The following is a 57,671-nucleotide window of genomic DNA, read 5'->3' on the forward strand; positions in this document are numbered from 1 at the left end:
GGCAGTTGACTCCGCCACTGCCTAGGCGCACCCCGCCGTCTCCGACTAGCGGTAAGCTACCAGCCGCCGAGCCTCCAACCCATTCAACAAAGCCTCCACCACTGCGGTCGCCGATTCCAGTCCATGGTCATTGCCCAGCAACAGGTCGAAACAGGTCCCATTGGCCAACTCCATGGCCTTCAGATTAGCGGCATAGGCGCCACGCAACAGCGTGGACAAGTGCACCAGCGCGTCTTCGAGATCGACGCCCGGACGTACCGAAAACAAAGGCGGATGGCTGCTTTCGCAGGTAGAGAAGGATGTGGGCGCGGTTGTGAGACTGGCAGGAGGATCAGGTAACCCTTTTGTCATGGTGTGCTCCTTGATTCATCAGGAGCCGCCATCAATCGCTACCAAACGAAATGGTGACGGCTATGCGCAGGTTGGTAGACCGGGAATCAAGGAAACCGGCGCGCACAGAGGCGCCCTACGCACAGCCGCCATAAAACGCTACAACCGAGCACAAAAAATGCGCCAACCATAGCGAAAGCGGGCGCTTTGTGCGCCTTGATCAATTCGGGCTACCAAACCCGACTGCTGGATTGACAGCAGCCCGCGAAGACTAACCCTCTCCCACGGTGCTTTCAAGCCAAAAGCCCCGCTTGAAACACTTGTAAGAGGCTTAGCAGGGTGCCGATTAAGCCCCCTGGCGCCTGGTTCGCGGCTACGGTAGCGGGTGAGGCTGCTGGGCGCCCCGGCAAGGGCGCTCTTTAAGCGGTAACCCTGGGAACTCGCTTACGCTCAGCGGCGCAGCCGTGCAATTGCCAGCGCGACGGCTTGGACGCACCCCGCCGTCTTCGTGTTCTCCTTGATTCATCAGGAGCCGCCACGCAACGTGACCAAACGAATGGGTGGCGACTGTCGCGGGTTGGTCAACCGGGAATCAAGGAAACCGGCGCGCACGGAGGCGCCCCACGCACAGCCGCCATGACACGAGACAGCCGGGCACAAAAAAACGCCGACTGCTTCGCTGAGCGGCGCTGATGCGCCTTGATGATTGCGGGTGACCAAACCCGACTGCTGGATTGACAGCAGCCCGCGAAGACTAACCCTCTCCCACGGTGCTTTCAAGCCAAAAGCCCCGCTTGAAACACTTGTAAGTGTCTTAGCAGGGCGCCGATAACGCCTACTGGCGCCTGGTTCGCGCTACAGTGAACGCCTGTGACCCATCAGCGTGCAGTTCCCATTCACGCTGACTGGCAACGCAACGGGCATCGGCGCAAAAATGCACGATGCCCCTGCACAATTGTCGATTGTACTAGGCAAATTCGCATGCCAGGATCCAGCGATCCTCCAGCGAACTCCAGATTTCACATGGAAAATCAATAACAAGCAGGGAGACCGCAATGACAGCGCTTATTCAGACGCCGGTTACCGAACACATTCTGAGCGAGGTTCGCAACCAGATCGGCCACCTGCGTCTCAACCGCCCCGCTGGGTTGAACGCCCTGACCTTGGACATGGTGCGCAGCTTGCGCAAGCACCTGGACGCGTGGGCCGGTGATCCGAACATCCGCGCCGTCGTACTGCGCGGCGAAGGGCCGAAGGGCTTCTGCGCCGGTGGTGACATCCGCTCGCTGCATGACAGCTACAAAGCCGGTGACGACCTGCACGCGGTTTTCTTCGCCGAAGAGTATGCCCTGGACTTGCTGATACACCGCTACCGCAAGCCTATCCTGGTGCTCATGGACGGCTTTACCCTCGGCGGGGGCATGGGCTTGGCGCAGGGCTGCGAGCTGCGGGTGGTCACCGAGCGCAGCCGCTTGGGCATGCCAGAGGTGGGCATCGGCTATTTCCCCGACGTGGGGGGCAGCTACTTCCTGTCCCGCCTGCCGGGCGAGCTGGGGACCTACCTCGGCGTCACCGGCACACAGGTCCAGGCGGCCGATGCCCTGTATTGCGGCCTGGCCAACTGGTATGTGACGAGCGACAAGATCGAAACCCTTGATCGCGAGCTGGACCAGTTATCCCTCAATGACAATCCGCTCAAGGATTTGCAGAACCTGTTGGCGCGCCTGGGCACACAGGCGCTGGAAGCGCCACCACTGGCTGCGCTGCGCCCAGCGATCGATCACTTCTTCGCCCTGCCCGATATGGCAGCCATCGTCGAGCAGTTGCGTGCCGTCAGCATCGGCGACAGCCATGCCTGGGCCGTTGCCACTGCAGAGCTGTTGGAAACCCGATCCCCACTGGCCATGGCCGTGACGTTGCAGATGTTACGACGCGGCCGACAGTTGGGCCTGGAAGACTGCTTCGCCATGGAGTTGCACCTGGATCGCCAGTGGTTCCAGCACGGCGACATCATCGAGGGGGTGCGCGCCCTGATCATCGACAAGGACAAGCAGCCGCGCTGGAACCCCCCTACATTGCAGGGGCTGGACCGCCAGCGGGTCGACCAATTCTTCGAAGGCCTGTGAGCCCGGGAGCAAGCAGATGCAAGACGTGGAACTGAGCGAAGAGCAGATCATGATCCGTGACATGGCCCGCGACTTCGCCCGCGGCGAGATCGCCCCCCATGCCCAGACGTGGGAAAAGGCCGGCTGGATCGATGACGCCGTCGTGCGCAGCATGGGTGAGCTTGGCTTGCTGGGCATGGTGGTCCCCGAGACCTTCGGCGGTAGCTATACCGACTACGTGGCCTATGCGCTGGCGGTGGAAGAGATTTCAGTCGGGTGTGGCTCCACCGGGGCCTTGATGAGCATCCACAACTCGGTGGGGTGCGGCCCGTTGCTGGCCTACGGTAGCCCCGAACAGCAGCAGCACTGGCTGCCGCGGCTGGCCAGTGGCGAGGTGATTGGCTGCTTCTGCCTGACCGAGCCCCAGGCAGGATCCGAGGCCCATAACCTGCGCACCCGCGCCGAGTTGATCGACGGGCAGTGGGTGATCAACGGCAGCAAGCAGTTCGTCAGCAATGCCCGTCGCGCCGGGCTGGCCGTCGTGTTCGCCGTGACCGATCCTGACCTTGGCAAGAAAGGGCTGTCGGCGTTTCTGGTACCGACAGACAACCCCGGCTTCAAGGTCGATCGTACCGAACACAAAATGGGGATTCGCGCGTCCGATACCTGCGCCGTCACACTCGACCAATGCCGTATCCCGGCTGGCAACTTGCTGGGCGAGCGCGGTAAAGGCCTGGCAATCGCTTTGTCCAATCTCGAAGGCGGCCGAATCGGCATCGCCGCCCAGGCTCTGGGCATCGCCCGGGCTGCCTTCGAAGCGGCGCTGGGCTATGCCCGGGAACGTGTCCAGTTCGGCAAGCCGATCCACGAACACCAGAGCATTGCGAACTTGTTGGCTGACATGCAGGTGCAGATCAATGCGGCTCGCTTGCTGATCCTGCATGCCGCGCGCCTGCGCAGCGCCGGCAGGCCCTGCCTGTCCGAGGCGTCACAGGCCAAGCTGTTTGCCTCGGAAATGGCTGAGCGGGTGTGTTCGATGGCCATCCAGGTCCACGGTGGCTACGGCTACCTTGAGGATTATCCCGTCGAGCGACACTACCGTGATGCGCGAATCACCCAGATCTATGAAGGGTCGAGCGAAATCCAGCGGATGTTGATCGCACGTGAGCTGAAACACTACGCGCTGTAAGGCCCGGCCTACCTGGCCTGCAGCGGCGTGAGCTTGTGCCCCGCTGCCGTCAGCGGCAATAACGGGGGTCTTCGACCAGGCGGGCGTGGGCGGCGAAAATGGGCGGCAGTCGCTCCTTGAGGTAGTCGATCCAGGTTCGGACCTTGGCGTCCAGGTAATGCCGCGAGGGATAAATCGCATACAAGGCGTTTTCCCGCAGCCTGTAGTCGGCCAGCACCCGGTACAGGCGCCCTTGCTCCATGGCTTGGCTGGCGGTGTAGAACGGCAGCAGACCAATACCCATGCCCAGCTCGCTGGCGACCAGCATGGCGTCCGCCACGTTGGTCATGAAGCTGTCCTGCGGTGCAATGACGCAATCCCCACCTGCCTGCGGAAACACCCAGTCACCCTCGTACAACGGGTAGGCCATGCGCAGGCAGCGATGCTGGTGTAGATCGTCCGGGCGGGCAGGAACGCCTTTTTCATCCAGGTAGCCGGGAGCGGCACAGGCAATACTGAAAATCGTGCCCAAGGGGACGGCAATCAACTGTGAGTCCGGCAATGCCTGGTCCACGGTGATGACCACATCGTGCCCTTCAGCGAGCGGGTCAGGGTTGCGCTGGGAAAGCGTAAGCTCGATGACCACGTCGGGACAAAGCGCGTTGTAGCCCGCCACCAACGGCATCAACAGCAATCCAAGCCCATGCGGACAATGCACGCGTAGCCGGCCACGGGGCGTGAGGTGAGCACCCCGCGCCTCTCCCACTGCCTCGTCGGTCAATAGCAGTATCTGCCGTGCGCGCTCAAGAAACCGCTCCCCGGCCTCGCTCATGCGCAAGCGTCGGGTGGTGCGGTGCAGCAATCGGGTTTGCAGCTGATTCTCCAGCTCCGCCACGATGCGCGAGACTTGAGCAGCGGAGATGTCCAGCGCGTTGGCCGCCGCGGCAAAGCTACCGCACTCCACCACCCGCACGAAGGTACGCATGGCCTGCAACATGTCCATGAAGGCTAGTCCTCGGTGTGGGGGCGTTCGGCCAGCAGCCGGGTGATCCAGTCCACCTGTTGTTCGAAGTCTGCGACCTTGGCCGGCGGTACGGCAACGCGGGCCTGGGCGAAGTTGGCAAGGGTCTGCTTCTTTTGCCCAAGCATGCGTTGCCACTTTACGTGAAATGCCTGGCCATGGTCCTGCATCAACAGGGGGCCGAAATACAACTGCTGAGGGTTGTAGGCCACATAACCGGGTTCGGCCACGATGATTTCGTAGTCGAAGCGATGCTCGCGCAGAACATCTTCGGCGACGATACGGTAGCCATTGCTCATCAGCCACTGACGCACCTGCGGCTCGGCGCCATTGGGTTGCAGTACCAGGCGCTCGACACCCGCCAGGTGTGCCCTGCCCGCTTCGAGAATCTCGCAGATGGTTTCGCCGCCCATGCCGCACAGGCTGACGACCGTGATGCGGTCATCAGGCGCGATGACTGTCAGCCCATCGGCTAAGCGCACGGCAATGCGCCGCTCCAGCCCCTGCTTGCGCACATTGCGTTGAGCGGCCGCGAAGGGGGTGTTGGCGACCTCCCCGGCCACTGCGTACTCAATGCGCTCGCGAAGCATCAACGCCACGGGCAGGTAGCCATGATCAGAGCCAATATCAGCCAGACGAGCGCCTTCAGGCACATGGGTGGCCACGCGCTCCAGGCGCATGGACAAGGTGTGTTCGTTCACGGTAAGCCTCTCTGCAATGGCGGCGATTCTGACCGCGAATGCCGCGCTTTGCAAAAAACCGGCCTCTCGACCGGCGCAGGCCGCTCGCGTAGGCTTGAGGCTTTTCTACCCCGCAAGGCAGACCTCATGGCACATGCAGATATCGTCTACACCCCGGACAGCGACCCAGAATCCATTTCCTCCGATGTCGCCGAATACAACGGGATGCTGGTGACCACTCAAGTCCCGGTACACCCTGACGGTAGCCTGGCGTTGGGAGATATCGTCGAGCAGAGCGAATGCACGTTGCAGGCTTTGAAGGATGCCCTGGAGAAAGCCGGCAGCGGCATGGACCGGGTGCTGCACCTGACCATCTACCTGACCGATATGGCCGACCGCGCCGCCTTCAACCGGGTCTATCAACGTTTCTTCACTAAACCCTGGCCGGTGCGCGCTGCCGTAGGCGTGGCGGCGCTCGCGTTCGAGGGCATGCGCGTGGAAGTAACGGCAATGGCGGCCAAGAAGTGACGCTTAGCCGCCTGCTGGCAGGTGTCTCAATGCCGCACGTTGGCGGCGGCTCGCAGTGGTCGTGCTCAACCCTCGCCCTAGGGTAGCCATGCCACGCCGCCGCCGGCCCTTGTCTGGGCCGATAGAATCAGTGCAGGACCATGAGCTAAAGCTGCTGTCTGATTTTTTTGAGTTCAAGCAAAACGGAACGGTCGAGCTGTGCCATTGAAGCGACTCGAAAAGATTTCAGCTGTTTGGCAAAAGATTCTGGTCCGATTCCAGAGGCCGCAAGGGTAGCTTCTGTTGCAATGTAGCGGGTGATGATGGCAGCATCAGGCTTCAGAATTCGGGTGAAGTGCCTGTCCAGGTACTCTCCGGAAGCAAAAAATTCCCAAACCTTCTGATTGGATTCAAGACGATTGAGCCAGTCGGTACCAAGCGCTTGCGCTGCGGGCTCTCTAAAGCGTTTATCGCGCAATGTAGCCATGAAATTACTGCGCAAATCATTGCTTTTCTCTGGGCGCAGTAAAATACCGAGCGTGTGCTTGAGTTGTGCTCTGGCCTGCGCCAATCCAAAATCGATCTCCGGCTTTAACGGCGTCATGGGAGCAGATCTGGGCCGCTTCCAAAACTTCAATCTTTCCAATAGGTGTCCAGTTGGGTCGACGTGATTGACTGGATCGCCTGCGCAATACGCATAGGCGTTGAGGCCGCCCTGGTCGAACGGACTCAACGAATCGGGTGTTTCAAATCTCATCATGACACTGTTGAGGTATCTATAGCCCTGGCCAAACCCATAACAGCCCCGCAGCCCCTCCTGTACCGCCCCAACGTAACCCGTTTGGGAAAGGCGTGCGATGGCGCTATAGCCATACGGGGTATAGGCCGTAGGCGTGACAAGGGTTAAGCGACAACGCCCTGAAGCGGATGCCGGCCTGAGCATGTTATACACCTCCCTGCATCAATGGACTTGTCAGCCCTACTCTGTCCAGAGAGCCTACTGTAGGCAACTGCCATAAATACCAGGTCGTTGAAACACAGGCGCAGCCTGACAAGAGGCATTCATCCGACCAGCGCAGCCCGATGGTGTCGCCCGGCCGAATCGTCGGTACAATGCCCGGCTATACCGTGACAGCCGAAACCATAACGACATGTCCCTTCCCAAGCATCACCTGGAACTGCTCAGCCCTGCCCGCGACGTGGCCATCGCCCGCGAGGCCATCCTGCATGGCGCCGATGCCATCTATATCGGCGGCCCTAGCTTTGGCGCCCGTCATAACGCCTGCAACGAGGTGGGCGATATCGCCGAGTTGGTCGAATTCGCCCATCGCTACCATGCGCGCGTGTTCACCACCATCAATACCATCTTGCATGACAACGAGCTGGAGCCGGCGCGCGCGCTGATTCACCAGCTGTACGACGCCGGCGTCGATGCGCTGATCGTGCAGGACCTGGGGGTCATGGAGCTCGACATTCCACCCATCGAGCTGCATGCCAGTACCCAGACCGACATTCGTACCCTGGAGCGGGCCAAGTTTCTCGACCAGGCCGGCTTTTCTCAGCTGGTACTTGCACGCGAGCTGAACTTGCAGCAAGTCCGTGCGATCGCCGCCGAAACCGACGCCGCCATCGAGTTCTTCATCCATGGTGCACTGTGCGTGGCATTCTCCGGGCAATGCAACATCTCCCACGCCCAGACCGGTCGCAGCGCCAACCGGGGCGACTGCTCCCAGGCGTGCCGACTGCCCTACACGCTCAAGGACGACCAAGGTCGGGTGGTCGCGTTCGAAAAGCACCTGCTGTCGATGAAGGACAACAACCAGACCGCCAACCTGCGCGACCTGGTCGATGCCGGCGTACGCTCATTCAAGATCGAGGGGCGCTACAAGGACATGGGCTATGTGAAGAACATCACGGCCCATTACCGCAAGGAGCTCGACGCCATCCTGGAAGACCGACCTGCCCTGGCTCGCGCTTCCAGCGGCCGTACCGCGCACTTCTTCGTACCGGATCCGGACAAGACCTTCCACCGCGGCAGCACCGACTACTTCGTGACTGACCGCAAGGTCGATATCGGCGCCTTCGACTCCCCTACGTTCACCGGCCTGCCGGTGGGTGTGGTGGAAAAAGTGGGCAAGCGCGACCTGCAGGTCGTCACCGACGTACCCTTGACCAACGGCGATGGCCTCAATGTGCTGATCAAGCGTGAAGTGGTGGGGTTCAGGGCCAACATCGCCGAGGCACGCGGCGAGTTCGAAGAAGATGGCCAAAAACGCTGGCGCTACCGGGTGGAACCGAACGAGATGCCTGCCGGGCTGCACAAGCTAAGGCCAAACCATCCGCTTTCGCGCAATCTGGACCACAACTGGCAGCAGGCCCTGCAACGGACCTCGGCCGAGCGCCGCATCGGCGTACGTTGGCAGGCGGTATTACGCGAGGAGCGCTTGACCCTGAACGTGACCAGCGAGGAAGGCGTGCATGTGCAAGTCGCCCTGGATGGCCCATTCGGCCCGGCGAACAAGCCAGAGCAAGCACTGGACCAGCTGCATGATCTGCTTGGCCAACTCGGCACCACGCTCTACCACGCCGACAGCATCGAGTTGGATGCCCCCCAGGCGTTCTTCATTCCCAACTCGCAGCTCAAGGCCCTGCGCCGGCAGGCCATCGAGACGCTGACCGAGCAACGCATCCAGGCGCACCCCCATGGCCGGCGCAAGCCGGAAACCTCGCCGCCGCCGGTGTATCCCGAGTCGCACCTGTCGTTCCTGGCCAACGTCTACAACCAGAAAGCCCGGGATTTCTATCACCGCCATGGGGTGCAGTTGATCGACGCGGCGTATGAAGCCCATGAGGAGCATGGTGAGGTGCCGGTGATGATCACCAAGCACTGCCTACGCTTCTCCTTCAACCTGTGCCCCAAACAGGCCAAAGGGGTGACCGGAGTGCGCACCAAGGTGGCGCCGATGCAGCTGGTTCAAGGGGATGAAGTACTGACCCTGAAGTTCGACTGTAAACCCTGCGAGATGCATGTGATCGGCAAGATGAAGAACCACATCATCGACTTGCCGACCCCTGGCAGCGCCGTGGCCCAGGTCGTCGGCCACATCAGCCCGGAAGATCTGCTCAAGACCATCGTCCGCGCGCCTCACTGAGGCGCGTCGTACGCCGCCTGCGCCTTCAGCGAATCTGGTGCTTGTGCAACAAACGGTAGAAGGTCGGCCGTGAGATGCCCAGCACCTTGGCTGCAACGCTGAGGTTGTCGCTGTGACGGTCCAGCACATCGCACAACGCCTGGCGCTCGGCCTTGTGCTTGTACTCTTCCAGGGTGCCCAGCGGCGGCTGTTGCGCAAATGGCTGCAAACCCAGGTCCTTGGCCTCGATCTGACGCCCTTCGGCAAGCACCAGCCCGCGGCGCACCCGGTTGGCCAATTCACGCACGTTACCGGGCCAATCGTGCTGCCCCATTGCCGTTAGCGCATGCTCACTGAAGGAGCGAGGCCGCCTGCCGGTTTCCAGGCTGTAGAAATGGGCAAAATGGTTGGCCAGCATCGGCAAATCGCCATGGCGGTCGCGTAACGGAGCGGTCACCACCTGCAGCACGTTCAGGCGGTAGTACAGGTCTTCCCGGAAGCGGCCCTGCTCGATGGCCCTCTCCAAATCCACGTGGGTGGCGGCTAACACCCGCACATCCACCGGTACTGGCTGACTGCCCCCCACCCGCTCAATGTGCTTTTCCTGGAGAAAGCGCAGCAGGTTGGCCTGCAACTCCAGCGGCAGGTCGCCTATTTCATCGAGAAACAGCGTGCCGCCGTTAGCCGCTTCGATGCGCCCGATCTTGCGTTGATGGGCACCTGTAAATGCGCCCTTTTCGTGCCCGAACAGTTCGGACTGAATCAAGTGCTCGGGGATGGCCCCGCAGTTGATCGCCACGAACGGCTGGCCACTACGCTGCGATTGGCGGTGTAGCGTACGCGCCACCAGCTCCTTCCCCGTGCCGCTTTCGCCGCGGATCAGCACAGGCGACTCGGTCGGTGCCAGCTTACCCAGCAGTTTGCGCAACTCTCGAATCGGCCGGCTCTCGCCCAGCAACTCGTCTTGGGTGTCGAGCGCCTTGACCGTGCCCTTGCCACGCAGCCGCGCCATGCCAAAGGCCCGGCCCAGGGTGACCTGTACCCGCGACTCATCGAAGGGCAAGGTATGGAAATCAAAAAACCATTCACAGACGAAATCCCCGAAGGCCGGGGAGCGCAGTTGTTCGGCGCTCAGTACCGCGATCCACTCGGTGTTGCTGCGCTTGATCATGTCCTTGACCACGTCCGGGTGTTTGAGATGCGCCTCATCCAGGCGCAATACGCCTACATCGCAGCGATGTTCCAATGCCTGCGCCAAGGTGCAGCTGTCGACATCCCACCCAGCCTCTAGCAAGCCAGGCGTCAGGCGCTGGCAATCGTCACAAGGATCGACGATGAGCAGGCGGCGTTGCACTGCGGTTTGTTGCATGACCGATCCTTGGCGCCAAGTATTGGTTTCTTGAAGTAAAACAGTAAGTTGTGGCGCCCGAATAACAGTAGCAATGAAGTTGACGGTGCCTATGACCGTTTGTCTGCCAATACGGCTTTTCGTAACTTGGCGGGGGAATTTTCGATGGGTAACGTCCTCACATGGGGCGCGTTAGAACGAAAAATGAATAATCGTTGATTATTTTGCTGTACCCATGTGACTCGATGCCGGTTGTCGAGCATCAGTACACATAACCCCGCGCTGCATTTCGCGATACATGAGGCGACCTTGAAGCAACGCGGACGTCACTTGAATGTTTGGGACCACAGAGAGACCGAACCATGAATGCCCCGCTCCGTGTCAACGAAGCACTGCTGATCGCCGACCACGCCTTCGAACCCTTCCACTGCGTGGCCTGGGACGCCCCCAACGGCACTGGCGACCTGAGCCTGGCGGTCATCGACCGTACCAGCGCCCGCATCGGCAGCAAGCAGGTAACCTCGCAAACTTATTCTGACAAAGCCCAGTGGCTTAACCTGATCGAAGAAGTACGCGCTGAACTTTGTGAAAAAGGCTACCACCTGCAGCCTTGGTCGATGCCCAAGTAAATGAACAGCTTCGACATGTGCGTGCTCTGCCACGCACATGCACTTCCAGCCGTCCCTGTTTACCCTTCTTGCGTGCGACTTGTTGCCGCACCACACCGCTGTTACTTCACCGCTTCGAAACTTAGCAGGTGTTGATAGTCCGCTGCCAATTGCTGTGCCAGAAGGCGAGCACGGCCCAGGCGGACCGGTGTCAGTTCCATGTCCACCAGCAATGTGCAGCACGGCAAGGGCTCGACGGTACCCCATTGCTGCAGGCGGCCGTCGGTGAACACCAGGCAGCGTACTTCCTCGTTAGGATGGGCCTTGCGCCGAGCGCCCAGCCACTGCCTTGCTTGCTCCAGCGCCGGCAGCAACGGCGTGCCGCCTCCCGCGCCCAGCGCCTGCAGCCAGGGTTGCAGCGCCGCCGAAGCTTTGAGTCCATGGCGCTGCCATTGTGGGGCACTGCCACTTGCCGTCAATAAAGCCAGCCGTGCCCGCTGGCGGTAGGCATGGTCGAATAACGTGGCCAATAGTCCTTTGGTGTGCGCGAGCGCCTGATGACGACGTGTCGAAGCGGAGGCATCGACGATGATCAGCCATAGCTGGGCCGGTGTGCCCCTGCGGTTGTGCCAGCACAAATCGTCGCGGTGCCTGGGCCGGCCCTTCAATAGGCTTTGTAACCAAGCGACCCGGCCAGCACTGGCCGCCTGGGCTCGACCGCGGCTTGCACCTGCGCGCGCGCCCTTGCCTGCTCGCGCACCCGTCGTCTTGGCCGGCTGACGGATGCTCAGGGCTTTTTTGCCCAGTTCGGCACCTCACGCCTTGGCCCGCTTGCCACAGGCTGCGGGGCCAAAGCCCCCCAGTCCCCCTGCCCGCCCTTCTCGGCCGAGCTGTTGCCGGTCTGTGACTGCGGCTGCTCGGGCGCTGCGGGCGCAGTAGCCTGGGCGGGCGATTGCCTGCGATGGCGCAAGGCAAAATCTTCCACCGCATCGATATCTGCCGCCTCGATGGCCGCCGCCCCGCGCCATGCGCAGTGGGCGCGGGCCGCGCGCAGCCACACCAGATCGGCCCGCAGCCCATCGACTCCAGCGGCGAAGCAGCGTTCGGTGATGCTGGCCAAGGTCCGGTCATCCAGTGCAATGTCGTCCAGCGCCTGGCGCGCTGCCTGACAGCGCTTGCGCAAGGCCTCCTGGGCCGGTGCCCACTGGGCACAAAACGCCAGGGGGTCATGGTCGAAGGCCAGCCGGCGCCGGATGATCTGTTGCCGTGCATCAGGCGCGGGTAGACCGTCGAGCGCCACATTCAGACCGAAGCGATCGAGTAGCTGAGGGCGCAACTCGCCTTCCTCGGGGTTCATGGTCCCGATCAAGACGAAGCGGGCATCGTGACGATGGGAAATGCCGTCGCGTTCGATGCGGTTGGTACCACTGGCGGCGACATCGAGCAACAGGTCGACCAAGGTGTCCGGCAGCAGGTTGACTTCATCGACATAGAGCACGCCACCATTGGCCTGGGCCAGCACGCCGGGGGAGAACTGCGCCTTGCCCTGCCCGAGTGCGGCATCCAAATCGAGTGTGCCCACCACGCGCTCTTCACTGGCGCCCAGCGGCAAGGTCACGAAAGGCCCATCGCCCAGCAGGTCAGCCAGGCCGCGGGCCAGGGTGCTCTTGGCCATGCCACGCGGGCCTTCGATGAGCACCCCGCCGATCCTGGGATCGATGGCCGTCAGGCACAGGGCCAACTTCAAATCGTCGGCGCCCACTACGGCGGCCAGGGGAAATTGTGCAGCGTCGTTCATTTCAAGCCTGTTCCTCGCCATCGAGCAGCTGTTCTTCCAGGGCATCGCGGTACTCGCCGGGGGACTGCCAGAGGCCGCGTTGCTGCGCCTCGATCAGCCGCTCGGTGAGGTCGCGCAGCGCCTGCGGGTTGTGCTCGCGCATGAAGTCGCGGGTCGCCGGGTCCAGCACGTAGGCATCGGCCAGCGACTGGTAATGGTGATCGTCGATCAGGTGCGTCGTGGCGTCGAAGGCGAACAGGTTGTCGACCGTCGCCGCCATCTCGAACGCCCCTTTGTAGCCGTGGCGTTTGACGCCATCGATCCACTTGGGGTTCAGCGCGCGCGCGCGGATCACGCGGTTGAGTTCTTCCTTCAATGTACGGATGCGCGGTCGGTCCACCTGGCTGTGGTCGCCGTGGTAACTGGCCACGGACGCGCCGGCCAGCGTTTCGGTGGCCGCCAGCATGCCGCCCTGGAACTGGTAGTAATCGTTGGAATCCAGCACGTCGTGTTCGTGGTTGTCCTGATTTTGCAGCACTGCCTGCACCTTGCTCAGGCGCTCGACGAACTGCGCCCTGGCCGGCGTCCCCTCGTCCTGGGCGCCATAGGCATAGCTGCCATGGTTCAGGTAGACCTCGGCCAGGTCTTCACGGGTCTGCCACAGCCGCCCATCAATCGCATTCTGGATGCCAGCCCCATAGGCACCGGGCTTGGCGCCGAAGACGCGCCAACCGGCCTGTCGAGCCGCCTGCTCAGCGTCTAGGCCCTGCTGCTGCAAGGCCAGACGCTCACCGCGCACGCGCGCAGCCAACGGATTAAGATCATCGGGCTCATCAAGTCCGGCCACGGCCTGGACGGCAGCATCGAACAGGCGGATCAGGCTGCCAAAGGCGTCCCGGAAGAAACCCGACACCCGCAGCGTCACGTCCACCCGCGGACGATCCAGCAGGCTGAGTGGCAGTATCTCGAAATCGTCGACCCGCTGGCTGCCGGTGGCCCACACTGGGCGCACGCCCATCAGCGCCATGGCCTGGGCAATGTCGTCCCCACCGGTACGCATGGTCGCGGTTCCCCACACCGACAGCCCGAGCTGACGCAAGTGGTCACCATGATCTTGCAAATGACGTTCGAGTATCAGGTTGGCCGACGTAAAGCCTAGCCGCCACGCTGTCGTGGTCGGCAAGTTACGCACGTCGACGGTGTAGAAATTGCGGCCTGTGGGCAGCACGTCAAGCCGCCCGCGGCTGGGTGCGCCGCTAGGACCGGCCGGCACGAAGCGCCCAGCGAGCGCTGCAAGCAACCCATTCATCTCGGCGGCGCCGCAGGCGTCCAGGCTCGGCGCCACTGTAGCGAGCAGATGATCGACAACGGCCTGGACGGGCGCTCCAAGTTCCACCTCCAACGCTGGCAGCGAGCCGTCGAGCGCACCTTCGATAACCTGCAATGCCAGCAGTTCGAGGCGCTCGCGCGTATCGCCGGCCGTGCGCCAGGCCTGGTCGCTGATGTTCATCAGTAGCAGAGGCCGTGGGCCTTCCCAGGGTTGCCCAAGGTCGCAGTCGAGCGGATCGAAGCCTGGGACCAGTGCCTTGGCCAGGGCGCGCAACACACTCGCATTGCCGCCACGGCCATCGCCACGCTCGACACGCAGCAGTGCCAGCAGCGTATCCAGGCGCAATCGGCCCTCGGGCGACTGGCCGAATACATGCAAACCATCGCGGATCTGCGATTCCTTGAGGTCGCACAGGTAGGTGTCCAGGCGTGGCAACCAGACGGTTGCATCGTCAAGCTGCCCTTCGAGCTGCAATTCCCGGTCGATGTGATGGGTCCTGACCAGTTCGAGGATGTCGCGTTGCAGCTCCCGGGCGCGACGCGGGTCGAGCAGTTGTGCTTCGTAGAATTCATCGGCCAATTGCTCCAGGTGGCGCAGCGGGCCATAGGTCTCGGCGCGGGTCAGCGGCGGCATCAGGTGATCGATGATCACCGCTTGCGTGCGCCGCTTGGCCTGCGCGCCCTCACCCGGATCGTTGACGATGAACGGATAGATGTTAGGCAGCGGGCCGAGCAGCGCATCCGGCCAGCATGTATCAGACAGCCCTACCCCCTTGCCCGGCAGCCATTCCAGGTTGCCGTGCTTGCCGACATGGATGACGGCATCGGCGGCATACCCATGCCGTAGCCAGAAATAGAACGCCAGGTACCCATGGGGTGGCACCAGGTCCGGGTCGTGATAAACGGCGCTGGGGTCTAGCTGATAACCACGTGCTGGCTGGATGCCGACGAAGGTCATCCCCATGCGCACCCCTGCCACCATCAGGCGGCCCTCGCGGAACATTGGATCCTGCTCGGGTGGCCCCCAGCGTTCCAGTACCGCTTGGCGGTTGGCGGCCGGCAGGCGATCGAATGCTGCCTGGTAATCGACCAGGCTCATGCTCTGGGCGCACGGCCGTTGATCGATGTGGTCCAGGTCGTTGGTCACACCGCCCAGCAAGTGATGGATCAGCTGGGTGCCACTCTCGGGCAGCTCGCTGACCGGGTACCCTTCAGTGCGCAGCGCACGCAAGATATTGAGCGCCGCAGCCGGCGTGTCCAGGCCAACGCCATTGCCAATGCGCCCATCGCGCGTGGGATAGTTGGCCAGAATCAACGCCACGCGTTTGTGCGCATTGGGCTGGCGCGCCAGGGTCACCCAGCGCCGTGCCAGCTCGGCCACAAAATCCATGCGCTCGGGGTGCGCGCGGTAGCACACCACATCCGATTGGCTGCGCTCGCTGTGCCAGGCCATGTCCTTGAAGCTGACCGGCCGTGTGATGATGCGCCCGTCCAGTTCGGGCAGCACAATGTGCATGGCCAGGTCACGTGCGCCCAAGCCCTGCTCGCTGGCCTCCCAACCCGGCTGGTTGTCCTGCGCACAAATGGCCTGCAACACGGGTATGTCTCGTCTTAGCGGGCGCAGGTTAGGACGCTCAGGGCTGGACAGGGCAAAACCGGTGGTATTGAGCACCACCTCGGCGCCGACAATGTCGAGCCATGCCTCAACCTGTTCCAGGCAGGCGCTTTCCTTCAGGCTGGCCACCGCAATGGGCAACGGATTCAAACCTGCTGCCTGCAGGCGCTGGCAGAACACATCGATGAAGGCCGTGTTCGCCGCCTGCAGGTGCGAACGATAAAACAGTATTGGCGCCACCGGATAATCGGTATCCCAGTGTGGGAACCAGTCCTCCAGCGCCCCACTGCCCACCTGAGGGTGGTAGACCGAGGTGCGGGGCAACGCCCGCGGCTCGGACCAGCAATAGTCACGGTCCAGCCACTGACTGGCAAGGTAATAGAACAGGTTGAGTGCGTTGGCCTTGCCACCTTGGCGCAGGTAGTGCCACAACTGCTCGGCTTGCTCCCCCTGCACGGACCCGAGCCCGGTCAGTTCCGGGTCGGGACGGTCGTCGCCGGGCACCAGGATCACGTGCACGCCGCGCGCGGCGAGCGTGACCAACTGTTCCACGCCGTAGCGCCAGTACCCCACGCCGCCGTGCAGCGACACCAGGATGACCTTGGCATGCTGCAAGACCTGATCGACATAAAGGTCGACCGAGGCGTGGTTCTGCACCTGCATGGGGTTGGCCAGGCGCAGGCTTGGGAAGTCGCCGGGCAGTTGCTCGGCGCTGTCGGCGAGCAGGGCCAGGTGCGAATCACCGCTGCAGAGAATAACCAGTTCGGCAGGGGTCTGGCCGAGGTCGGCGATGCTATCGTCCGGCACGAAGCCGCCGGGCTGGGTCCGCAGCAGGTGCATGGGTCAGGCGCCCAAGGCCTGGCGCAGACGCGCTTCGAGCTGGGCAGGGTCAAGGTCCTGACCGATCAGCACCAGGCGTGTGATGCGCGGTTCTTCGGCACGCCAGGCGCGGTCGAAGTGCTTGTCAAAGCGCGTGCCTACCCCCTGGATGAGCAAGCGCATCGGCTTGCCGGCAATGGCGGCGAAACCTTTGACGCGCAGGATGCCGTACTCGACCACCAGTTGGTTGAGCGCCTCGATCAGCACTCGCTCATCGGATTCGGGCAGGTCGATGGAGATGGAATCGAAGGCATCATGGTCATGATCGTCATGGTCATCGCCGTCGTGATGGGCATCGTGGTGGGTCGGGCGGGCGTCGATGTGCTGCTCGGACTCGGCGCCTAGGCCCAGCAACACCTCCAGCGGCAATTTGCCACTGCTGGCTTCGATAACTTTGACGGCCGCTGGCAGCTCTTCAGCGACCTCGGCACGTACCTTGGCCAGGCCGTCGGCGTCAATCAGATCGGCTTTGTTCAACACGACCAGGTCGGCGCTGGCCAGTTGGTCAGCGAACAGCTCGTGCAGAGGGGACTCGTGGTCCAGGTTAGGGTCCAGCTTGCGCTGGGCGTCGACTTGGTCCGGATAGGCGGCGAAAGTGCCTGCGGCAACGGCAGGGCTGTCGACCACGGTGATCACCGCATCGACGGTGCAGGCGGTGCGGATCTCAGGCCACTGGAAGGCTTGGACCAGTGGCTTAGGCAGAGCCAGGCCGCTGGTTTCGATCAGGATATGGTCCAGGTCGCCGCGGCGCGCCACCAGTTCGCGCATCACCGGGAAGAACTCTTCCTGAACGGTGCAGCACAGGCAACCGTTGGCCAGTTCGTACACGCGGCCATTGGCCTCTTCTTCGGTGCAACCGATGCTGCACTGCTTGAGGATGTCGCCATCAATGCCCAGCTCGCCGAATTCGTTGACGATCACGGCGATGCGTCGCCCTTGGGCATTGTCGAGCATGTGGCGCAACAGGGTGGTCTTGCCCGAGCCCAGGAAGCCGGTGACGATGGTAACGGGGAGCTTGGCCAGTGTTTTCATGTTGCAGTGCCCTTGGCAGAATGGCGTGGGCATCCAGGACGAGTGCCGTCGACCAGACTGGCCGGGCATGTTCGCCACCGGATCACCCCGCCCGGTTTAAAGTCGAAAACGTTGCGAGGCAGGTCTCCTGGCTTGCACCTGCGCCAGGCACGGTCATCAGGACCGGGCTTGGGAGAAGACGCCTTCCCGCGCTTGGCGCAGTGGCAGTGTCGACTCATCGATGGTGCCTACAGTTGCGGGGGCAGCCGCGGCTTGAACCGCGTTCCCGTCTTAGCTCCGGCCTGGCCGAAGAACCTCGAACGGCCAAGGCTACGCAGTGGCCGTCGGGTGGTCAACCGTTGTCGAGGCTGTGGGGACGCCGCGGCGAGCATCTTCTGGTTCGCACAGAGTGCGTATCACGACTAGGTGCAGCTCGATGCGCTAAGACTCGACAGCTACTTGCACCTTGCGGGGCCGGGTACCAAGTCGTGATAGGACATTTCCGATCCGGCGAAGATGTATTAAGGTGGCGTGTGCGCATATAACAGCAGCCCCAACGTGGGCACTTGCAAGACAACGAGGGTGTCATGAGCAACGAAAGCATTAACTGGGACAAGCTCGGCTTCGACTACATCAAGACCGATAAACGCTATCTGTCTGTCTGGCGCGATGGCGCGTGGGATGAAGGCACCCTGACCGAAGACAACGTGCTGCATATCAGCGAAGGCTCCACGGCCCTGCATTACGGCCAGCAGTGCTTCGAAGGCATGAAGGCCTACCGTTGCAAGGATGGCTCGATCAACCTGTTCCGCCCCGACCAGAATGCTGCTCGCATGCAGCGCAGTTGCGCGCGCCTGCTGATGCCCCACGTGCCTACAGACGTGTTCATCGAAGCCTGCAAGCAGGTCGTCAAGGCCAATGAGCGCTTCGTGCCACCCCACGGCAAAGGCGCCCTGTACCTGCGCCCATTCGTCATCGGCACGGGTGACAACATTGGCGTGCGCACCGCGCCGGAGTTCATCTTTTCCATCTTCGCCATCCCGGTAGGCTCGTACTTCAAAGGCGGCATGAAGCCACACAACTTCCAGATCTCCAGCTTCGACCGGGCAGCCCCGCAAGGTACTGGCGCTGCCAAGGTCGGTGGCAACTATGCGGCCAGCCTGCAGCCAGGCTATGAGGCGAAAAAGGCCAACTTCGCCGATGCCATCTACCTCGACCCGTTGACCCATACCAAGATCGAGGAAGTGGGCTCGGCCAACTTCTTCGGCATCACGGCCAATAACGAATTCGTGACGCCCAAGTCGGCTTCGGTACTGCCCGGCATCACCCGCTTGTCCCTGATGGAGCTGGCGCAGTCTCGCCTGGGCCTGACTGTCATCGAAGGGGATGTGGAAATCAGCCAGCTGGATCGCTTCATCGAGGCAGGTGCCTGCGGTACCGCGGCGGTGATCACCCCCATCGGCGGCATCGAGTATAACGGCAAGCTGCATGTGTTCCATGACCTTGAGAAGGTCGGCCCCGTTACCCAGAAGCTCTACAACGAGCTGACCGGCATTCAGAGCGGCGACATTGAAGCGCCGGCAGGCTGGATCGTGAAAGTGGCCTGATCACCGAAGCTGCGCAATGTCCAGGGCGCGCTCCTCAGGGGGCGCGCTTTTTTTGCACGTCGCGACAGGCAATTGCGTACTTGAGCAGGCCATGAGGTTTCCTCCTGGGGCCAGGCCCGGTATCCTTCAAGGCTCTACTGCAAGCCCTTCAGGAAGCCGACCATGACCAGGCCCCTTCTAGTGCTGAGCGCGGCCCTGCTGTTCAGCCCCACGCTCCTGGCCCAGCAGATCAAACGTGAAGTGGGCGACTTCGACTTTACCCTCAGTACGACCCCTACCCGCAGCATGGCCCAGGGGCTTATTTCCCCAGCCGCTACCGGCGCCTTTCATGGCGGCCTGGACTTCAGTCACACCAGCGGGTGGTACGTAGGGCAGTACACACCCAGCATGGGCGTGGCGCCAGGGTCCACCCTGCGGGTCGATAACTACGTGGGCTACAAGCATCACTTCGACAGTACCTTGGGTTACGAGATCGGCGTCATTCACTACAGCCAACCCAACATCGCAGGCGCAGAGAGCCATGCGCTGTATGGGGGTATTTCGATCATGGGCAGCCGCTTCGGCGGGGCATTGCGTGACAACCCAAGCAACCGGATCGGCACCTTGTATGCCGATTTCGGGCAGGTTCCCCTGCTCAATGCCGACCTGACGGTCAAGCTTGCACATCATCGGCTCGGCACCCCGTTCACGATTGGCGACGGCAGCCAGGTCAACGGTTTCTCCGACTGGTCCATGCAGCTGTCGCGGCCCTGGTTGGGCCTGGACCTGAACCTGATCTACAGCGACTCGAACCTGACCGGTGGCGGCTGCGATGCTTATTCGGGGATCAACACCTATTGCGAGAGCGTGGTGACGCTCAAGGCCCAGCGCAGTTTCTTCTAGGCAAGCCTGCTCATGCTCAGGCTTTGCCGGCCACTGGGCAACCTCAAGCCTGTGTCGTTGTCTGTAGACGAGGAGCCGTTACTGCGATAGCCACCCCGCCCAGTACTATCGCGCAGGCACCTATGGCACGTAGCGACAGCGCCTCTCCGATCACCAACACCCCACCCAGCGAGGCGATCACCGGGACGCTCAGTTGCAACGTGGCGGCCTGTTGAGCGCTGATGCGCCGCACCACGCTGTACCAGACGGCATAACCTGCCGCCGATGCCAGCATCCCAGAGCACACCGCGAAGAACACGCCGGCCGTCGAGAACCGTAGCTCGGCACCCAGAGCGATCAGCGGCGTGCACAACGCCAGGAAGGGCACGCTGCGAACGAAGTTGCCTGCCGTGTCCGCCAGCGGCCGAGGTGACCCCTGGCCCAGCAAGGTATAGAGCCCCCATGCCATGCCCGCGGCTACCATCAGCAAGGCGCTCGTCAGTGTAGGTGCGTGGCTGCCAGGCAGCAGCAAAACGACCAGGCCTGAAAAAGCCATCAGCATGCCTGACAACGCGCGCAGGCTGATCCGTTCTCCACGCACCGCCGCCACGCTGAACATGGTCAGCTGAACGGCACCAAACAAGAGCAATGCCCCTACGCCCGCGCTCAAATCAAGGTAGGCAATGGAGAACAGAAAGGCGTAGCAAAACAACGCCAGACCGCCTCTCCAACTGCCGGCAGCCCCTGAACAGGGGTTGCGCAGCCGCACCAGCCACCACAGGCACAAGGCGCCGCTGCCCAGGCGCAGTGCGGTGAAGGTGATGGCGTCGACGGCGCCATCCTTGAGCGCCAGCCGGCAAAGTACCGAATTGGCGGCGAAGGCCATCAAGCTGAACATGGCCGGCCTGAACCAGGCGCTCAGTAACGGCCGGTCGATCGGGGAAGAGGTCGTGCTCATGGTGTGGTCACCTCTGAGAACTGCTGTGCTTATCGCGCAGGAAGGCGCAAACCTGATTAGAGGTTTACTACACAGCGAGTCGTTGGCGCTACCTACCTTGGGAGGAGGCGGGCAGCGCCGCTACGGCATCCACCTCGATTAGCATCCCGTCCAGGGCCAGTCGCGGAACCGGTATGAGCGTGCAGGTAGGTTTGGTAGCCTGGCCCCAGGCGCGGTCTACGGCGTCCACCCATTGCTTGAGGCGTGCCTGGCTATGATCGACGATAAGCAGTGTGAGCTTGCACACGTGCTCAAGACCCGCGCCTTTGCTGGACAAGGCCAGCGCCAGATTGGCAATGGCCTGTCGAGCCTGGACGGCGAAATCAGGGGACAGCGTTCCACTGGCCTGCTCCCCACCTTGACCCGCGATGAACAGCAGCCTGCTCCCGGAAATCACGTCAGCCACATGGGAATAACCGTTGCCACTGGGGTCATACAGCGATTGAGGGTTACTCAGGTCAAAGGCGGAGGTCTGCATGGCATTGGCTCTCGGTCTGTGGAATGAACGCCGAGTATCCAACCTCAAGCAGACCTGAGGTCAAGGGCCGAAAGCGGCCCTGAGCGTGACAGTAGAATTACAGCAGCGATGCCGCCAGACGCCCCCGCGCCTGGCCCGCGATTCACTTCTCTTCCAATACAGCCTTGCCCTTGACTGCGCGAGGCCCGCGCCAGGCCCAGATCGGCAGGCCAGGGAACGGTGCCCACACCACGAACACAATCCACAGCATCTTGCGCTCGGCGCGCCGATCGCTGCCCATGATGTGCCAGATCGCCCAGATCTCCAGCAAAATCAAGATGATTGCCACCACGAACCAAATCGTTCCGATTTCCATGAGCTTCCTCCCATTGGCACTTACCCTATTGATTCCCCGATAACGCCTAGGGTTCCGTTGGATTTGAACGGCGCCAGCACGCATGCAACCTCCCTGCCCCAGGCCGACGCCCAGCGCATGCCTGAACACGACCTGCACATTGGCGCCAGCCACCTTGCCGATTGTCTTTCCAAGTGGCACCGGCCACACTTTGGTGCGAAGCCAGGAAGCGGAGTCCAGCGTGTCCACACCCCGTCAGTTCAGCAAAAAGAGCAGCACCAGCAACATGCTGCGGTTAAAGACCAGCAGCGCCAGCGTTGAAGCGCCCTATCGGGTCGACTTCGTTTTGCTCGAACACTTTTCCATGGCCAGCTTCACCGTGGCCATGGACGTACTGGTCACGGCTAACCTTTTGCGCGCCGACAGCTTCCAATTCACGCCCTTGTCGCTTGCTGGTGACCGCGTACTGAGTGACCTGGGGCTCGAGTTGATCACCACCGAGCTTTCGGCGACCGCCCTCAAGCACTTGGACTTGCTAGTGGTCTGCGGCGGCTTACGCACGCCGCTCAAATACCCTGAACTCGACCGCTTGCTCCAGGACTGCGCTTCCCACGGGATGGCCCTGGGCGGCTTGTGGAATGGCGCATGGTTTCTCGGGCGCGCCGGAGCGCTGGATGACTACGGCTGCAGCGTTCACCCCGAACAACGTGCCAGCCTTGCCGAACGTAGCCCGCAGACGCGTATCACGCCTGCAAGCTTTACCCTCGACCGGGACCGGCTGAGTGCCGCCAGCCCAAACGGGGCGATGGAACTGATGCTGGGACTGGTACGACGGCTGTACGGTGATGGCCTGGCAGAGGGCGTCGAGGAGATTCTGTCCTTCTCGGGTGCGCGCTATCGCCAAGTGGGTCCCGGGGCCAAGAAGTCGATGAGTCTGCACCTGCGCACCATCGTCGAGCTGATGGAAAACAACCTCGAAGAAACCCTCAGCCTGGACCAGTTGGCGGCTTACAGCGGCCGGTCCCGACGCCAGATAGACCGCCTGTTCCAGGCGCAGTTGGGCACCTCCCCCCGGCGTTACTACATGGAACTTCGCATTACCAAGAGTCGCCGCCTGTTGCAGTACTCCGATCTCTCGGTGATGGAGGTGGCGGTAGCGTGCGGCTTCGTCTCGGTGTCGCACTTCAGCAAATGCTACGCCGCCTACTTCGGCTATCCCCCGTCGCGTGAGCAGCGACTGGGGGATTGATGGCTGCTGTCATCGACTCTTTTTTCAGACTTCAGTTTGACGCAGCGGCCGGCTGCGCTGGAGGGGTCAGGTGCAGCACGCGATCACGTCCGCCTTCTGCAAGCCAGTAACCACCGCTGCCATCGGCCACGATCGACTGCGGCGCCTTGAGAAACGAGAGCACGGTCTGGCGAGTCCCATCGGGCTTTATGCGCAGCAGCCGCGCCCGGTGAGTGTTGTCTTCACTGATCCAGAGACCACGCTGGTCGCAAAACAGGAATGTAGGGTTGTTGAGGCCATCGATCACCACAGGGTCCTTGCCATCCTTGGACAGCGCCCGGACCTGCCCTTCGGCTTTCTCGGTATACAGTAGCCGACCACCCCCGCATCGGGTCAAACCTTCGGCTTCGGTCAGGCCCGCACGCAACACGTCCACCTGGCCGCTGCGCCAGTCATAGCGCAGCAAGCGGCCATCACCCTTGCGGTCTTCGATGGCGAAAAGGTGGTTGCCCTCGTTCCAAAGGCCCTGTACCGCAATGCCCTCGAAAAGTGGTGTGACGTGGCCATCGACCGCCAGACTCACCGGCGCCAGGCCACCTTCCTGGCTGAAGACCCAGCCCCCTCTTGCCGCCACCATGCCGTCCGGCTTAGACAGCTTGTCCACGAGCACTTCGCGCTCACCGTCCGCAGCAATCTTGAGAATGCTGCCGCGACCATCGTCCAGCTCTTGGCTGACCAACAGGCTGCCGTCGGCCTGGGGAAGCAGTGACGCAGCCTTGTCCACATTGCGGTGCACGACCTCGACCTGCCAGCCCGAGGCGGCTTGCACGGGGTAGAAGCTTTGCCAGGCGAAAAACCCGAGAGTTGCGACTACAAGGCCAGTGGTAGCGGTTAGCACGATGCGGGTGCTGCGTGTGCGCAGGAAGGTAGACATGGAGAACTCCTTGATTCTGCTAGGAATGCTACCAACGGGATGTGAAAAAAACGTCGACAGCGCACAACTGATTAAAACAAAAGGATATAAAAATAACTAAAAAGTCTAATAATTGGTAATAAAAAAATTGAAGAAGCGCGCTCATGTGCATATTTTCTGGTGCTCCTGTTGAACTGAACATCAAGGATCGCGCCATGCCCCACCCCCTCTTTTCATCACTACGTCGGCGAGTACTGGGAGGGCTAATGGCCTCGCTTACCGGCGCCCTGCTGTTAGCCGGACCGGTCCAGGCGGGGGAAAACAGCACCCTGCGCATCGGATACCAAAAATTCAACAGCCTCAACATCCTCAAAGGCAGCGGTGCGTTGGAAAAGGCCCTTGCCCCTCAAGGGGTGAGCGTCAGCTGGCATGAATTTGCTGCGGGCCCTCAGTTGCTCGAGGCGTTGAGTACGGGTGCCATCGACGTGGGGCACGCTGCCGATGCGCCTTCGGTGTTTGCCCAGGCGGCCGGCAAATCCGTGGTCTACCTGGCTGCTGAACAGCCCTATCCACGTGGGATCGGGCTGGTGGTGCGCCAGCAGGACACTGTCACGCACGTGCAGGATCTGAAGGGCAAGCGCGTGGCCACTGGCCGGGGGTGGAATGCCCAGTATTTGCTGGCCGTGGCTTTGCAACAGGCAGGGCTGAGTTACCAGGACATCACCCCGGCGTACGTCAACAACGCAGCCGACGCGATAGCCGCGCTGCAGTCAGGCAGCGTTCAGGCCGCTACGCTATGGGACCCGTTCCTGGCTGCAGCAGAGCGTCAGCCAGGGCTGAAAAACCTGCGTGACGGGACCGGCTTGACCAATAATCGCACTTTCTATTTGTCCACCGCCCACTTCGCGGACAGCAACAAGGCGTTGCTCAGAACATTCTTCAGCGAACTGGCCAAAGCCAGCCAGTGGGCCAATGACAAACCTGCCGACGTCGCCGCATTGCTGGCACCGCAGCTTGGCATCAACGCCGATGTACTGGAGGTGGCGAGTCAACGACGCAACTACAACGCCGTGCCGGTGACGCCAGAGATCGTTGCCGAACAACAGAAGTTGGCAGACACCTTCCAAGGGCTTGGCCTGATCCCCCGCAAACTGAACGTAGCCGAAGCGGTTTATCCCGCTTCCGTGCTGCCCTGAGGCGAGGTCAGCCTATGCCCCGCCCTATACGCTTCAACGCCTTCAGCATGAATGCTGCCAGCCACCAATCGCCTGGATTGTGGCGCCACCCACGCAACACCAGCACCGATTTCAACCGCCTGGCCTACTGGACCGACCTGGCGAGGCTGCTCGAACGCGGTGTGTTCGACGCATTGTTCATTGCCGATGTAATGGGCATCTATGACGTCTATCAAGGCAGCCCAGGCCCGGCCTTGCGCGGCGGCGTTCAGGTGCCGGTGAACGACCCGATGCTGCTGGTCCCGGCCATGGCCGCTGTGACCAAGCACCTGGGTTTTGGGGTCACCTTCTCGCTGACCTACGAGCATCCCTACCCCTTTGCCCGGCGCATGTCCACGCTCGATCACCTCAGCGACGGGCGCGTGGGCTGGAATATCGTCACCGGCTACCTGGACAGTGCCGCGCGTAATCTTGGGCTGGATCGACAACTGGGGCATGACCAGCGCTATGACCTTGCCGAAGAGTATCTGCAGGTGCTCTACAAGCTCTGGGAAAAAAGCTGGGACGAGGATGCCCTGGTGCTGGACCGTCAGACTGGCCGTTACGTCGAGCCAACCCGTGTACACGCCATCGGTCACCTCGGCGAGTATTTCCAGGTACCTGGTATTCACCTGTGCCAGCCCTCCCCGCAACGGACCCCCGTCTTGTTTCAAGCAGGCGCATCTGCGCGTGGTCAGCAGTTCGCTGCAAGGCATGCCGAGTGCGTGTTCATCAGCGGGCCTACACCCACGGTGCTGCGGCGCTACGCCGATGGTGTTCGTCAGGCCAGCGAAGCGGCAGGACGCACGCGTGACGATGTGCTGATCTATGCCCAGGCGTTACTGATCGTCGTGCCCACCCACGAGCAGGCGCAGGCACGCTTTGCCCAATACCGCAGTTTCGTCGACATCGAAGCAGCCCTGACCCTGCTGTCAGGGTGGACCGGTATCGACCTGGATGGCCTGGACCCTGATGCGCCGATCCAGTACGTGGAAAACGATGCAGGCCGTGCGGCCCTGGCAGCCTTCACGGCGGCTGACCCTAGCCGCCAATGGACAGTGCGCGAAGCGGCGCAATTCATCGGGCTAGGAGGACGCGGGCCCGTCCTGGTCGGTACGCCAAGCGAAGTCGCTGACCAGTTGGAAGCGTGGGTCGATCAAACCGATATCGACGGTTTCAACCTCACCTATGCTGTCCAACCTGATGACCTGACCCACGTCGTGGAGTTGCTCATTCCTGAGCTGCAGCGCCGTGGCCGTTATCCCAAGGGCTACGTCGATGGCACATTGCGCCACAAGTTGTTCGGCGAGGGAGACCGCCTGACGGCGCACCATGTGGGTAGCCAGGTGAGCATTCAGAAAACAAATACCGGGTATTCCAACATTTAATTTGTAGATGCTCGGCGCGCCACCCTATCCTGTGCCCACGTCCCCTGCACCGCACCGGCCGGTGCGGTCCACGGCATGGGGATAGAACAACAAGTCGAGAGCATTCATGTCGAACCACGCCTATTTCGCGCCCCACGGCGGCCACCCGGCTCAAACCGAGCTGCTGACCGACCGTGCCATGTTCACCGAAGCTTACGCGGTCATTCCCAAGGGCGTGATGCGTGACATCGTCACCAGTCACTTGCCCTTCTGGGACAAGATGCGCATGTGGGTCATCGCCCGGCCGCTGACAGGGTTCGCCGAGACGTTCTCCCAGTACATCGTCGAGGTGGCGCCCGAAGGCGGGAGCGAACGGCCTGAATTGGACCCCAACGCCGAAGCGGTGTTGTTCATCGTCGAGGGCGAGCTGGACATCACCGTCGAGGGCCAGCACCACACACTGGTGCCAGGGGGCTATGCGTTTCTGGCGCCTGGCGCCGAATGGAGCTTGCGCAACAACAGCAAGGCCAATGTCACCTTCCACTGGCTGCGCAAGCACTACCAGAAGGTCGAGGGGCTGGACGTGCCGTCCTCATTCGTGACCCATCGCGACAACGCTACCGTGATCGAGATGCCAGGTACCGAAGGCCGCTGGAAAACCACCCGCTTCGTCGACATGGCCGACATGCGCCATGATATGCACGTCAATATCGTCACGTTCCAACCAGGTGGCGTCATTCCGTTCGCTGAAACCCACGTCATGGAGCACGGGCTTTACGTTCTCGAAGGCAAGGCGGTCTACCGCCTGAATCAGGACTGGGTCGAGGTAGAAGCCGGCGACTTCATGTGGCTGCGCGCCTTCTGCCCGCAGGCCTGCTATGCCGGCGGCCCTGGCAACTTCAGCTACCTGCTGTACAAGGACGTGAACCGTCACGTGCACTTGACGCTCAACCCCAAGCGCTGAAGTCAAAAGACCGCCTGCCGGTCGACGAGGCGCACCCACCAGGGTGCGCCAACCCGCCGTTACTCAACCACCCCACACGCCACGCGCGCACCACCGCCACCCAACTTCTCGGGGTGGTCGCTGTGGTTATCGCCACCTGCGTGCACCATCAAAGCATGGCCTTTGAAGTCCTCAGCCTTCAAGCGCGGTGCCAGTACTGGATAGGTTGCCTTGCCATCGGCACCTACATACAACGCCGGCAGGTCACCGCGGTGACCGCTGTCATCATAAGGGCCTTTGTGCGCGTTGGTCGATTGAGGGTCCCAGTGGCCCCCTGCTCCCCCTGCTGGCACGGTTTTGCCTGCGTCCTGCGCAGGTGCGCAGGACGGATTCTGGTGCAGGTGGAAACCGTGCACACCCGGTGGCAGGTCTTTGAGGTCCGGAGTCAGCAGCGTTCCGTACTTGTTCTGTTCGATACTGATGGTGCCGATCGACTTGCCTGGGCCATCGGCGCCTGCCAGCTTGAGCTCGACGGTCTGGGCGGCTTGGGCCAGGCCGGTAGTGGCCAGCAGGGCAGCGATTACAACTGCTTTCATAGGGTTCTCCATGGCGTGGTGAAGGCGGACGTCATACCCGCGTTGTGCATGGGACTGCATCATCGCGCAGTCATTCCCTTGTGCCACAGCCTGAAACACTTAAAGGCTACCACCGGCCAACAGCTGCTTGAGCACCTGCGCCAAGTCCTTGACCGTTGGATCGGCGGTCGGACGGTGCACGATGACGATCTCATAGCTGTCGACTTCGTCCAGCCCCTGCTCGACGCCCAGCACGCGATGCTCCGTGGTGGCGGCGCGCGGCGGTAGCAGGCTGATGCCCATGCCATCGGCGACCGCGGCCTGGATGCCACTCAGGCTCGAACTGGTGAAGCTGATACGCCAGCGCCTGCCACTGCGCTCGATGGCGGTAATCATGTCCTCGCGGTACAAGCCCCGCGGCGGGAATGTCACCAACGGCACCGGGTCCAGTTCAAAGGCAGGCAGGCGCGCGCTGTCGATCCATTGCAGGCGCTCTGGCCAACAAGCGACGCCTTCGCGACTGTTGCGTCGTTGTTTGAGCAGTACCAGGTCCAGCTCGCCATTGTCGTAGGCCTGGCTCAGATCCCGGCACAGCCCACTGGTGACCTCCAGCTTCACCTGCGGATTGAGCCGACTGAAGGCCGATAGGGCGTGGGTGGTCGATCCGCCCACGAAGTCTTCGGGCACACCCAGGCGCACCGTGAAGCCGACCATGGCACCGGCCAAGGCTTCGAGCATCTGGTCATTCAGGGCCAGCATGTGCCGGGCGTACCCGAGCAACGTCTGCCCGGCGTCGGTCGGGAGCACGTCGCGGTTGCCACGGACCAGTAAACGATGCCCCACCATGTCTTCCAGGCGCCGGACTTTCTGGCTGATGGTGGACTGGGTCGAATGCAAGCGAGCGGCAGCCGTGGTGAAACTGCCGCAGTCGGCCACCACGACGATCGCCCGTAAGAGGTCCAGGTCGAATAAGGCCCTATTCGGTTTAACGTTATGAGACATGCGGGTATTCGACAAATGAATGGGAGGAGCGTTTTCTAGCACGCGCCTGTACAGCTCGCAACGCTGGCCTTAGTCCCCCAGTGCCACGCCCTCCCGGCGCGGGTCGGCACCCCCCGACCAGTCTGACCCAGCTCGCCAAATGACTTGCAGGCCGCTGGTCATGTCCATTGGCGTTACCGTGTGGCCCCACGCCTCGAGCTGGCGGATCAACGCAGCGCTGGTCAACCCTGATTCCACCTCGGTTGCGCCGTTGCGGCTGTCGAAATTGGGCAAACCGGCGGCTTGCTGGGGGTTCAGCCGCCAGTCCAGCAATGCGATGAGTGCCTTGTTGACGTAACCGATGATCTGCGAGCCGCCGGGCGAGCCAAGGCTGGCCACCAACGCCCCATTGCCGCGGGAGAACACCAACGTTGGCGCCATGGCTGACAGGGGTCGCTTACCCGGCTGAACGCGATTGGCCACTGGCCTGCCCTGTTCCCGGGGCACGAACGAAAAATCGGTCAGTTGGTTGTTGAGCAAGAACCCTTTGACCATCAGGTGCGAGCCGAATGCGCCTTCTACCGAGGTCGTCATGGCCACGGCATTGCCTTGGTCATCAATGGCGCTTACGTGGGAGGTGGCTATGCGCGGTGGCGATCGGTCAGGCGCGAGCGTCAACAGCGCACCCTTCGGATAGCCGGGGCTGGCCTTGTTCATGCTGCGCTCACCCACCTGACTGGCACGCTGTGCCAGGTAGCCCGGGTCGAGCAGGCCCTTGAGCGGAACGGGTACATAGTCACTGTCGGCCAGATACTGGGCGCGATCGGCATACACCAGTCGTTCGGCTTCGGCAACCAAGTGCACGGCGCGTGCTGGCGCCTCCAAGGTGGCAGCAGTGGTCGAAGGGACGGGTGTGAGGTGGGCTAGATCGTCCCTGGCCGATCTGCGTTGCAATGCCTCCAGTATGCCCAAGGTCTGCAATACCGCCACGCCCCCGGAGGATGGGGGTGGCATGCCGCATACCTGCCAAGCTTTGTAGGGCCCGCAGACAGGTTCACGCTCGCTGGCGCGGTAGTGCTTCAGGTCATCGATGGACAGATACCCTGGGTTAGCGTGGTTATGAACAGCGGCCACCATGGCCTGCGCGACCTCGCCGTTGTAAAACGCCTGCGCGCCGTGCTGCGCGATCTGCTCGAATGTGTCGGCAAGTGCGGGGTTACGCAGTCGTGTGCCTACCGCAAGCGGGCGCCCCGTCGCGTCCAGAAAATAGCCAGCCATGCTGGGCGACCTGGCCACGAAGGGGTCAGCCTCCAGCAGCGCGTGTAGCCGTGCCGAGACTGGGAACCCGGTACGGGCCAATTCGATGGCGGGTTGGAACAACGCTTGCCAGGGCAGGACGCCGTGCTGCTTGTGGGCCAGCTCCAAGGCCCGCAGTACGCCTGGCACCCCCACCGCTCGCCCGCCTATCTGGGCTGACCTGAAGGGTATGGGTGCCCCTTTGTCGTCGAGAAACAGCCGTTCGGTCACCTGTGACGGCGCCGTTTCCCGGCCATCGAATGCCTGCGTCTTTTTCCCGTCCCAGTGGAGGATAAATGCACCGCCGCCGATCCCACTCGATTGGGGTTCGACAAGTGTCAGTACCATTTGCATCGCAATCGCCGCATCCACCGCGCTGCCCCCGGCGCGAAGGATGCGTTGTCCAGCCTGGCTAGCCAGCGGGTTGGCGGCTGCTACCATATGACGCTTGGCTGCCACCGGCTGCAAGCCGGCGCGATAACCGGAGCCAAGTTCGGGTGCTACGGGCAGCACTTGCCTGGCTTGGGCTAGGTTACAGGACAGGCTCAGGCACAGCGCGCTGACGGATACAAAGAGAGGGTTCATACAGCCGCTTCCTGCGTTGGGCCTGGCATCGATGCCAGGCTGTCGAATCGAAAAGGGGCGCTGACGCTTTTAGGTAAGCATTCTGGCTGGGCGAGGATAACGCGACTGCAACGCCCGGGACCATCGACGCTCACGCGGTTGTTGCGCGGTTCGATTCCTGTCGCTCACCTTGACGTATACGTAAAGCACGCTTCAGGATGGCGGCATATCCTGTCCAGAGCCCTGGTATGAGTACCCAGACCTACAGCATTTCCGACCTGTCCCGCGAGCTGGACATCACCACGCGTGCCATTCGTTTCTATGAAGAGCAAGGGCTGCTTCGCCCCGAGCGACGCGGCCTCGAACGCATCTATTCGGCGCGGGACAAGGTCAGCCTCAAACTTATCTTGCGGGGCAAGCGTATCGGCTTTTCGCTGGCAGAATGCCGTGAGTTGATCGAGCTGTACGACCCATCGGGCGGCAACCTCAAGCAACTCAACAGCATGCTCGCCAAGATCGCCGAGCGGCGCGCCCAACTGGAACAGCAAATGCTCGACATCCACCAGATGCAACTCGAACTGGACACTGCCCAGGAGCGCTGTGAACAGGCGCTGGCTTGCACGCTTGCCAATAAAGACCACGGTTGACCGTTACAGGAACCTCATCATGTCCTTGCCTGAAAAAGTTCGTCTGGTAGAAGTTGGCCCTCGCGATGGGCTACAGAACGAAGCCCAGCCCATCCCTGTTGCCGACAAAGTACGGCTGGTGGACGACCTGACAGCGTCTGGCGTCGCCTACATCGAAGTGGGCAGTTTCGTTTCACCCAAGTGGGTGCCGCAAATGGCCGGTTCGGCCGAGGTGTTCGCGAGTATCGAGCAGCGTGCGGGCGTCACCTACGCAGCCCTGGCGCCCAACCTGCGAGGCTTCGAAGATGCCGTGGCGGCGGGCGTCAAGGAGGTGGCGGTATTCGCCGCCGCGTCAGAAGCGTTCTCGCAGCGCAATATCAACTGTTCCATCTCGCAGAGCCTGGAACGTTTCGAACCCATCATCGAGGCCGCGCGAGCCCAGGGTGTGCGGGTGCGTGGGTATGTATCTTGCGTACTCGGCTGCCCATACGAAGGCTCGGTCCGTGCGGAGCAGGTGCTGCCGGTGGCGCGCGCCCTGCACCAGATGGGCTGCTACGAGGTGTCGCTGGGCGATACCATCGGCACCGGTACTGCTGGTGACGTCCGACGCTTGTTCGAGGTGGTGGCGGGCCATATACCCCGCGCGCAATTGGCGGGGCACTTCCACGACACTTACGGCCAAGCCCTGGCCAACGTGTATGCGAGCCTCCTTGAAGGCATCAGCATATTCGACAGCTCAGTGGCGGGTTTGGGTGGCTGCCCCTATGCCAAGGGCGCGACGGGTAACGTCGCAACCGAAGATGTCGTTTACCTGCTTGATGGGTTGGGCATCGAGACCGGTATCGACCTGCAACGCCTGATCGAGGCCGGGCAGCGCATCAGCACGGTGTTGGGAAGGGCCAACGGATCGCGCGTTGCACGTGCGTGGCAGACGCGCTAGGTCATCAAGGTGTCACGTCCGTGTGGGTGAAGTGTTACCGCTTAGCGAAGACGAGGCCAGATACGGGTATCACGGAAACATCTGGTGTGGTTTTACCGACGTCGCGCTTTTGCGAATTTCTTCATCCCATTGATTCAAAAGGATTTTTAAAACCTGGCACGCGAACTGCTATATCTCTTGCATAACAAGAACAACAAAGCATCACTCAATAAAAATAATAGAGAACGGCTCTGACAGAACAAGAACAACACGGCAGAGGCGTAGCAAGCAGATTTTTTTGGAGTCGACCCGCGTTCCTGGGGCAAGCCCCGCGAATTGGCACAGAACAACAAAACTACCTCCAGGTAGCAGCAGCCAACTCGGATCGTACGTGATGAAGGTCGGTCAGCGCTCAAAAAAATACGTTTGCTCTTGGCCCCGAATGGGGGCCTTGCACCACCCGGGCAGGCTGACAAAAACAACAACAGGCCAGCCCTAATAATAAAAAGAGCAAGCAGCAACGCTTTGGGGGGAGCTTCGGCTCCCCTTAGTGCTTATCCCTCCTCCTTCTGCTTCTCTTCGTGCTTGCCCTCGGCCTTCTCGACCAGCATTGGCATCGTGCCCAACACCAACAACGCGAGCACCGTGCTTATCAATGCGGTGGCCTCCCGGCCCATCCCAGCGGCAGTGCCTATGGCGGCGGTCATCCAGAGGCCAGCGGCGGTCGTCAACCCTTTCACGTGGCTGGTGTCCCGTCCGTTGCCTTTCAGGATGGTGCCCGCCCCGAGAAAACCGATGCCGGCGACGATGCCCTGGATCACGCGGCTGAGGGCCTGTTCGTCGGCGCCTGCCATGCTGGGCGCCAGCACGAACAGCGCAGCACCGAGCGACACCAGCATGTGCGTGCGCACCCCGGCAGACTTGCCCCGATGTTCCCGCTCGAACCCCAATACCGCGCCGAGCAACGCTGCCATCAACAAGCGCACGAGAATGCGTGTCACCTCGTGCGCATCGGTCACGTCTGCAAATTCGATCTGGATCGCGTGCCAGATAGTTTCCATCCTGTACGTTCTCTTCTAAGGCTGGCTGCTTGGCGAACGTCAGGTGCCTAGGTGGCAGGGCCATGCTTGCCCCAAATGCTAATACACCAACCACGGCCCCCATACGATCGTGCTTGCCGGCAATGGGCTGCACAGCTGCACCCAACACCGGGCCCAGCATCCCCTCTTCACATTCATGGACCCTGAGTGCCTCTGCAAAGTGCCGTTGAGCCAAAGGGTGCAACGATGTCCAATACCCTGCGGTCAACCGTTCGAATCACATCAGGAGACTTGTCATGCCAGTGGAAATCGATGCCCAAACCCAACGCTGCACGCTCATCAATGATCAGCAACGTCTTGAAGGCGCCGCTTGCGACGTCGAGATCTTGACTGACGAGCAAATGCGCATGTCAGTGGCGGTACTGGCCGAGATGCGCACGCCTATCACCGAATTCGAGGCCGATGCCCTGACGGTGGCCGGTGCGGTCGATAGCCGCAGGCATCTGAAGAGCACCGCGCCAGGCTCGATCATATAAGGGGATGCACGGCATGCGGCGCAACTGATATGGTTTTTATCGCCAAGGCTGAGCCTGTGCTGATAGCAGAGTGAAGGCCATAGTGCACAGGCCTGATCCAGGCTAGAAGAGCACGGAGCCATGACCGATAGAACGCCTTACTCAGTGATCGCCGCTGTTCCTGCCAATCCTTCCCGGCGCACTCGCGAAGCCGCCATCCACACGCGCAGTTTCAACGGACTGTTTCGCACCCTGCGCATTGGTTTCGCCGGCGCGCTGTTCGTCCTGTTCTTCGGCACTGCCTGGCTGAACTGGAACGGCCGCCAGGCCGTGCTGTGGGACCTGGAGAACAGCAAATTCCACATCTTTGGCGCTACCTTCTGGCCGCAGGACTTCATCCTGCTCTCGGCGCTGCTGATCATTTGTGCGTTCGGCCTGTTCGCCATCACCGTCTACGCCGGGCGCGTCTGGTGCGGTTACAGCTGCCCGCAAAGTACTTGGACCTGGTTGTTCATGTGGTGCGAAAAAATCACTGAAGGCGACCGCAACCAACGCATCAAGCTGGCCGCAGCCCCCTGGAGCGTGGACAAAGCCGCCCGGCGCATCGCCAAGCACTCGCTCTGGCTGGCCATAGGGCTGGTCACCGGCATGACCTTCGTGGGCTACTTCACACCAATTCGTCCGCTGGCGGCCGAATTGTTGACACTCCAACTGGGCGGCGTAGCGCTGTTCTGGGTGTTGTTCTTCACAACGGCCACGTACTTCAATGCCGGCTTGCTGCGCGAAGCGGTCTGCCTGCACATGTGCCCCTACGCCCGTTTCCAGAGCGTGATGTTCGATAAGGATACCCTGGCCGTCGCTTACGATCCGCGCCGTGGCGAAGCACGTGGCGCGCGCAAGAAAGGCAGCGACCCCCGCGCCCAGGGCCTGGGTGACTGTATCGACTGCACCTTGTGCGTGCAGGTGTGCCCTACTGGCATCGACATTCGCGACGGTTTGCAAATGGCCTGCATCGGCTGCGCGGCCTGTATCGATGCCTGCGACGGCGTGATGGACAAGATGGGCTACCGACGCGGGCTGATCGGGTACAAGTCCGAGCACAGCCTGCAAGGGGGTACTACGCACTGGCTACGGCCACGCCTGCTCGGTTACGCCGCAGCACTGCTGGTGATGATCGGTGCCTTGTGCGTGGCATTGTACCTGCGGCCGATGGTATCGCTGGATGTGATCAAAGACCGCGGTCTGTTCCGCGAAAATGCGATGGGTCAGATCGAGAACATCTACCTGCTCAAGGTGATCAACAAGACCGAGCACACTCAACACTACGCGCTTCGGTTGCTCGATGCCGAGGGCTTTACCCTGCAGGGGCAGACAGCGCTTACTGTACCCGCCGGCGACATGAGCGAAATGCCGGTGTCCGTGGCGATGCTGGCCGACCGACCCGAAAGCAGTGCGGTGCCGCTTACATTCGAAATCAGCGAACGCGACGACGATTCGGTGCGCAGCGTTGCGCACAGCCGCTTCGTGGCGCCCATGAACCGATGACGCCTACACTCCACTTTTCTTGCCTGCCAGGCTTCGACAGAAGGCCACAATGAAACGTTACGAACGCTTCGCCGACGACATCGCCGAACTCATTCGCTCCGGCGTACTGGGCCCTGGTGAGCGCGTGCCCTCCGTGCGGTACGCTAGCCAGACGCACGGGGTCAGCCCCTCCACGGTATTCCAGGCGTATTACCTGCTGGAGCGGCGTGGGCTGATCCGCGCCAGGCCGCGCTCGGGCTACTTCGTCAATGCCCATGCGACTCGCCAATTCAGCGAGCCTCAAGCGCTGCACCCGATCAGCGAGTCCACCGATGTGGACGTAAGTGCCCTGGTCTTTTCCATCCTCGACTCGATCAAAGACCCCAACACGGTACCCTTTGGCTCAGCCTTCCCGAGCCCATCGCTATTCCCTCTCCAGCGCCTGTCCCGGTCACTGGCCAGCGCCAGCCGTGCCATGGACCCTCGGGTGGCGGTCACGGATCTGTCGCCCGGCAACCCGCAACTGCGACGGCAGATTGCCCTGCGCTACATGGTCGGCGGACTGATGCTGCCGATGGAAGAACTGCTGATCACCAACGGGGCACTGGAGGCCTTGAACCTCTGTCTTCAAGCTGTCACCCAGCCAGGTGACCTGGTTGCAATCGAAGCGCCCGCGTTTTATGCCTGCCTGCAGGTATTGGAACGGCTCAAACTCAAAGCCGTCGAAATCCCCGTACATCCCCGCGAGGGCATGGACCTGGAGGTGCTCGCCCAAACGCTGCAAAAACACCCGGTCAAGGCGGTGTGGTGCATGACCACGTTCCAGAACCCGGTCGGCGCGAGCATGCCGGAGGCCAAGAAGCAGGCGTTGGTCGAGCTGGTGACTCGCCATCAAGTGCCCCTGATCGAAGACGATGTCTACGCCGAGCTCTATTATGCCCAGCAGGCCCCCAAGCCTGCGAAAGCATTCGATACCCAGGGCCTGGTCATGCATTGCGGCTCCTTCGCAAAGAGCCTCGCCCCGGGCTATCGCATCGGCTGGGTCGCCGCTGGGCGGTTCGCACAGAAGGTCGAGCGGTTGAAGCTCATGACCTCGCTCTGCGCCTCGATGCCGGCCCAGGCTGCCATCGCCGACTACCTGCAGCACGGTGGCTACGATCGGCACCTGCGCAAGTTGCGTTATGCCCTCGAAGGCCAGCAAGCCAATATGCTGGCAGCGATCGGGCGTCACTTTCCGGCACAGACACGTGTCAGTCAACCGTCAGGGGGGTATTTCCTCTGGCTGGAGTTACCGCAACAGATGGACGCGCTGAAGCTGTTCCACATGGCGCTGGCGCAAGGCATCAGCATTGCCCCGGGGCCGATCTTCTCGCCCACCCGGCGCTTCGGCAACTGCATCCGGCTCAACTATGGCAGTCCCTGGAACGAAGGTGCCGAACAGGCAATGGCCACCCTGGGGCGGATCATTCGTTCTTTCTGAGTTGTGCCTTTAACCTCTCATGCACACACGGCTATAGTTGTCGAAATTTCCAAGCCCAATTGCCCGCATGACATCACAAACGACGTTGGACGACCGCGCAGCCTTACAGGCCAGGCTGCTTGAGCTCGAGGCCGAGCACGAGCAGCTGCGCCTGAAGGCTGCTGCGTATGACGCCGTCGTCGAGCAAATCGATGAAGGCCTGTGCATCTTGCAAGTGCTTGAGGATGAGCACGGCCAACTCAATGACTATCGCTACCTGATGTACAACGAGGCCTGCGCCCGCCACACTCTTCATGTCAAAGAGGTGGGTTTGACCGCAAGGCAAACCATTCCTGACGAAGTGGACCAATGGCTCCCACATTTCGCCGAGGTGGCTCGCACGGGTGTGCCCCTGCACTTCGAACAGCGGCTGGCGGTCTCGAATCGCTGGCTGACCTTGAAAGTCAGCCGCCTCGAGCCCGCCTGCGAGCGAACATTGCTGGTTCTGTTCACCGGCAGGCCCGACGAAAACGCTGACGTCAATCAGTTGCAGGCGCTCAACCAGGAACTGGCACAGCAAGTAGACAGAGAGCTTGCCAGTCGCAAGCTGCTGGGCAACTTGGTCGATCACAGCGTTGCCAACGTATTCGCGGCCGATTGCAGCTTCAGGCTGCTGGCGATCAACCGTACCGCGCAGGAAACCTTCAAGCGGTGGCGCGGCCTGGTGCCCAGGGTTGGTGAGTACATCCCCGACTTCATCGCCGACCAGCCGGATATCGTCAAACAATTGAGCGGGCTGTGGCCAAGGATCATGGCGGGTAAGTCTTTCGTGGACACCGTTGCCATTGGCCTGCAATCGGATGTCCGTCACTACGAGGTGCGCTACAACCCGCTGCTCGATGCCGACCAGGTCGTGCAGGGTGGTTTCATGTTCGCCTATGACATCACCGAGCGCGTCGCTGAGCAGCAGCGCCTTGAGCAAGTGGAAGAAACCCTGCGCCAGTCCCAGAAAATGGAGGCCATCGGCCAGCTGACTGGCGGGATTTCCCATGACTTCAACAACTTGCTCGGCAGCATAATGGGTGCGCTGGAGGTTGCCGCTCAGCGGCAGACCGAAGGTCGCTATCCGGATGTTGCCAGGCTCATCGGGTTGGCCAGGCAGGATACGAAGCGGGCGGCTACCCTGGTGCAACGCCTGCTGACCTTCGCCCGGCAACAAAAACTGACCCCACAGACGGTCGACGTCCATGCGTTGGTGACCAGCATGCACGATCTCATCAAGAGCTCGTTGCACGCCAGCATCGAGTTCCAGGACCACACCACGCCTGGACACTGGCTTATCCAGGTCGACCCTTCCCAGCTGGAAAACGCGTTGCTCAACCTGTGCATCAATGCACGCGACGCCATGCCGTTAGGCGGGATGCTGGACATTCGCAACAATGACGTGCGGGTGCAGCCTTCGCTGGCCGACCGTCTTCACTTGCCTGTAGGCGAGTACGTCAGGATTTCTATCAGTGACACCGGCGTGGGAATGAGCAGCGATGTGGCAGAACGTGCCATGGAGCCGTTTTTCACCACCAAGCCACTTGGCCAGGGATCGGGACTGGGGCTACCCATGGTCTATGGCTTCATTCGTCAATCCGGCGGTCAGGTGAAGATCACCAGCACGCCGGGGCAAGGCACGTGTGTGGACCTTTATCTACCCAAGGACACAGGCCAGATCGCGCTGAGCATTGCCAACGTACCAACGCCATCCTGGCCCTCCCGGCAGGACAAACATCTGGTCATGCTGGTGGAGGACGAAGACACGTTGCGTCTGGTGATAGAGGAACTGCTGATTGATCAAGGGATGGAGGTGCGCGCCTTTGCAGAAGGCTCGCAGGCCTTGGAAGCTTTGAGGGCCGGCCTGCAGCCGTCGCTGTTGATCACCGACATCGGCTTGCCAGGCAGAGTCAGTGGCAAGCAGCTGGAAACCGCCCTGCCCGACTCGGCAGCCCTGCTCTACATCACTGGCTATGCCGATGAACAGGGCGTTGCCATGTCGCGTAGGGGTGCAGTGATGTGCAAGCCCTTTGCACTGACCGCGCTGGTCGAACAGGTGGCCCTGCTGCTGGCCGGCCATGACGCTGGCTCGAACAGGCGCGTTTGATGATGCGGGCGGCCGGTTATCTTCCGCCACTTAGGTCGATGAATGTACCTGTCGAATAGGAAGCTTTGTCAGACAGCAGCCAGATGATCGCCTCGGCCACCTCCTCGGGCCGCCCGCCTCGGCCCATGGGCAACCCGGACTCGAGTTTGCAGACCCGATCTGGGTCACCCGAAAGCGCATGAAAGCCTGTATGAATGTAACCGGGCCTGACCCCGTTGACCCTTACACCTTCCGCAGCTAGCTCTTTGGCAAGGCCCAGTGTGAACGTGTCGAGCCCTCCTTTCGAGGCGGCGTAGTCGATGTACTCGTTCGGCGACCCGAGTCGGGCGGCCAGGGATGAGACGTTGACGATGGCCCCGCCATTTCCGCCGTGTCGTGCGGCCATACGCAGTACGGCGTGCTTGGTGCAGAGCATGGGGCCGACGATGTTGGTCTTCATCATGCTGAGCAATCGCGACTCGGTCATGTGCTCGAGACGGGTTTGGGGAGCGATGGTGGCGGCATTGTTTACCAGGGCCGCGATAGGCCCCAGATCTTTATCTATACGCTGAAACATCGCGATAATCTCGGCTTCGCTGCTGACATCGGCGCGCACGGCAATAGCCTTGGCACCCAGGGTACGGACTTGGCTGAGGATGGCTTGGGCAGCTTCATCGTTGCTGAGGTAGTTGATGCACAAGTGGTAGCCATGCCGGGCAGCTAACAGTGCAGTGGCAGCACCTATACCGCGGCTGGCGCCGGTAATCAGGATGACAGGGTTCATAAGGTGTCGAATAGATTGAGGCTGTGGTTTGACGATAGAGGACATTTAAGTAGGTTGCCAGTTAAGCGGGCGGTGATGGGAATGAGCAGGCGAATTTTCAGTTGGGCATTAGTGCTTGAAGTGATCGACTGAACCTTACGCAGGATAAGCGTGCGTTGTCGGCAACACCTAAATTGAAGTCCAAGAACGCTTATAGGAAGTGCGTCTCACAACGAAACTTCCTACGATAAGTTAAGAACATCCCTGCGCGACGAAAACAGCAATTAATAATATAAAAGATGGCAACTGGAACACTGTCCTGATCACCCAATCGCCGCGGTGTGCATGACCGTCCACACAGAGCCATTGCCATGGAACAAACCCGTACGCAGCGTCACGACTTCAGCAACGGGGGGTCGCACGATGCCCAACGCTGCTTCGACTGCCAGAGGCCGGCAACTTTCCATCAGCTCCGTGGCAACGGTCGGCAGCAACGATCGTTCCAGGCAAAGAGGAGTTGGTGAGATGAGGAATGCGAGTAACGATCGTCAGGATGACAACACGGGCCTTTTCGATGCGATGGCTAAGCCAGGAACGGCGGCAGGAAGATCCGTTACTGCCCCCAACACGCGCGCACAGGCACAAATGCCTTCGCAGGGTTACCGCGCCGACCCCGACTTTAAACTACGCGGCGGCTATGCCAACCCCATGCTGGATGCCGCCGCTCCCCTGTTCGGCCTGGTGATTCGCCTGCGCACACTGGACTCACTGCCGAACATCAAGGCCGTGCATCAACAGGTACGCAACCAGATCCACACCATCAGGGAAGAGATGCGCCAGCACGGCTACGAGCACGCTCAGTTGCTCGCGTACTCCTACGGCCTGTGTCTGTACATCGATGGTGCAGTCATGGAACGGCCTTGGGGCAAAGCCAGTTGCTGGAGCCAGGAACCCCTGCTCAGCATCTTCCACGACGAAACCTGGGGTGGGGAAAAGTGCTTCACCGTGCTCTCGCGCCTGATGCAAGAACCCAAGCGTTATCTGGATGCATTGGAGTTCATGTACTTCGCGTTGTGCCTGGGCCTCAAGGGCAGGTACGCCATTGCGCCGAACGGTGAGGCGTCGTTGAACGCCCTTATCCACCAACTCCACGGGACCATCCGTGAACTGCGCGGACCCACGCCAGAACACGTGTGCGATCCCTACCCCCATGTGACTCCCCGTAACTTACGCATGCGCCGGCAATGGCCGTCGTGGAGCCCATTGCTGGTATCTGCCGGGGCCATGGCCGTGGCCTACAGCATCTACAGCTACCGGCTGCACCTGATTACCACTGAGGTGCTGGGTTCGCTGAACGGCATCTTGCAGCAGTGAGTTGCAGAAAGACGCCAACAACTGGCGCAACCGGATCGCCTGACCCCACTGGCGTGCCCCTGGCAGCCAGGGTTACCTGGATAGTTTGAATCTCGACCGGCAGACAAGGATCGCTTATGCCTCGCCAATCTGACCTGCGTTACAGCTTCCAACCCCTGGTTGGCGATGCGGAATTCGAAGTGGTGTCGTTCACACTCAATGAAGGCATCAGTCAGCCATTCACCCTCGAACTGCAGCTGATCAGCCACGAACACGACATCGACTTCGGCCATTTGCTCGACAAGCCGGTGCTGTTCACCCTCTGGAACGGCGCGCGTCCCGTGCGCTACGTGCACGGGTTGGTCAGCCGTTTCACCCAGGCTGAAAGCGGCTTCCACCGCACCTACTATCATGCGCTGGTCGAGCCACGCCTGGCCCGCGCCGGCCTGCGCTCGAACTGGCGTATCTTCCAACACAAGAACGTGCCGCAAATACTGGCGCTGATGCTCAAGCGCCAGGGCATCGACCCGTACGAAATCCACGCCAGCCTGGACCATCAGGTCCGCGAGTTCTGCGTCCAGGCCGGCGAGACGGACCTGGCGTTCATCGCACGCCTTTTAGCCGAAGAAGGCTTCGTCTATCGCTTCGCCCACAGTGAAAAACAGCACACGCTGATCATCACCGATCGGCTGCTGTCACTGGGGTTGATCAGCCATGGCGCCGTCACTGCCGACGAGGAAGACGAAGGCTTTCACGGGGACGATCAGCCCTTGGACGCCCATACCGTCCTGTACCACGCCAACAGCGGTGGGGACCAACCGGTTTTTTGCTTGCGCCGCTTGAACTACAGCGAACAGGTGCGCACGGCAAGCCAGGTTCAGCGTGACTACACCTTCACCAACCCGGCCTACCGCCAGGAACACAGGGCCACGGGCCCGTTCCTGGAGCACCAATCCAGGGACTACGAGTATTTCGACTATCCAGGGCGCTACAAGCGCGATGCCGTAGGTAAACCGTTCACGGAAAACCGGGTCATGGCGTTGCGTCACGATGTGCGGCTGGCGCACGTGCAAGGTGATGATGTGCGCCTGCAACCGGGCCTGAGCTTCACGCTGACCGGTCACCCCAGACGCGACCTCAATGCGCACTGGCGGGTGAACACGGTCACTCACCAGGGCAGCCAGCTCACCAGCCTGCAGGAAGAGGCGACCAATGCCGAGCAGAGCACGCGGTACGCGCTGAGCGCCGTCCTGGTCCCCGGCAGGATCGAATGGCGACCCTCGCCTCTGGCAAAACCGCGCATTGACGGCCCGCACATGGCTACCGTGGTCGGGCCGAAGGGCGAAGAGATCTATTGCGATGAGTGGGGGCGGGTCAAGGTCAGCTTTCCCTGGGATCGCGAGAGCGAGAACAACGAATTCAGCTCCTGCTGGGTGCGGGTGTCACAAGGCTGGGCCGGTGGCAGCTGGGGCTCGATGGCCATTCCGCGAATCGGCCAGGACGTGATCATCCAGTACGTCAACGGTGATCCTGACCAGCCGATGATCACCGGGCGCACGTACTGTGGCAATCAGCTGCCGCCCTACGACCTGCCTGAGCACAAGACCCGCATGACCATCAAGAGCCAGACCCACAAGGGTGACGGCTTCAATGAGCTGCGCTTCGAGGATGAACTGGGACGCCAGGAGGTGTTCATCCATGCCGAAAGGGATCAGAACAATGTGGTCAAGCACGATGAGACGACGCAGATTGGGAACGACAGGTGTGAACGTGTAGCGCGGGATGAGCACATCGATATCGGTCATGACCGACACGAGGACGTGGGCAACGATCAACGTTTGAACGTTGGGAAAGATCATCACTGCCAGATCGGCCAGGATGATGTACTTGAGATCGGACGTCATCGCGTGCTCAACGTGGCACAAGATCGTACGGAGCAAGTCGGTAACAATCGCTATGACAAGACCACAGCCAATCATTCGATAGAAATTGGCGGCCACCTGGAGCAACACGTCGCCGGTCATGTCGAGCTACGGGCAGGGCAAGCGATTCGCCAAGGGACGCAAGTCTTGGAGCTCCAGGCATCAGAAAGCCTGACCATCAGGGCACCCGGCGCAACATTAAGGCTCGACGGCAGCGGCCTTACCATTGACGCCATTGCAATCAACATCAAAGGCCCGGTCGCACAAACCCCAACAGGGCGTTCACATGACCTGGCCATCCGTGCCACGCCAACACCTGGTGAAGCCATCTGCATCAGCTGTTTATTGAAAGCAATCACAGAAGGTCGGAATGTCGTTCGCCTGGAGGGGAACCCGTCATGACAAACACCTTGTCCAAAAAACTTTTTCTTCCTCTGCGACAAGCAGAACGCTACCAACTTAGCGCCGTTCTCGAACTTTCCACATTAGGCCCTGAACAGTTAAAACGCCTTGTCCCACGTGAGCACAGAATACTGCACCCCCTGATGCAACAAGCCGAATTTAGCAACGTGCGTCAGTGCGGCATCGGTTTGTATGCCGTCAAAGGCAAGGCTACAGTACAAAGCCAATCCAACCTTTTCTGGCAATTGAACGAGTTAGCAGCCGATGCCATATGCGGCTGGATCGTCAGCGCATTGCCCACTGCTGCCTTGGCCTCGCACCTGGCGCAAGCCAATACCGTGCTGGGACCTGACGGGCAACGTTATTTACTGCGTTATCACACCGAACACTGCCTACGCGTGCTGCATGGCCGTAAGGATCTGCCTGAACTCGTCGAATGGTTCGCTCCGATCCACAGTTGGTGGGTGCCTTATCCGGACGCCAATGAAGAAATTTGGGGCTGCCTGATGGGCGGCGACAGGCCGGCCACCCAAGCGCTCAAAGACCTCACGCTGGACGCTGCGTGCTGGGAAGCGCTGGCAGTAGACCCCCTCGAACATCGCCTTGCCGATCAATTGAAAACCTCGCTGACCGTCAGTGGGCAAGCCAAACAGTGCCACAGCGTCCGCCTGGGGAGAGTGCGTAAATACCTCAAGGCTGCGCGAGAAGCTGGGTTCATCGAGCAGCAAGACCTGATCACCTACGTCACCCATTTCGCCCTGCTTGGCGACAGATTGACACTCGAGCCCATCTGGCAGACCGCCGTCAAGGAGTCGCTCGAGCAAAGCTTGCCCCTTGATCAACGCCTTCAAACACACCTGCACCGTCTAATTCGCCAGGGGCCCTCATGTTCGATCTGAAGATGCTGATGGAAATCAATCGGCAGAACTGCGAAGCCTTGCAAGACCCTTTATCCATAGGGCCCGCCGTCTCATGCACCCGCACCTTCACCGTTCTGCCATTACGCTATGCCGCCGTGGGCGGTAATCCCCACCAGCGTCAGCAGCTCCCTACTCTGCCCCAACACCTGCGCCACCCGCATCGCACCGCCGCGCTGCATCAGGCGGACTATGCCATTCGCCCGCTGCGTGAAGGTTTCCTGTATGTCATGGAAAAGCGCAGGCTCAGTGGGCAATACAGCCTTCACCCTCCCTACCGAATCGCCGCGAACGGCGCCCTGTCGCTCTTCGACCCTGAACATCCAGAGCCAAAACCGCCTGGCATCTCCACATTCCAGGATGTCGTGCGCGCTATGACCTGGGCATTCACGGTTCATGATCTCGACGACTTGCTAGAGCTTCGCCTGTTCTACAGCCCCGATCCGTTGACCATCGCGGCGCAGCGGCAATTGCTGCGTCGACGCGACCTGCTGCCTGCCGTAGACATAGCGCCCTTCGCCAGCCCCAGCTGCCCAATGCCCAGGCCCTACACGATACGTCATGACCAGTTGAACCTTGTCGCCGACTTTGCCGCGGAATCCAACGACGTGTTGCGCACGCTGTTGGACGCTCAGGTCTTCAGTACACCAAGCATCAGCTCGCTGGCGGCGGCACGGCAAGCCCTGGGTCCCTTGGGCAGTAAACCTGAAGCACGGGGCGTTGCCGTGGTGGTGGAGGACGCCATCGGCATTACCCAGGAACTCAATGCCTGGCGCAACGCTGGCATGGAACACCTCAGGAATTGGCTGGAAGCCAGTACCGAGAACGGTGGCCCCAGTAACGAGCGGAAGGTGTTGGTTGCTCAAGCCTTTAGCGAGCTGCATGAGCAATTCACGGAGCGAAAGGTTGCCGCGTTGGTCGGTCATTATGACAAGGCGCTACGCGCCAGTCTCGCCTACGTCATGCAGGGTTCGCAGTCGCGGCTGGCCGAACTTTGGGAACAGAAAAAAGAGGCCATCTTCGAAATACACGTAGAAAAAGAGAGGCAGAAGCTCGAAATCCTTGCCGAGAACGGCGAGTTTGCCAAACATTTCGAAGACCGCTACCTGCCACTCGTCAACCTGCAAGGTATGCATCGACACCTGGAGACGTTCGAGGCGCAGAGCGCCGAAGCACAACGTCTCGCCGAGTCCAGAGCGGCAGATCACCTCACGTGGTTGAAGTCGTCCGCACTGGTAGACGCACTTGTCCACTATGATGAGAGCGACCTCACCAATGGCTTTTGCTTTGCACATCAAACGGGCCTATGCGTGATAGGCCTCGAAGGCGTGCCAGCAGGCGCAGCATTGCTCGCCCAATGGTGGCGCGCCGACGATATAACCCCTGACAACCTTGCGCTGCGCTCGTTTGTCCTGAACCAACGTGAGATTGCAGAGGCGCTTGCGCGAACACGTACAGCGCTGGACGCACTGGCGCCAGGTAACGACCCTTTTCTTCAGCTGGAGACGGCCCTTAAACAAGCCAAGGAGCTCGCCGCACACTTCAGCCGGCTGGACAGCCATCTGGACCAGCTCGCGCAACATAGCCCCATCAATACTGCTGGCGCGTTGGCCTGGCTTGGGCAGCTGGGGCACCAGAGCCTGTCAGCGGGTGCGCCCGGCAGCGCTGATCGGTTGCTGTACCGACGCCTGAGCACCTACCTCATTGCCTCACTGGGTCAGCAAGCGGTGGAACTGCGCTTGAGTGAGCAGGCGCTGAACGGTAAAACGCCGTCGCCCGGCCGCGTCGCGGCGCCCATCGTACGCCGGCTTGATCAAGCTTATGCCGAGACATTGCACGGGGTGCACGGGAATCAGTTCTATCGTTTGCGGGTCGCCAGCGGATTACTGCTGTTGGAGGCCGGGCTGCTGTTGTTACAAGGCAGGCGGGATGACAAGGACCGACGCTTCTGGAGCGAAGTGACTGCAGCTGCATTTACAAGTGCGGCTGCGGGGATGGAGCTGCTTGCGGTGGGGACTGAACTGACGATTAGAGGCGTTGGTGGGAACAGCGCCACTGCGCGGGGCGCGCACGTTAGCCTGGGTCGGTATCGATTGTGGGGAGCCGGGTTGGCGGCGGCGGGCGCGGTTATAAGTATTAAGTGGGACTTTTCCGATGCCATTGATGCACAAGCAAGATCTAAACATATGTTAGTAGCGGCTCACAGCGTTAGAGCAAGCGCCATCATCACCTTACTTGTGGGGCAAGGGGGTATAGCATTTTCACAGGCGAGTGCGTTCTTCCATTGGCTAGCAATTCTTGATCCTACTGCACGCATAAGCAACTCATACGCAATGTTATCAAGATTATCTGCAAGACTTGCGGCGAACAGGCCTGCTATGCTCTGGCTCAGCCGTTTGGGCTTGATCGGCGGCACCGTCGTGGTAGTCAGTACTGTTGCCTTACTGATACTCGATGAAAGCGCGTTAGAGAAGTGGTGCAGTAAATGCTGCTTCCGCATTAAAAAAACCACCGAAGGTTACGAAAAAGACACGGAAGAACTTGAAGCTTTATTTAGCGCAATCAGAGAGATAGCGTAATGTATTTTTTTGAATGGCTCACATGGCTCTCCTATATTGACCCCAAGGAAGAACGCGATGCTTTTGAGAAAAAGCATAAAAAGATAAAACTCAAGACAGTCTATGAAAACGACGATCAGGAGATGATCACAGCCGCTAAAAATCCAGCCAGCAGCTCACCCAAGAGCCGAGGACCAGTTTATGCTTGCAACGAGCATATACTGGAAATGCGCTACGGCATGTGGGAAAACAAGCGCGGACTCATCAGCATCATCTCGGCCACCATAGTAGCTACGATTACATCATTCGCATACATGTCAGCAACGTCTCTAATTCGACTAGTAGACATAGTTAGAAACGATCAAGGGGAGCCGTATGGAGCCCATATCTTCATAGCAACTCTTACCAGCAGCTTAATGATATTGATCTCCATAATTTATATAAAGTATGGGTTATGTATCACGCGCTTGGAAATGTTTACGTCGCGCCACTTGCTGATTCGATTCAATCGTAGTACCCAACAGGTTCACCTGCACCGTCCTACTTACTGTGGTGGCATCGTCACACTTCCTTGGCACGGAGTCACGTCCAACGGCTCGAATATAAATTACGCTGCTGCCGGTGGTGTAGGCCTACCTTTGGTGCTTATGTGGCCACCGTCGTTCGCCGGCGCCCTCCATCCAGAACTCGCCCACGTAGGCAAAGCCGCCAACAACTTCACGGAGCTGCAATCCGAGTGGGAGTTCATCCGCCGCTTCATGGACGAGGGCCCGGAGGACCTGCCCCGCCCACCTATGACCTCGCACTTCCCCTGGCCCTGGCAAGCCTTTACCCCTCAATTCGAAGGCCTGACCCACTACTTTCGAAAATCCTCTCGAATCATCAAACTCGGCCTGGTCTTGATCTCGCCCGCCTTCCTGATCATCGGCACCGGCCATTGGCTAAGCCTGATGCTGTGCTGGAAACCGCGCTGGCCCAAGATCATTCGTGAAGCCGGTTTGCCCGGGAAACCCGTTCCGCCATTGACCACCGTCAATGACTATCCACCGGCCATTCAAGAGCGGTTACGCGAAAACGCTTACCTCTGGGCCGTTCGCCCAGGTAAACGCCCGGAGAGGAAGAAACGCACCTCGACTCGGCGGCTAAAGACCGAAGTAGAAACTTCGACTGCCCAAATGAGTAGGCCCCGTGAAGCCCCCGTGATGATCAGCCATGACGATGCAGTGAAGAGCAGAAGCGCGGACTCAAAAAACATCGGCTCCCCATGAAATTCTCTTTAGGGCTGCTGTGCAGCCCATCGAGGTCGGTCCGGCGCTCCGGCAAGACCGCTCCTACTGGGCTCCGGTATTTAGCAAAACACCGGTCACGCAACCCAAATCAAACTCAATGCCCGCCCCCCGGCCCCGCCTTGGCCGTAAACGGCGGCTTCGCGAACCAGACCAACAAAATCAGCCCTGCGAACACCCACGTCATCATCATGAAGTAGTCCACCGTCGACATCATGTAAGCCTGCCCGTTGAGCACCTGCTCCAACTGCGCGTAGTTGTGCAGGTTCGCCCCGCCCATCTGCTCAAGCGTATGCCGTGTCGCCGGCTCGTACTGGCTGATGTGCTCACTCAAGTAAGCATGGTGCTGGTCAGCCCGGCGGATCCAGATCCACGTCGTCAGCGAAGCCGCAAAGCTACCCCCCAATGTGCGCAGGAACGTCGCCAAGCCTGATCCATCGGCGATTTGCTGGGGCGGCAGGTCGGACAACAAGATGCTCAATGTGGGCATGAAGAACAGCGCAACCCCGATGCCCATGAACAACTGCACCAATGCCACATGCTGGAAATCCACCTGGCTGGTGAACCCTGCACGCATGTAGCAACTGCTACCGATCGCCAGAAACGCCAGCCCCGCCAGAATCCGCAAGTCAAAGCGATGCGCGTACTTGCCCACGAATGGCGACATGATTACCGGCAATATCCCGATAGGCGCCACGGCCAAGCCTGCCCAGGTGGCGGTATAGCCCATCTGCGTCTGCAGCCACTGGGGCAGGATCAGGTTGATGCCGAAGAAGCCTGCGTAGCCACCCACCAGGACGATGGTTCCCACGCGGAAATTGCGGTGGGCGAACAACCGCAGGTTCACCACCGGGTGCCGGTCGGTCAGCTCCCAGATGACGAATACAGCCAGGAACACGACGGATATCAGCGTACCGGTGATGATGAACGAGGACTCGAACCAATCAAGGTCGTTGCCTTTGTCCAGCACGACCTGCAAGGCCCCTACCCCAACGATCAACGTCAGCAGCCCTATGTAGTCCATCGGCTGTCGGCTGGTGACCACCGGACGATCGCGCATTTGCTGGCGCACCACCGCAGCGGCGAACAGGCCGATGGGCACGTTGATGAAGAAAATCCACGGCCAGCTGTAACTGTCCGTGATCCACCCACCCAGGATGGGCCCGGCGATAGGGGCCACGACCGTCACCATGGCCAGGAGTGCGAGCGCCATCCCCCGCTTGGCAGGGGGATAGACCGCAATCAGCAAGGTCTGGGTCATGGGATACAACGGACCGGCTACCACCCCCTGCAATACCCGAAAGCCCACAAGCTCCGGCATCGACTGGGCGATGCCGCACAAGAACGATGCCAGCACGAACAACAAGGTCGCCCACAGGAACAACTTCACCTCGCCAAAGCGTCGGCTCAACCAGCCTGTTAGCGGCAAGGCGATGGCATTGCTCACGGCGAACGAGGTGATCACCCAAGTCCCTTGCTCGTAACTGACCCCCAGGTTGCCCGAGATGGTCGGCAAGGCCACGTTGGCAATGGTGGTATCCAGCACCTGCATGAACGTGGCAAGCGACAGGCCGATGGTGGTCAGCAGCAGGCTAGGCGGCGTGAACTGGGCGGCGGCGTTATTGCTCATCGCTGTGCCGTCTTGCCAGGCGCGCTGTTGTCACGGATCAGTTGCTCGATCAGCTTGTCCGCCTCGACCAACTGGCGATCGTAGACGTCGGTGGTGTAGCTCGCCTGTTGCGCAGGTTGCTGAGCCAGGGCCGGGCCACTCTGGTCGTGCAAGTCCACATCCACAACCGTGGACAGGCCGATACGCAAGGGATGGTCCTTCAACTGGTCGGGGTTCAAGTGAATGCGCACAGGCACCCGCTGCACGATCTTGATCCAGTTGCCGGTCGCGTTCTGCGCAGGCAGCAAGGCGAACGCGCTGCCGGTGCCGGCACCCAGGCTGTCCACCGTGCCACTGTAGGAGACATCGCTGCCATACAGGTCGGCAGTGATCTCAACCGGTTGGCCGATGCGCATCTGGCGCAGCTGGGTTTCCTTGAAGTTGGCGTCGATCCACACCTGGTCAAGCGGAATCACTGCCATGGTGGCAGTACCGGGTTGCAGGCGCTGCCCGAGCTGCACGCTGCGCTTGGCAACGTAGCCGGTCACTGGCGCTACCAGCGTGGTGCGCGCATGAGCCAGGTAGGCCTGACGCAGATCGGCCGCCGCGGCCATGACCTCTGGGTGCGAAGCCACCACGGTGTCATCGACCAAAGCAGCACTGGTACTCAGTTGCTGGCGGGCACTGTTAACCGCCGCCTGGGCAACACTCAGGTCATCGCGCGCATGGGAAAGCTCTTCGCCGGCGATAGCGCCGCTTTCGGCCAGCACCTTGCGCCGGTTGAAGTCCTGCTGGGCCTTGCGCAATTCAGCCTGACGCGTCTGCAACTGAGCCTTGAGCGAATCGACATTGCTGTACAGACCGCGCACCTGCCTTACCGTACGCGCAAGGTTGGCCTGAGCCGATTGCAGGGCCACTTGGCTGTCGGCCGGGTCGAACTGCAGCAAGACCTGGCCGGCATGCACCAGGTCGCCATCGTCGGCGCCAATGCTGGTCACCGTCCCGGTCACCAACGGCGTGATTTCGACCACGTTGCCGTTGACGTAGGCGTCATCAGTGCTCTCGTACCAACGCCCAACCAGGCTGTACCAGGCCCAAGTGCCTAGCCCACCGAGGATCAGCAGCACCAACAGGCCAATCAGCCAGAGCTTGCGCTTGCGCGAGGAGGTGGGTGCCTCGGTAGGTGCAGGGGTGTCTGAGGAAGTAGCCATGACAATACCTTGGAATAAAGGAAACGGGGTTCAACGATCACCGAAGCGACGGATCGTCAGCGGATCGCCAGCGCCAAGCAGTACCTTGGCCAACAGACGCTCCAAGTCTTTGAGCTCATCGGCCGCCAGGGCGCCACACAGCTCGTTCATGGCGGCAGCTCCGATCTCGGGCAAACGGTCGGCCAGCCGCTGGCCATCGGCCGTCAACGCCAGGCGCACCACGCGGCGGTCCGTCGGGCAACGGGTACGCACCAGCAGGTCCTTTTGCTCAAGGCGATCGAGCATGCGCGTCATCGATCCGCTGTCCAGGCCCAGGTAGCGGCAGACCTCCGCCGGGGTATCGACCTGGTACTGCGTCACGATGATCAACACCTTGAACTGCGCGGCAGTAACGCCCTCGGACTCCAGGTGCCAGTCGAGGATCCGATCCTTCAGAAGCGCCGCGCGGCCCAACAGCATGCCGATGGCGCACGTCTCGAAATTGTCTGGCGAGAAATGGGGCATGAATGATTGCTCGAACAAGTGTGTGTAAATATTACTGCCTAGGCAGTGAATGTCAAAGACTTAATTAGCTTGCTATGTACGTGACACGAGCGCCTTTATTCATGGCGCGAAGCGTTCTCAAAAGCGAAAAATCTGAAGGCTTTTGCCGGAAAAGGCCGGGAAATGAAAGGGTTTGGCGGCTTTCCGTGTTTCTCGACGCGGTGGTGGAACGTTAGAATGCGCAAAACCTGGAGCCGCGATGAACCAAGACCGCCCGACTATCCACACCGATGACAGCATGGCCGACGCCGCTGCGCACTGGTGCATGCGCCTGCATGAAGGCGATTGCACGACTGCCGAGCGTGAGGCTTTTGCCCAGTGGCTGGCAGCCGATCCGCGTCATGCCGAGGAATACCAGGCCATGCTGGATATCTGGTACACGGCCGACTTGCTGCCGCGTCCCGTTCAAGCGAATGGGCACCCTGCCCCGGTGCGGCGCAGCGGTCGCAGGTGGCGCGCTCAGGCTTACGCTGCCGTCATCGCGTTGGCGGCTCTGCCGCTGGTGGGGTGGATCGGCTGGGAGCAAGGCTGGGTTCCCAACCGCTACCAGCACGTCGAGACGACGGACCACATGCAGACCGTGCAGTTGAGTGACGGCAGTACGGTGCAGCTCAACCTGAACACCGACCTGACCTACCTCAACTTCAAGCACCAGCGCCGTGTCACGCTCAAGCGTGGCGAAGCCTTCTTCACGGTCCACCACGACAGCTCGCACCCCTTCGTGGTCCGCGCAGGCAATGGCCAGACCCGCGTGACAGGTACCCGCTTCAATGTCTGGAAATACCAGGACAGGGTCAAAGTGACCCTGGTCGAAGGATCGGTGCTGGTATCCAGCGAGGGCAATGCGGGCTATCGGCTTGGCCCCGGTATGCAGGCCACCTACCGCAAGGGCGACTATGAGCCCCAGTTGCTGGAAAACAGCAACTTCGCCGACGCCCTGGCCTGGCGCAGCGGCAAACTGGTGCTCGACAACTTGACCCTCGAACAGGCACTGCCGGCCATAAACCGCTACCTCGACAAGCCACTGAGGCTTGCCGATGTCGGTACCGGTCAGATTCGTATCAGCGGCATCTACAACACCCGGGAAGTAGGCCAGTTGGTGAACAACCTGCCCAAGGTGCTGCCGGTCTACCTGACCCGCAGCAACGACGGCAGCACGGTGCTCAACCGTATTTCGCCGCCGCCCGCCAAGCGCTGAGTGCCCTGCTGTTAGAGCGTCATCGCCGCCAACCACCCGAAGGCCAACAGCGGCAGGTTGTAGTGGATGAACGTCGGCACCACCGTGTCCCAGATGTGATGGTGCTGCCCGTCCACATTGAGCCCGGAAGTCGGACCCAGGGTGGAATCCGATGCTGGCGAGCCTGCGTCACCCAACGCGCCTGCCGTACCGACGATACACACGGTCGCCAAAGGGTCGAAGCCGAGCTGGACGCACAGCGGTACGAAAATCGCAGCCAGAATCGGTACGGTGGAAAACGACGAGCCAATGCCCATGGTGACCAGCAGGCCCACCAGCAGCATCAGCAAGGCACCTATCCCTTTGCTGTGGTTGATCCAATGCGCCGAGGTTTCGACCAGGCTTTGCACATCACCCGTGGCTTTCATGACGTCTGCAAAGCCAGAGGCGGTGATCATGATGAAACCAATCATGGCCATCATCTTCATACCTTCGGTGAACAGATCATCGGTGTCGCGCCACTTGACGATGCCTGACAGCGAGAAAATCAAGAAGCCGACCATCGCGCCGATGATCATCGAGTCCACCAGCAGCTGAACGACGAACGCGGCGACGATTGCAATGCCGGCCACCAGTAGCGTCATCGGGTTGTAACGCACGCTCACCTGTTCGACCTGCTCGATACGCGCCAGGTCGTAGTCGCGTTTTTTTCGGTAGCTGACGAACATCGCCACTATCAAGCCCACCAACATACCAGCGGCGGGAATGGCCATGGCGTGGGTAACGTTGACACCCGTGATGTCGACCCCTGCACGCGCCACGTTGGCCAGCAGAATCTGATTGAGGAAAATATTGCCGAAACCCACAGGCAGGAAAATGTAGGGCGTGATCAGGCCGAATGTAATGACGCAGGCGATCAGGCGCCGGTCGATACGCAGGCGGGTCAGCACATAGAGCAGCGGCGGCACCAATAATGGAATGAAGGCGATATGGATGGGCAGAATGTTTTGCGACGAGACGGCCACCACCAGCATCAAACCGATCATCAACCATTTGACCCTGCCACCTTGGTCGTGGCCTTGCCGGTCGATCATGGCCAATGCCCGGTCGGCCAACGCATGCGCCAGGCCGGATTTGGCGATGGCCACGGCAAAGGCACCCAGCAACGCATAGGACAGTGCCACAGTAGCCCCCCCGCCGAGCCCACCATTGAAAGCTTCAAGTGTGCCTTGCACACCCAGGCCGCCGACCAGCCCACCTGCCAGGGCACCGACGATCAGGGCGATGACCACGTGCACGCGGGACAGGCTCAGTATCAGCATGATGCCGACCGCGGCAATCACTGCATTCATGGGGGGCTTACCTCACTGGGAACAAAAAAGCGCGCACTCTGACGCAGTGCACGGCAGATGTCAAAACTGCCAGGCAACGGCGGATTGCCCGCAACCGGGCGGATTAAATTGAATGTTTGAATAAAGAAAAGTCTGTAGGAGCCGATACCCACCTGGGGCTGGAAACCGCCTCGCCCGTGCCCTAACCCTTACTTGTCATAAAAAGGGATCTGCCCCATGCCTCTGCGACAACTTTCCATCCAATGGAAAATCACATTGCTGGCCGGCCTGTGCCTGGCCGGCATCGTCACCCTGCTCATCGGTTTGTCCCTGTACCGGATGGACCACAGCTCGGACCTGGTCAAGGCCAGCAGCATGCAGATGCTGACCGAATCGGCCCAGTCGCGCATCGAATCCCAGGGCGAGGTGCAGGCCCTGAACATCCGCCGCCAATTCATGGATGCTTACCAGTACGGTGCGGGCTTTTCCAGGCAGGTACTGTTCCTGCGCGAACAGGCCGAAAAGCGCTTTCTCGATGCGTTCGACCTGCGCGAGGACATGACCCGGCAGGTGCGCGCCGCGCTCCAGGCCAACCCCGATCTGCTGGGCCTGTCACTGGTGTTCGAGCCCAATGCGCTGGACAGCAAGGACAGCCTGTTCGCCGGCCAGGCTGAGCTCGGCAGCAACGAAACCGGGCGCTTCGCCCTGTACTGGTCGCAACCGCACGTGGGCCAGCTCACCTCGATGGCCCTGCCCGAGCGCGACATGGCCGACACGTCCATCGGGCCCAGCGGCCAACCTGCCAACACCTGGTGGGTATGCCCGCGTACATCGGGCAAGGTCTGCGTGGTCGAACCCTACTTCTATGCCATCGATGGCCAGCAGGTGCTGATGACCAGCATCGTCTTCCCGCTGGTGGTGGACGGCAAGGCGATCGCAACCCTGTCGGTGGACATCAACCTCAACAGCCTGCAGGCCCTGAGCGAACAGGCCAGCCGCAGTCTCTACGAAGGCCGCACCACCGTCGGCATCCTCAGCCCGGTGGGCTTGCTGGCAGGCTACAGTGCCGATGCCAGCAAGCTCTCCCAGCGTTTCGATCAGATCGACACGACCAAAGGTGCGGAGCTTGTGGCCAAGATGGCCGACGGCAAGATGACCATCATCAATGACCGCCAACGCCTGAAAGTGCTCGCGGCCTTCCGCCCGATCCCGGACGCCAAGCCATGGGGCGTGTTGCTGGACGTCCCCGAAAACGCCCTGACCGGGCCCGCCGAGGCCCTGAAGCAGGAACTGGACGCCCTCAACACCAGCGGTACCCTGCTCGAACTGGGCCTAGGCCTGGCAGCAGCCATTTTTGGCCTGCTGATGGTGTGGCTGATGGCCCGGGGCGTTACTCGCCCGATACTGGGCGTGGCGGCCATGCTCAAGGACATCGCCAGTGGCGAAGGTGACCTGACCCGCCGCTTGACCTACGACAAGCAAGATGAACTGGGTGAACTCGCGGGCTGGTTCAACCGCTTCCTGGACAAACTCCAGCCCACCATCGCCGAGGTGAAACAGTCGGTACAGGCCGCCCGCTCGACGGCCGATCAGTCCTCGGCCATCGCCACCCAGACCAGCGCCGGCATGGAGCAGCAATACCGCCAGGTGGACCAGGTAGCCACCGCCTCGCACGAGATGAGCGCGACCGCCCAGGATGTCGCCCGCAGCGCAGCGCAAGCCGCGCAGGCGGCCCGCGACGCCGACCAGGCAACGCGCGAAGGGTTGGCGGTGATCGATCGCACTACCCACAGCATCGATTCGCTGGCCGCCGACATGAGCACGGCCATGGCCGAGGTGCAGGGCCTGTCGCAGAACAGCGAAAAAATCGGCTCCGTACTGGAAGTCATCCGCTCGATTGCCGAGCAGACTAACTTGCTGGCGCTCAACGCCGCCATCGAGGCAGCCCGAGCCGGTGAGGCCGGGCGCGGCTTTGCGGTGGTCGCCGATGAGGTTCGCAACCTGGCCCAGCGCACCCAGGAGTCGGTCGAAGAAACCCGCCAGGTCATCGAGGCCTTGCAGGACGGTACCCGTGAAGTGGTGGGCGCAATGGACAACAGCCATCGTCAGGCCCAAAGCGGCGTGCAGCAGGTCGGCCAGGCCGTGACCGCCTTGCAGCGCATTGGCCAGGCGGTGACGGTCATCACCGACATGAACCTGCAGATCGCCTCGGCAGCCGAGGAGCAAAGCGCGGTGGCCGAGGAGATCAACAGTAACGTGGCGACCATTCGCGATGTCACCGAGTCGCTGTCAGGCCAGGCCAACGAATCGGCGCGGGTCAGTCAGTCGCTCAATGCCTTGGCCAACCAGCAGCAGGCATTGATGGACCAGTTCCGCGTCTGAGCCTGCCCCCTGTGCTGCGTCGTCTACACTTGCCCCATTCCCGAAGGGCCGTAGACGACGAGGTCAGGCATGAAAAGAGGTTCATCGCTGCTGCTCGGGGTGCTGTTCGCCCTGGGCCTGGCCGCTGCCGACAGCGCTAGCGCTGCCGATCAGAAGCCACCCATCCGCTTTGGCGCCCTTACCTGGGAAAGCGGTGCCTTCACCACCGAACTCCTGCGCGTGATCGTCGAGCGTGGGTACGGCTACGCCACCGAGACATTGCCTGGTAGCACGGTCAGCCTGGAAGTCGCCCTGGCCCGCAACGACCTGCAAGTGATCGCCGAAGAATGGGCCGGTCGCAGCCCTGCCTGGGTCAAGGCCGAGCAGGCAGGTCAGGTGTTTGCGCTGGGCGACACGGTCAAGCATGCCGAAGAAGGCTGGTGGGTGCCGGCGTATGTCATCGAAGGCGATGCGTCGCGCAAGCTCAAGGCCTTGGCGCCTGAACTGCGCAGCGTCGAGGATCTCAAGCGCTACGCTGCGGTGTTTCGCGACCCCGAATCACCCGACAAAGGCCGTTTCCTGAACAGCCCCAGTGGCTGGACGTCCGAGACCGTGAACAGCCAAAAGCTCAAGGCCTATGGGCTGGACCAACTGTACACCAACTTCCGCACAGGTTCCGGGGCCGCGATGGATGCGGAGATCGGGTCGGCCATTCGCCGGGGCCAACCGGTGCTTTTCTACTACTGGAACCCTACCCCGCTCATGGGCCGCTACAAGCTCGTGCGGCTACAGGAACCTGCATTCGATGCCCAGGCCTGGGCGACCTTGACCGACCCTGCCAACCCAGCCCCAAAAGGCAGCAGTTCGCTGCCGGCGAAACTCTCGGTTGGCGTGTCCAAAGCCTTTCGTGAGCAATACCCGGACGTGGTCCAGGTATTCGAACGGGTGGATTTGCCTATCGACACGCTCAACCAGGCATTGGCGCAGATGAGCGAAAAACGTACCCCACCCCGTGACGCCGCCTTGGCGTTCATGCGCCAGCACCCGCACGTGTGGAAGGCTTGGCTTCCCGAGCAGGTGGCCACCAAAGTCGAGGGCGGTCTGTGAGCAATGTTTTCCCCCAGGCTTTGCAGTTTTCCTTCGCCGATCAGGTCAACCGC

At 61.1% G+C, this 57,671-nt stretch carries 47 protein-coding genes, 2 pseudogenes and 1 riboswitch (1 of these 50 only partly in view); of the genes and pseudogenes, 27 read left to right on the forward strand and 22 right to left on the reverse strand.

The genetic code is table 11. From position 1 onward, the window contains the following. Positions 1 to 45: 45 nt before the first annotated feature. A complete protein-coding gene (locus tag NMB38_RS11705) occupies positions 46 to 351 on the reverse strand; it encodes a DUF3077 domain-containing protein (RefSeq protein ID WP_082693211.1) in 306 nt (101 codons plus the stop codon). 1,034 nt (positions 352 to 1,385) lie between these two features. On the opposite strand from NMB38_RS11705, the gene NMB38_RS11710 reads away from it, so the two are divergent. Both NMB38_RS11710 and NMB38_RS11715 read left to right on the forward strand, forming a co-directional pair. Further along, complete coding sequence (locus tag NMB38_RS11710) at positions 1,386 to 2,456, forward strand: enoyl-CoA hydratase/isomerase family protein (protein WP_281211936.1); 1,071 nt, start codon at positions 1,386 to 1,388, stop codon at positions 2,454 to 2,456. A 16-nt stretch (positions 2,457 to 2,472) separates the two neighbouring features. After that, positions 2,473 to 3,624, forward strand: a complete 1,152-nt coding sequence (locus NMB38_RS11715) for an acyl-CoA dehydrogenase family protein (RefSeq protein ID WP_281211935.1) — start codon at positions 2,473 to 2,475, stop codon at positions 3,622 to 3,624. A gap of 49 nt (positions 3,625 to 3,673) precedes the next feature. Here the strand turns inward: NMB38_RS11715 and NMB38_RS11720 are convergent, their stop codons facing one another. Then, positions 3,674 to 4,606, reverse strand: a complete 933-nt coding sequence (locus NMB38_RS11720; protein WP_027914911.1) for a LysR family transcriptional regulator — start codon at positions 4,604 to 4,606, stop codon at positions 3,674 to 3,676. Between the two features lie 5 nt (positions 4,607 to 4,611). Beyond that, on the reverse strand, positions 4,612 to 5,325 hold the full coding sequence (locus NMB38_RS11725; RefSeq protein ID WP_028687479.1) for a tRNA (adenine(22)-N(1))-methyltransferase: 714 nt from the start codon (positions 5,323 to 5,325) through the stop codon (positions 4,612 to 4,614). Positions 5,326 to 5,451: 126 nt separating this feature from the next. Between NMB38_RS11725 and NMB38_RS11730 the strand changes: the two genes are divergently transcribed. Beyond that, positions 5,452 to 5,832, forward strand: coding sequence for a RidA family protein (locus NMB38_RS11730; protein WP_027914909.1), 381 nt, complete (start codon positions 5,452 to 5,454; stop codon positions 5,830 to 5,832). Between the two features lie 145 nt (positions 5,833 to 5,977). Here the strand turns inward: NMB38_RS11730 and NMB38_RS11735 are convergent, their stop codons facing one another. Further along, positions 5,978 to 6,754, reverse strand: coding sequence for an RHS repeat-associated core domain-containing protein (locus NMB38_RS11735; RefSeq protein ID WP_081728204.1), 777 nt, complete (start codon positions 6,752 to 6,754; stop codon positions 5,978 to 5,980). Positions 6,755 to 6,962: 208 nt separating this feature from the next. On the opposite strand from NMB38_RS11735, the gene NMB38_RS11740 reads away from it, so the two are divergent. Then, a complete protein-coding gene (locus NMB38_RS11740; RefSeq protein ID WP_494354789.1) occupies positions 6,963 to 8,963 on the forward strand; it encodes a peptidase U32 family protein in 2,001 nt (666 codons plus the stop codon). A 25-nt stretch (positions 8,964 to 8,988) separates the two neighbouring features. On the opposite strand, the gene NMB38_RS11745 is transcribed toward NMB38_RS11740, so the two are convergent. After that, positions 8,989 to 10,311, reverse strand: a complete 1,323-nt coding sequence (locus NMB38_RS11745) for a sigma-54 dependent transcriptional regulator (RefSeq protein ID WP_027914907.1) — start codon at positions 10,309 to 10,311, stop codon at positions 8,989 to 8,991. A gap of 341 nt (positions 10,312 to 10,652) precedes the next feature. Here NMB38_RS11745 and NMB38_RS11750 point away from each other — a divergent pair, with 341 nt between their 5' ends. Beyond that, complete coding sequence (locus tag NMB38_RS11750; RefSeq protein ID WP_023535558.1) at positions 10,653 to 10,919, forward strand: YcgL domain-containing protein; 267 nt, start codon at positions 10,653 to 10,655, stop codon at positions 10,917 to 10,919. A 101-nt stretch (positions 10,920 to 11,020) separates the two neighbouring features. Here the strand turns inward: NMB38_RS11750 and NMB38_RS11755 are convergent, their stop codons facing one another. From NMB38_RS11755 to cobW, 4 genes are all read right to left on the reverse strand, one after another. After that, on the reverse strand, positions 11,021 to 11,566 hold the full coding sequence (locus NMB38_RS11755) for a vWA domain-containing protein (protein WP_027914906.1): 546 nt from the start codon (positions 11,564 to 11,566) through the stop codon (positions 11,021 to 11,023). A gap of 119 nt (positions 11,567 to 11,685) precedes the next feature. Beyond that, entirely contained in the window at positions 11,686 to 12,696 is a 1,011-nt protein-coding gene (locus NMB38_RS11760; RefSeq protein WP_027914905.1) for a magnesium chelatase ATPase subunit I, read from the reverse strand. A gap of 1 nt (position 12,697) precedes the next feature. Then, complete coding sequence (gene cobN, locus NMB38_RS11765) at positions 12,698 to 16,459, reverse strand: cobaltochelatase subunit CobN (protein ID WP_281211933.1); 3,762 nt, start codon at positions 16,457 to 16,459, stop codon at positions 12,698 to 12,700. 3 nt (positions 16,460 to 16,462) lie between these two features. Then, entirely contained in the window at positions 16,463 to 17,530 is a 1,068-nt protein-coding gene (gene cobW / locus NMB38_RS11770) for a cobalamin biosynthesis protein CobW (protein ID WP_027914903.1), read from the reverse strand. A gap of 100 nt (positions 17,531 to 17,630) precedes the next feature. Continuing rightward, a riboswitch (cobalamin riboswitch) is annotated at positions 17,631 to 17,843 on the reverse strand. Positions 17,844 to 18,096: 253 nt separating this feature from the next. On the opposite strand from cobW, the gene NMB38_RS11775 reads away from it, so the two are divergent. Together NMB38_RS11775 and NMB38_RS11780 are read left to right on the forward strand one after the other, a co-directional pair. Next, positions 18,097 to 19,116 carry a branched-chain amino acid aminotransferase gene (locus NMB38_RS11775; RefSeq protein WP_023535596.1) on the forward strand — a complete coding sequence of 340 codons (1,020 nt, stop codon included), beginning with the start codon at positions 18,097 to 18,099 and terminating at the stop codon, positions 19,114 to 19,116. A 162-nt stretch (positions 19,117 to 19,278) separates the two neighbouring features. Beyond that, positions 19,279 to 19,998: a TorF family putative porin gene (locus NMB38_RS11780; protein ID WP_023535690.1), complete on the forward strand. Its 720-nt coding sequence runs from the start codon at positions 19,279 to 19,281 to the stop codon at positions 19,996 to 19,998. 43 nt (positions 19,999 to 20,041) lie between these two features. On the opposite strand, the gene NMB38_RS11785 is transcribed toward NMB38_RS11780, so the two are convergent. From NMB38_RS11785 to NMB38_RS11795, 3 genes are all read right to left on the reverse strand, one after another. Continuing rightward, the gene (locus NMB38_RS11785; RefSeq protein ID WP_027914901.1) at positions 20,042 to 20,935 is read right to left on the reverse strand and encodes a DMT family transporter; all 894 of its coding nucleotides are present in this window, start codon (positions 20,933 to 20,935) and stop codon (positions 20,042 to 20,044) included. Between the two features lie 88 nt (positions 20,936 to 21,023). Further along, complete coding sequence (locus NMB38_RS11790) at positions 21,024 to 21,452, reverse strand: RidA family protein (RefSeq protein WP_027914900.1); 429 nt, start codon at positions 21,450 to 21,452, stop codon at positions 21,024 to 21,026. A gap of 142 nt (positions 21,453 to 21,594) precedes the next feature. After that, the gene (locus NMB38_RS11795) at positions 21,595 to 21,807 is read right to left on the reverse strand and encodes a PLDc N-terminal domain-containing protein (protein ID WP_023535666.1); all 213 of its coding nucleotides are present in this window, start codon (positions 21,805 to 21,807) and stop codon (positions 21,595 to 21,597) included. Positions 21,808 to 22,027: 220 nt separating this feature from the next. Between NMB38_RS11795 and NMB38_RS11800 the strand changes: the two genes are divergently transcribed. Continuing rightward, positions 22,028 to 23,035, forward strand: coding sequence for a GlxA family transcriptional regulator (locus tag NMB38_RS11800; protein WP_027914899.1), 1,008 nt, complete (start codon positions 22,028 to 22,030; stop codon positions 23,033 to 23,035). A gap of 31 nt (positions 23,036 to 23,066) precedes the next feature. Here NMB38_RS11800 and NMB38_RS11805 read toward each other — a convergent pair whose 3' ends face one another. Then, entirely contained in the window at positions 23,067 to 23,948 is an 882-nt protein-coding gene (locus NMB38_RS11805) for an NHL repeat-containing protein (protein WP_049695899.1), read from the reverse strand. 194 nt (positions 23,949 to 24,142) lie between these two features. On the opposite strand from NMB38_RS11805, the gene NMB38_RS11810 reads away from it, so the two are divergent. From NMB38_RS11810 to NMB38_RS11820, 3 genes are all read left to right on the forward strand, one after another. Then, positions 24,143 to 25,123, forward strand: coding sequence for an aliphatic sulfonate ABC transporter substrate-binding protein (locus tag NMB38_RS11810; RefSeq protein ID WP_490806072.1), 981 nt, complete (start codon positions 24,143 to 24,145; stop codon positions 25,121 to 25,123). Between the two features lie 14 nt (positions 25,124 to 25,137). Next, on the forward strand, positions 25,138 to 26,529 hold the full coding sequence (locus NMB38_RS11815; protein ID WP_494354790.1) for an LLM class flavin-dependent oxidoreductase: 1,392 nt from the start codon (positions 25,138 to 25,140) through the stop codon (positions 26,527 to 26,529). Between the two features lie 106 nt (positions 26,530 to 26,635). After that, positions 26,636 to 27,472 carry a bifunctional allantoicase/(S)-ureidoglycine aminohydrolase gene (locus tag NMB38_RS11820; RefSeq protein ID WP_023535538.1) on the forward strand — a complete coding sequence of 279 codons (837 nt, stop codon included), beginning with the start codon at positions 26,636 to 26,638 and terminating at the stop codon, positions 27,470 to 27,472. A gap of 59 nt (positions 27,473 to 27,531) precedes the next feature. Here the strand turns inward: NMB38_RS11820 and sodC are convergent, their stop codons facing one another. The 3 genes from sodC to ggt all read right to left on the reverse strand — a co-directional run bounded on the left by sodC (position 27,532) and on the right by ggt (position 30,888). Then, positions 27,532 to 28,047, reverse strand: a complete 516-nt coding sequence (gene sodC / locus NMB38_RS11825; protein ID WP_023535661.1) for a superoxide dismutase family protein — start codon at positions 28,045 to 28,047, stop codon at positions 27,532 to 27,534. Positions 28,048 to 28,146: 99 nt separating this feature from the next. After that, positions 28,147 to 29,028: a LysR substrate-binding domain-containing protein gene (locus NMB38_RS11830; protein ID WP_027914895.1), complete on the reverse strand. Its 882-nt coding sequence runs from the start codon at positions 29,026 to 29,028 to the stop codon at positions 28,147 to 28,149. Positions 29,029 to 29,097: 69 nt separating this feature from the next. Continuing rightward, positions 29,098 to 30,888, reverse strand: a complete 1,791-nt coding sequence (ggt, locus tag NMB38_RS11835; protein WP_490806070.1) for a gamma-glutamyltransferase — start codon at positions 30,886 to 30,888, stop codon at positions 29,098 to 29,100. 227 nt (positions 30,889 to 31,115) lie between these two features. On the opposite strand from ggt, the gene NMB38_RS11840 reads away from it, so the two are divergent. Together NMB38_RS11840 and NMB38_RS11845 are read left to right on the forward strand one after the other, a co-directional pair. Further along, positions 31,116 to 31,514 (forward strand): MerR family transcriptional regulator, encoded by a 399-nt coding sequence (locus tag NMB38_RS11840; protein WP_028687491.1) that lies wholly within the window; start codon positions 31,116 to 31,118, stop codon positions 31,512 to 31,514. Positions 31,515 to 31,533: 19 nt separating this feature from the next. After that, positions 31,534 to 32,433 (forward strand): hydroxymethylglutaryl-CoA lyase, encoded by a 900-nt coding sequence (locus NMB38_RS11845; RefSeq protein WP_027914892.1) that lies wholly within the window; start codon positions 31,534 to 31,536, stop codon positions 32,431 to 32,433. 533 nt (positions 32,434 to 32,966) lie between these two features. Here the strand turns inward: NMB38_RS11845 and NMB38_RS11850 are convergent. Next, positions 32,967 to 33,473, reverse strand: coding sequence for an MgtC/SapB family protein (locus NMB38_RS11850; RefSeq protein WP_027914891.1), 507 nt, complete (start codon positions 33,471 to 33,473; stop codon positions 32,967 to 32,969). Between the two features lie 275 nt (positions 33,474 to 33,748). Between NMB38_RS11850 and NMB38_RS11855 the strand changes: the two genes are divergently transcribed. The 4 genes from NMB38_RS11855 (at position 33,749) to NMB38_RS11870 (ending at position 39,099) form a co-directional block, all read left to right on the forward strand. Continuing rightward, positions 33,749 to 33,988: a DUF3203 family protein gene (locus NMB38_RS11855; protein ID WP_027914890.1), complete on the forward strand. Its 240-nt coding sequence runs from the start codon at positions 33,749 to 33,751 to the stop codon at positions 33,986 to 33,988. Between the two features lie 120 nt (positions 33,989 to 34,108). Then, complete coding sequence (ccoG, locus tag NMB38_RS11860) at positions 34,109 to 35,512, forward strand: cytochrome c oxidase accessory protein CcoG (protein ID WP_404698075.1); 1,404 nt, start codon at positions 34,109 to 34,111, stop codon at positions 35,510 to 35,512. 49 nt (positions 35,513 to 35,561) lie between these two features. Then, positions 35,562 to 36,971 carry a GntR family transcriptional regulator MpaR gene (gene mapR, locus NMB38_RS11865; protein ID WP_059183962.1) on the forward strand — a complete coding sequence of 470 codons (1,410 nt, stop codon included), beginning with the start codon at positions 35,562 to 35,564 and terminating at the stop codon, positions 36,969 to 36,971. A gap of 484 nt (positions 36,972 to 37,455) precedes the next feature. Beyond that, positions 37,456 to 39,099 (forward strand): PAS domain-containing sensor histidine kinase, encoded by a 1,644-nt coding sequence (locus NMB38_RS11870; protein ID WP_050587321.1) that lies wholly within the window; start codon positions 37,456 to 37,458, stop codon positions 39,097 to 39,099. A 16-nt stretch (positions 39,100 to 39,115) separates the two neighbouring features. Here the strand turns inward: NMB38_RS11870 and NMB38_RS11875 are convergent, their stop codons facing one another. After that, the gene (locus NMB38_RS11875; RefSeq protein WP_028687497.1) at positions 39,116 to 39,862 is read right to left on the reverse strand and encodes an SDR family oxidoreductase; all 747 of its coding nucleotides are present in this window, start codon (positions 39,860 to 39,862) and stop codon (positions 39,116 to 39,118) included. Positions 39,863 to 40,420: 558 nt separating this feature from the next. On the opposite strand from NMB38_RS11875, the gene icmH reads away from it, so the two are divergent. The 5 genes from icmH (at position 40,421) to NMB38_RS11900 (ending at position 48,261) form a co-directional block, all read left to right on the forward strand. Then, positions 40,421 to 41,215 (forward strand): type IVB secretion system protein IcmH/DotU, encoded by a 795-nt coding sequence (icmH, locus tag NMB38_RS11880; RefSeq protein ID WP_236165924.1) that lies wholly within the window; start codon positions 40,421 to 40,423, stop codon positions 41,213 to 41,215. A gap of 116 nt (positions 41,216 to 41,331) precedes the next feature. After that, entirely contained in the window at positions 41,332 to 43,518 is a 2,187-nt protein-coding gene (locus tag NMB38_RS11885) for a type VI secretion system Vgr family protein (RefSeq protein ID WP_482576848.1), read from the forward strand. Then, the gene (locus NMB38_RS11890) at positions 43,515 to 44,417 is read left to right on the forward strand and encodes a DUF4123 domain-containing protein (RefSeq protein ID WP_082693207.1); all 903 of its coding nucleotides are present in this window, start codon (positions 43,515 to 43,517) and stop codon (positions 44,415 to 44,417) included. The genes NMB38_RS11885 and NMB38_RS11890 overlap by 4 nt, the downstream gene beginning before the upstream one ends. Then, complete coding sequence (locus NMB38_RS11895) at positions 44,405 to 47,014, forward strand: T6SS effector BTH_I2691 family protein (RefSeq protein WP_494354791.1); 2,610 nt, start codon at positions 44,405 to 44,407, stop codon at positions 47,012 to 47,014. The genes NMB38_RS11890 and NMB38_RS11895 overlap by 13 nt, the downstream gene beginning before the upstream one ends. Then, the gene (locus NMB38_RS11900; RefSeq protein ID WP_050437963.1) at positions 47,014 to 48,261 is read left to right on the forward strand and encodes a DUF6708 domain-containing protein; all 1,248 of its coding nucleotides are present in this window, start codon (positions 47,014 to 47,016) and stop codon (positions 48,259 to 48,261) included. Before NMB38_RS11895 ends, NMB38_RS11900 begins: the two co-directional genes overlap by 1 nt. A gap of 115 nt (positions 48,262 to 48,376) precedes the next feature. On the opposite strand, the gene NMB38_RS11905 is transcribed toward NMB38_RS11900, so the two are convergent. Genes NMB38_RS11905 through NMB38_RS11915 form a run of 3 tightly spaced genes read right to left on the reverse strand, consistent with a single transcriptional unit; the run spans position 48,377 to position 51,603 of the window. Next, a complete protein-coding gene (locus NMB38_RS11905; protein ID WP_027914885.1) occupies positions 48,377 to 49,909 on the reverse strand; it encodes a DHA2 family efflux MFS transporter permease subunit in 1,533 nt (510 codons plus the stop codon). Then, entirely contained in the window at positions 49,906 to 51,099 is a 1,194-nt protein-coding gene (locus NMB38_RS11910) for an HlyD family secretion protein (protein WP_027914884.1), read from the reverse strand. The genes NMB38_RS11905 and NMB38_RS11910 overlap by 4 nt, the downstream gene beginning before the upstream one ends. Before the next feature lie 30 nt (positions 51,100 to 51,129). Further along, on the reverse strand, positions 51,130 to 51,603 hold the full coding sequence (locus NMB38_RS11915; RefSeq protein WP_027914883.1) for a MarR family winged helix-turn-helix transcriptional regulator: 474 nt from the start codon (positions 51,601 to 51,603) through the stop codon (positions 51,130 to 51,132). A 238-nt stretch (positions 51,604 to 51,841) separates the two neighbouring features. Between NMB38_RS11915 and NMB38_RS11920 the strand changes: the two genes are divergently transcribed. Continuing rightward, positions 51,842 to 52,840: a FecR family protein gene (locus NMB38_RS11920; protein WP_027914882.1), complete on the forward strand. Its 999-nt coding sequence runs from the start codon at positions 51,842 to 51,844 to the stop codon at positions 52,838 to 52,840. Positions 52,841 to 52,851: 11 nt separating this feature from the next. Here the strand turns inward: NMB38_RS11920 and NMB38_RS11925 are convergent, their stop codons facing one another. Then, positions 52,852 to 54,171: a Na+/H+ antiporter family protein gene (locus tag NMB38_RS11925; protein ID WP_027914881.1), complete on the reverse strand. Its 1,320-nt coding sequence runs from the start codon at positions 54,169 to 54,171 to the stop codon at positions 52,852 to 52,854. A 537-nt stretch (positions 54,172 to 54,708) separates the two neighbouring features. Here NMB38_RS11925 and NMB38_RS11930 point away from each other — a divergent pair. The 4 genes and pseudogenes from NMB38_RS11930 to NMB38_RS11945 form a co-directional block, all read left to right on the forward strand. Next, positions 54,709 to 55,626, forward strand: a pseudogene (locus NMB38_RS11930) (methyl-accepting chemotaxis protein); the annotation flags it as partial. A 393-nt stretch (positions 55,627 to 56,019) separates the two neighbouring features. After that, a pseudogene (locus tag NMB38_RS11935) lies at positions 56,020 to 56,532 on the forward strand (methyl-accepting chemotaxis protein); the annotation flags it as partial. 69 nt (positions 56,533 to 56,601) lie between these two features. Next, positions 56,602 to 57,618 carry an ABC transporter substrate-binding protein gene (locus NMB38_RS11940; RefSeq protein ID WP_027914879.1) on the forward strand — a complete coding sequence of 339 codons (1,017 nt, stop codon included), beginning with the start codon at positions 56,602 to 56,604 and terminating at the stop codon, positions 57,616 to 57,618. After that, positions 57,615 to 57,671, forward strand: partial view of an ABC transporter permease gene (locus tag NMB38_RS11945; RefSeq protein WP_404691304.1) — the beginning only. The gene runs 792 nt beyond the window's last position; the window shows 57 of its 849 coding nt (coding positions 1-57); its start codon is at positions 57,615 to 57,617; its stop codon lies off the right edge, out of view. The genes NMB38_RS11940 and NMB38_RS11945 overlap by 4 nt, the downstream gene beginning before the upstream one ends.

The organism is Pseudomonas sp. FBCC-B35, from assembly GCF_059133755.1.

Bases quoted from the DNA above. Each gene is read 5' to 3' on its own strand.
- NMB38_RS11815 (WP_494354790.1), top strand. From the start codon at position 25,138: ATGCCCCGCCCTATACGCTTCAACGCCTTCAGCATGAATGCTGCCAGC.
- NMB38_RS11890 (WP_082693207.1), top strand. From the start codon at position 43,515: ATGACAAACACCTTGTCCAAAAAACTTTTTCTTCCTCTGCGACAAGCA.
- ggt (WP_490806070.1), bottom strand. From the start codon at position 30,888: ATGAACCCTCTCTTTGTATCCGTCAGCGCGCTGTGCCTGAGCCTGTCC.
- NMB38_RS11790 (WP_027914900.1), bottom strand. From the start codon at position 21,452: ATGCAGACCTCCGCCTTTGACCTGAGTAACCCTCAATCGCTGTATGAC.
- NMB38_RS11810 (WP_490806072.1), top strand. From the start codon at position 24,143: ATGCCCCACCCCCTCTTTTCATCACTACGTCGGCGAGTACTGGGAGGG.
- icmH (WP_236165924.1), top strand. From the start codon at position 40,421: ATGGCTAAGCCAGGAACGGCGGCAGGAAGATCCGTTACTGCCCCCAAC.
- NMB38_RS11925 (WP_027914881.1), bottom strand. From the start codon at position 54,171: ATGAATGCAGTGATTGCCGCGGTCGGCATCATGCTGATACTGAGCCTG.
- ccoG (WP_404698075.1), top strand. From the start codon at position 34,109: ATGACCGATAGAACGCCTTACTCAGTGATCGCCGCTGTTCCTGCCAAT.
- NMB38_RS11780 (WP_023535690.1), top strand. From the start codon at position 19,279: ATGACCAGGCCCCTTCTAGTGCTGAGCGCGGCCCTGCTGTTCAGCCCC.
- NMB38_RS11915 (WP_027914883.1), bottom strand. From the start codon at position 51,603: ATGCCCCATTTCTCGCCAGACAATTTCGAGACGTGCGCCATCGGCATG.
- NMB38_RS11715 (WP_281211935.1), top strand. From the start codon at position 2,473: ATGCAAGACGTGGAACTGAGCGAAGAGCAGATCATGATCCGTGACATG.
- mapR (WP_059183962.1), top strand. From the start codon at position 35,562: ATGAAACGTTACGAACGCTTCGCCGACGACATCGCCGAACTCATTCGC.
- cobN (WP_281211933.1), bottom strand. From the start codon at position 16,459: ATGCACCTGCTGCGGACCCAGCCCGGCGGCTTCGTGCCGGACGATAGC.
- NMB38_RS11940 (WP_027914879.1), top strand. From the start codon at position 56,602: ATGAAAAGAGGTTCATCGCTGCTGCTCGGGGTGCTGTTCGCCCTGGGC.
- NMB38_RS11845 (WP_027914892.1), top strand. From the start codon at position 31,534: ATGTCCTTGCCTGAAAAAGTTCGTCTGGTAGAAGTTGGCCCTCGCGAT.
- NMB38_RS11720 (WP_027914911.1), bottom strand. From the start codon at position 4,606: ATGGACATGTTGCAGGCCATGCGTACCTTCGTGCGGGTGGTGGAGTGC.
- NMB38_RS11760 (WP_027914905.1), bottom strand. From the start codon at position 12,696: ATGAACGACGCTGCACAATTTCCCCTGGCCGCCGTAGTGGGCGCCGAC.
- NMB38_RS11830 (WP_027914895.1), bottom strand. From the start codon at position 29,028: ATGTCTCATAACGTTAAACCGAATAGGGCCTTATTCGACCTGGACCTC.
- NMB38_RS11705 (WP_082693211.1), bottom strand. From the start codon at position 351: ATGACAAAAGGGTTACCTGATCCTCCTGCCAGTCTCACAACCGCGCCC.
- NMB38_RS11855 (WP_027914890.1), top strand. From the start codon at position 33,749: ATGCCAGTGGAAATCGATGCCCAAACCCAACGCTGCACGCTCATCAAT.
- NMB38_RS11710 (WP_281211936.1), top strand. From the start codon at position 1,386: ATGACAGCGCTTATTCAGACGCCGGTTACCGAACACATTCTGAGCGAG.
- cobW (WP_027914903.1), bottom strand. From the start codon at position 17,530: ATGAAAACACTGGCCAAGCTCCCCGTTACCATCGTCACCGGCTTCCTG.
- NMB38_RS11745 (WP_027914907.1), bottom strand. From the start codon at position 10,311: ATGCAACAAACCGCAGTGCAACGCCGCCTGCTCATCGTCGATCCTTGT.
- NMB38_RS11795 (WP_023535666.1), bottom strand. From the start codon at position 21,807: ATGGAAATCGGAACGATTTGGTTCGTGGTGGCAATCATCTTGATTTTG.
- NMB38_RS11805 (WP_049695899.1), bottom strand. From the start codon at position 23,948: ATGTCTACCTTCCTGCGCACACGCAGCACCCGCATCGTGCTAACCGCT.
- NMB38_RS11850 (WP_027914891.1), bottom strand. From the start codon at position 33,473: ATGGAAACTATCTGGCACGCGATCCAGATCGAATTTGCAGACGTGACC.
- NMB38_RS11820 (WP_023535538.1), top strand. From the start codon at position 26,636: ATGTCGAACCACGCCTATTTCGCGCCCCACGGCGGCCACCCGGCTCAA.
- NMB38_RS11785 (WP_027914901.1), bottom strand. From the start codon at position 20,935: ATGAGCACGACCTCTTCCCCGATCGACCGGCCGTTACTGAGCGCCTGG.
- NMB38_RS11740 (WP_494354789.1), top strand. From the start codon at position 6,963: ATGTCCCTTCCCAAGCATCACCTGGAACTGCTCAGCCCTGCCCGCGAC.
- NMB38_RS11730 (WP_027914909.1), top strand. From the start codon at position 5,452: ATGGCACATGCAGATATCGTCTACACCCCGGACAGCGACCCAGAATCC.
- NMB38_RS11775 (WP_023535596.1), top strand. From the start codon at position 18,097: ATGAGCAACGAAAGCATTAACTGGGACAAGCTCGGCTTCGACTACATC.
- NMB38_RS11750 (WP_023535558.1), top strand. From the start codon at position 10,653: ATGAATGCCCCGCTCCGTGTCAACGAAGCACTGCTGATCGCCGACCAC.
- NMB38_RS11875 (WP_028687497.1), bottom strand. From the start codon at position 39,862: ATGAACCCTGTCATCCTGATTACCGGCGCCAGCCGCGGTATAGGTGCT.
- NMB38_RS11735 (WP_081728204.1), bottom strand. From the start codon at position 6,754: ATGCTCAGGCCGGCATCCGCTTCAGGGCGTTGTCGCTTAACCCTTGTC.
- NMB38_RS11905 (WP_027914885.1), bottom strand. From the start codon at position 49,909: ATGAGCAATAACGCCGCCGCCCAGTTCACGCCGCCTAGCCTGCTGCTG.
- sodC (WP_023535661.1), bottom strand. From the start codon at position 28,047: ATGAAAGCAGTTGTAATCGCTGCCCTGCTGGCCACTACCGGCCTGGCC.
- NMB38_RS11885 (WP_482576848.1), top strand. From the start codon at position 41,332: ATGCCTCGCCAATCTGACCTGCGTTACAGCTTCCAACCCCTGGTTGGC.
- NMB38_RS11895 (WP_494354791.1), top strand. From the start codon at position 44,405: ATGTTCGATCTGAAGATGCTGATGGAAATCAATCGGCAGAACTGCGAA.
- NMB38_RS11920 (WP_027914882.1), top strand. From the start codon at position 51,842: ATGAACCAAGACCGCCCGACTATCCACACCGATGACAGCATGGCCGAC.
- NMB38_RS11910 (WP_027914884.1), bottom strand. From the start codon at position 51,099: ATGGCTACTTCCTCAGACACCCCTGCACCTACCGAGGCACCCACCTCC.
- NMB38_RS11840 (WP_028687491.1), top strand. From the start codon at position 31,116: ATGAGTACCCAGACCTACAGCATTTCCGACCTGTCCCGCGAGCTGGAC.
- NMB38_RS11900 (WP_050437963.1), top strand. From the start codon at position 47,014: ATGTATTTTTTTGAATGGCTCACATGGCTCTCCTATATTGACCCCAAG.